The organism is Bartonella sp. AU18XJBT (assembly GCF_028618595.1).
Taxonomy (GTDB): Bacteria; Pseudomonadota; Alphaproteobacteria; order Rhizobiales; family Rhizobiaceae; genus Bartonella.
In genome coordinates, this window is the sequence record NZ_JAQITE010000013.1 from 1 (window position 1) to 57471 (window position 57471).

Genomic DNA, 57471 nt, shown 5'->3' on the forward strand with positions numbered 1-57471 from the left:
TGCTTGTAAATCAACATCCAAACCCAAGGCAGCTGCATGTTTGAGACAAATATTAAGACGGTTCAGTGCTTTTTCTGCTGTTATCGCTTTTGAATGCCAAATAGGGGCAAGAGTATTGCGTATCTCTGTTTGCGTAATTTCTGAAACGGGTAGACAACCTAATTTAGGGAGAATATGGAGTTTTAAAGGTGAAAACCAGTTCCCATCTTTAGCATCGTTCTTTAGTTCAGCTTTACGACTTTCAAAAGTATCCAAAGCAATATCTTTTAAATAATGAAGATTGCTTATTGCTTCACGTTTTTGTTTATTACGTTCTTTAATAGGGTCACGACCTTCACGCAAAATAGAACGCCACCCAGTTGCCAATTCACGGGCTTGTTTTAAAGAAACATCTCTCAAGGCACCCAAGCCCATTTCGCGACGACGACCATGAATGGTATAACGGTAAATCCATTGAGCACCTCCATCTTTACGCTTATGAAGTAACAAGCCGGCACCATCATTATATTTGCCAGCCCCCAATGTTGCGACAGATCTTGCATTAAGACGGTTCATAAGAGCCATTTTTTAATCCTTTCTTATATAAATTTGATCCACACACTCATCCCGCTTGTGACGTGCAAGGGAGTGGTTTTGATTGATTCAAGATAAGCAGGTTTGAAGTGAGAGAATCTTACGTTATTCGGGGTTCTCATTCAATATGAATAACGCTAAATTATCATTATAAATCAATACCTTGCCATACAGAGAAAACACTTTTATCAGCAAATATATTTTTTGCTTGAGAGATTATTTGTAAAAAGGCTGTTCTATGCGTCCACTTTATTTGATAAAGAAGATCAATAAAGTGAAGTTTTATATGTTATAGCTTTGAAGGATCTTGGTATTTGATTGTTCTTGTCGAATTGTTTTTATATCATTGATATGATGATTTGTATGAAATTTTAGGAAATCTTCAGTGGATTGAATGATGGGTGAATGTTATGACGCATATTGTTCACATCTTTTTATCTTGTAAATTTTTTTATCACTGTAGAATAAAATGCTCTATGCATTAGAATTGTTCACGCCAGAAAGCGGGAATAAAAAGGACGAATATTGTTATGATTTCAAGGCGTCCAGCTAACATTAGAAAACTTAAAATCCATAAAGCATGATCGTTGATTGTAGAGAAATTACCAGCGGGGCCAATAATATCTCCAAAGCCTGGACCAACATTTGAAAGTGCGGTTAAGACTCCCGTAAAGGCAGAGGTAAAGTCAAGACCGGTTGTGAGCAAAAGTGCAGTGCCGATAACAAGGCAAAACATATAAAGACAGAAAAAAAACAAAACAGCTTGAGCAGCATCGTTTGATATATTTGAGTGATCGTAGCGCGCTTTTACAACGACATTAGGAGAAAGAAGTTTCTCTATATTTGTTTGTGTAATACGCCAAAGAATAATGAGGCGATTGATTTTCATGCCACCAGAAGTAGAACCAGCACATCCGCCTGTAAAAGAAACAATGAAGAAAATTCCAAGCGCAAATGGTCCCCAAAGTTGATAATCTTCAGCGCTGTAACCTGTGGTGCTAATAATGGATGAAAGATGAAAAATGACATCAAGGAAAATCAAGTGGAAAGCGCGATGATCATAAAACCGTAGCCATGCCGCTAAAGCAAAACTGAAAAGGAGAACGATATGAAGAAAAACAATCACTTGTGGGTCAAGAAAGCGTTTGGAGTGTCCAGGAAGGACTAATTTAACATAAAGTACGAAGGGCAAAGCAGAAAGCAACATGAAGATTGTTGAAATAATTAAGATGGCTGGTTTATCAGAAAAATAACCAAAAGAAGCATCATGCGTTGAAAAACCAGCTGTTGCTACTGTACTCATTGCATGGTTAATGGCATCAAATAAATTCATGCCTGCAGCAAAATAAGAAAGCATACAAGCCAATGTTAACCCAACATAAGCAATGATAATTCCGTTAGCAATTTGGTTGATGCGAGGCAATATTTTTTCAGATTTATCAGATGATTCCATATGAAAAAGTCGTACGCCACCCACACGCAGTGAAGGCAAAAGCAAGAGGGCTAAACCGATAAAGCCAATGCCCCCAATCCAGCATATAAGAGAACGCCATAACAAAATACTTCGCGATAAATTATCAAGATCAGAAAGGACTGTGGAGCCTGTTGTCGTAATTCCAGAAACAGATTCAAAAATGGCCCCTGCTAGAGAAATGGGAAGAGGAGAAAGATAAAGAGGTAAAGCACCTACGATGCTCCCTGTTAGCCAAAGACAAACAGTAAGCATAAAGCCAAGCCGTGCTGAAAAACGACAAATAGCTCCCTTAGTTGCTAAAAGAATTAGGGTTGCTAACATGGTGGTTATGGCACAAGAATAGAGAAAGGTTATCCAATTACGATTGTTATCATGCAGATCCACAAAAATTGGCAAAAGCATTGCTCCTCCCATAATTAACGCAAAACGTGCACAGACATTGATAATAAATTGAAAAATGATCGTTCCCTATCTTTGTATCTCTTTTTATTATGGTTTTGTGCTCATAAGAATTTACGTTTTTCTTTTTATAGGATAAGGATTAATTCGTAACATTAGCATGCCTTGATGAATTGGTAATCAGACCTTTTCATAAAACTTGAAAAGAAGTATGTATAACATAATTGAGGCGCTTGAAAAATATTTTTTTAAAGGCTGTATTCCGTTATCATTTATAGAATAATTAAGTTATAATAAAGTGAAGAGGATTTAATGGTACAATCGCATATTCGTCTGCTGATTATTGGCTCAGGTCCGGCTGGTTATACAGCGGCGATCTATGCAGCAAGAGCAATGCTTAAGCCGGTTTTGGTGACGGGTTTGCAGCAGGGTGGACAATTAACAATTACAACTGATGTTGAGAATTATCCAGGTTTTGCAGATCCCATTCAAGGACCATGGTTGATGGAACAAATGGCGAAACAAGCTGAGAGTATGGGGACAAAAATTGTCTATGATACAATTATAAAGGCTGATTTGTTGAAGTATCCTTTTGTCTTATATGGGGATTCAGGAACACAATATTCTTGTGATGCACTGATTATTGCAACAGGAGCTAAAGCGCGTTGGCTTGGTTTAGAAAGTGAACAGATCTTTATGGGCGGTGGCGTTTCCGCTTGTGCTACATGTGATGGCTTTTTTTACCGTGATAAGGACGTTATTGTCGTAGGAGGAGGAAATACGGCTGTTGAAGAAGCACTTTATTTATCGCATGTGGCAAAGAGTGTAAGCGTGGTTCACAGGCGGGGGCAGTTTCGGGCAGAAAAAATTTTGCAAGATAGGTTGCTTGCTTGCAAGAACGTGCGTATCATTTGGGATCATGTGGTGGAAGAAATTGTTGGTTTGCCAGCTCAAGATTCAATGGGGGCTGTTGTAACAGGGGCACGTCTGAAAAATGTTAAGACAGGTCACGAGATGACAGTGAATGCAGAGGGCATATTTATTGCTATTGGGCATGATCCTGCTGTTTCTCTGTTTGAAGGACAGCTGAAACAAAAACGAGGCGGCTATTTATGGACAGCACCGGACTCAACAGCAACAAGCATTGCTGGTGTTTTTGCTGCAGGCGATGTGACAGATGAAACATTCCGCCAAGCTGTAACAGCTGCGGGAAGAGGATGTATGGCAGCGTTAGAAGCAGAACGGTTTTTGGATATACTCAAGCGTTAGTAACTCATTGAGAACATAAAGAATCTAGAGGTAGAATTAATTGTGGCGCCACCGTTGGATTGGGATAAGTTAAGGGTTTTTCACGCTGCAGCAGAAGCAGGATCTTTTACGCATGCTGCTCAAAAGCTTCATTTATCTCAATCAGCCGTTTCACGACAGGTTTCGGCTTTAGAACAAGAGGTTGGGGTATCCTTATTTCAACGTCATGCGCGTGGTTTGATTCTTACAGAACAGGGAGAAACTCTTTATCGTACAGCTCATGATGTTTTGATGAAGCTTGAAAGTGTGCGTTTGCAATTAAGTGAAAGCTATGCAAAACCAACGGGGCACCTGCGTGTGACCTCGACCTTTGGAATGGGAGCAGGGTGGATTGCAGAGCGTATGCCAGAGTTTCTTAGTCTTTATCCTGATATGCAGGTTCAGCTTTTGCTTTCCGATGAAGAGCTTGATTTGACAATGTGTCATGCGGATTGTGCTGTTCGCTTACATCAACCCCAACAACCTGATCTTATACAAAGAAAACTCTTTACAATTCATATGCATGTTTATGCTTCGGAAAAGTATATTGCAAATTATGGAAAGCCGGAAAAATTGTCTGATCTCGATAAACATCGTATTATTTCGTTCGGTGAACCTGTCCCACCTTATTTGTCTGGTTTAAATTGGTTGGAAAAGGCTGGTAGAAGTGATGGATCATTGCGCGTTTCAATTCTACAAATCAACAATATCATCTCAATAAAGAATGCACTTATGCGTGATCTTGGGATTGCTGTGCTGCCTGATTATATCGTCAATAATGATGAGCATTTGGTGCGTCTTTTTCCTGATATGGTTGATATTCCTTCTTTTGATACTTTTTTTTGTTATCCTTATAATTTAAAGAATTTGGCAAGGTTAAATGCTTTTCGAGATTATATTTTTTTAAAAGCCCGTCAATGGTCTTTTTAATGTTAATGCCTTAATTTATAAGGAATAATTAACTGTCTTACAACTTGAGACTCCCGTAATATTCTTTCGTTTTAAATTTTCCCATATTGAATCAATTAAAACTATTCATTGCACATTAAAAGTGGAGGGAGTCCGTGTGGATAAATACTTTTGAAAAAAGAGATAAATGTTTTTTATGAATAGCTAGCAAGCGTGAGAGGGGCGGATTATATATTGAAAAATGGACAATCATGTGATGGCATAGCTTACATTTTTATATTTAATTAAAGAGAGTGCTACATGATGGAGAAAAATGTAAAGCTATGTGTTTATTGCATAGCAGGTACGCTTAAGTCTTTATTGTACTTTTTTTTATAAAATGACATAGAATATTATCTCTTGATTATGTTGCCTCCCAGTGCGTTTTCTTGAGTGTTCCCTTACGAAGATCTATCAGATTGATTTTATCTCTGAGGATTTTCCAAATTTGCCGGACATATGTCCGGCTTTTTTTTTATTTTTGAAAGAGTCCCTATAAATTGCAATATATGGGAGATGATAAGGAAAAAATTTCAAAATTTATGGATATCCAACAATTTTTTAAGAATACTAAAATTCAATGAGGAGTTTGAGAGAGATTTATCCTGTTGCACCAGTCTGTCTTTTAGTGGTGTGATATAAAAAATTTAAAACCTTATATATGAAGTGCTTTTTATGAGAGTGTGAGGTGAATATTTAAGGCAGGTCTTGTTCATAAATCCTATGAAGTAAATCAAGTAGTTATTAGAACTTAAAGGAAACTGGATTGTTTGCCCAACGAGGAGAGTGGATTCTTATTCATTTTAGGACGAAGAAGAAACCGAGAAATAGAAAAGATTTGATTATAAGGGCAATTGTGTTTAAAAGTTCTCGGTCTTTTTAGAGTTATAAATTGAATAGAAAAAGCAGAATAGTTTTTTCATCATCTCATGATAATAGACCGATACATTATATTTGATTGCTAGATTTTTTTGATCTTTATCTACAGCCTCTATTGTTGTGTTTATTCATGGATATTTTTGCTGAATCGATTGATTCAGACCATGATACAGTTTCCGATGTTTTTTCGGATATACTGACATTCGGCAAAAAACGATCACAACAGACGATATTAAAAAATTTAAATTAGACTGTTGCAAAAGCGCTGTATACGTACACAAGCTTCTTCAAGTAATTCTTCTGATGTTGCATAAGAAATACGAAAAGCTGATCCAAGTCCAAAAGCAGATCCTTGGACGACAGCAACAGCTTCTGTTTCTAGAAGCGCTATGGCAAAATCTTCATCATTCGTAATACGTTGACCGTTAGGTGTTTTCTTTCCAATAAGTTCTGTGCAAGAAGGATAAACATAAAAAGCACCTTCGGGCGTTGGACAGTGAATGCCAGGAGCTTGGTTTAGCATGGAGACAACGAGATCACGGCGTGCTTGAAAAATACTTTTATTTTTAGCGATAAAGTCTTGTGGCCCATTGAGTGCTTCAACAGCAGCCCATTGTGAAATGATACTTGTTCCAGATGTTTGCTGGCCTTGAATGGTATCCATAGCTTTAATTAATTCTTGTGGTCCGCCTGCATAGCCGATTCTCCATCCCGTCATCGCATAGGCTTTAGAAACGCCATTCATTGTGAGTGTACGCTCATAAAGCGCTGGTTCTACTTGAGCTGGAGTAACAAAGGTAAAACCATCATATGTGAGATGTTCATATATATCATCGGAAAGGATGTAAACATGAGGATATTTTACTAAAACATCTGTGAGTTTTTTCAATTCATTGTGTGTATAAGCGGCACCTGATGGATTTGAAGGAGAGTTAAAGATGAACCATTTGGTTTTGGGGGTAATGGCAGCTTCTAGCTCTTGTGGTTGGAGTTTATAAGAAAATTCGGCTTTTGTTTCTAAAAAGACAGGCGTACCATCGTTGAGTGCGACCATTTCTGGATAACTAACCCAATAAGGGGATGGAATGATGACCTCATCTCCTTTATTCAAAGTTGCCATGAATGCATTAAAGAGAATTTGTTTTCCACCGGTACCAACAATAATTTGTTCTGGTTGGTAAAGAAGGTTATTTTCTCTTTTAAACTTTGCAGAAATTGCTTGGCGCAATTCTGGAATTCCAGATATGGGAGGGTATTTTGTTTCTCCCCTTCGAATAGCTTCAATAGCCGCGTTTTTGATGTTGTCTGGGGTATCAAAGTCTGGTTCTCCAGCACTTAAAGCAATAACATCGCGCCCTAATGCTTTTAAATGGCGGGCCTTTTGAGAAGCAGCAATTGTTGCAGAAGGTTTGATACGAGACAGTTTGTCGGCAATAAAAGCCATAATTTTAAATCCTTATATTATATCAACAAATGGTTATTGCTTTAAGGATATTCTATAAGAGATTATATTGTATGCAATAAAAAACTTCCAAAATACTCTTACACGGGCTTTACATTCTTCTTTTTTGAGATTTTTACAAGATAAGCTCTTCTTAGATTTTATGAAAGTTTTTAAGGAAGTATAGGGAGGTTTGATAAATTGTGCAAAGGAGATAAGCAGTCTTAAATTTTAACAAGGTAAAATGATGCTTTATACAAAATAAAAAAATCTTCGTCGTTACAGACGAAGATTTTTAAATAAAATATTGCAGAATTTAAACTTTAAAGAGCTGCAAGGTTACCAGCGGCAAATTTTCCTGAACGACGATCTTGAAGAACATCATAAGAAATTTTTTGCCCTTCATTAAGACTGTTTAGACCAGAACGCTCGACGGCAGAAATGTGTACAAATACATCTGCACTACCATCACTAGGTTGAATGAATCCGAAACCTTTTGTTGTATTAAACCACTTAACTGTTCCTGTAGACATAGGAAACTCCTTAGAATATATATTATATTGAGTATTGAAGCTTTCATTCCTTCAATACGGTTGTAGATCGAAATTAGGTGGGAGAAGTTTCGTCAAAAGTGCAGATTGCACAGGAAAGAAAGTCACGTAACCGAAAATTCGATGAAACCTCTATAAAAGTTTTTAGAACAAAAAGCAAGTCTTAATCAATTTTTATATAAAGAAAAAATAAGAAAACAGTGTACATTTTGCTAAGTAGAAAAAATTCAACTGAAATAACTTTGTAGGGAACGTACTTCAAGGCGCCTTTTTTTGAGTGCTTTGATCGCTTCTACGACGGCTTCGGCTCCAGCTATTGTTGTATAATAGGGAACATTTTGCATGAGTGCTGCATAACGTAATGATTTTGAGTCTGAGATGGCACTGGCAGTGCTAGTTGTATTAAAAATCAATTGAATTTGGCGATTACGAATGGCATCTTCAATATGAGGATGCCCTTCTAGGACTTTGTTTATTTTTGTTGCTTCAACGTGGTGTTCGGTAAGAAATTTATGTGTTCCACTTGTGGCGACAACAGAAAAGCCAAGCTCAGTTAAACGTTTTACAGGATTTAAGATGCGTTTTTTATCTTCATCTCTTACAGAAACGAACAAAGTTCCCTCTTTAGGGAGTTTGACACCAGCTCCAAGTTGGGCTTTAGCAAAAGCAAGTGAAAATTCATAGTCAAGTCCCATAACTTCACCGGTTGAGCGCATTTCTGGACCAAGAAGTGTATCAACACCTGAAAAACGAGCAAAAGGAAACACTGCTTCCTTGACGGCAATATGTTGTTTTTCCTGTAAAGAAGGTAATCCACCATAAGCTTGAAGAGCATCATGGAGCGTTTCTCCTGCCATAATACGTGCAGCCATTTTAGCAATAGGGCGACCAATCGTTTTTGCAACAAATGGGACAGTACGTGAAGCACGGGGATTGACTTCTAAGACATAAATGGTATCATCTTTTATAGCATATTGTACATTCATTAAGCCGCGAACATGAAGTGCTTGTGCTAATGCTTTGGTTTGGCGCTCTAATTCAGTAACTATTTTATTTGAGAGCGTATGGACTGGTAAAGAACATGCTGAATCACCAGAGTGGATACCAGCTTCTTCAATGTGTTCCATAATACCAACGATCAGTGTTTCTTGGCCATCACATAGACAATCAACGTCTACTTCAATTGCTTCTGTTAAATAGGTATCAAAGAGAAGCGGATTTTTACCAAGCAATATATTGATTTGTCCTGTTGTGTCGTTAGGATAACGGACTTTAATATCTTCTGAAATTAATTCAGGGACACTCTCAAGTAAATAATTTTGTAAGCTACGTTCATCACGAATAATTTGCATAGCACGTCCTCCTAAAACATAAGAGGGACGTACAACCAATGGGAAGCCTAGTTCGTGGGCAATGAGGCGTGCTTGTTCGATGGAGTGGGCTATACCATTTTGAGGTTGTGTTAAGTTAAGTTTAAATAACAGTTTTTGAAAGCGATCTCTATCTTCTGCTAAGTCGATAGCGTCAGGTGAAGTACCTAGGATGGGGATGTTGTGTTTTTCTAGAGCGCTTGCCAATTTCAAGGGTGTTTGTCCGCCAAATTGGACGATGACTCCAACCAAATCGCCTTTTTCCTGTTCTGCTTCTAAAATAGCGATAACATCTTCTGTTGTTAAAGATTCAAAGTAAAGGCGATCAGAGGTATCATAGTCGGTTGAAACTGTTTCAGGATTGCAGTTAATCATAATCGCTTCAAAATCTGCATCACGCAGTGCAAAAGCAGCGTGACAGCAACAGTAATCAAATTCAATACCTTGCCCAATGCGGTTTGGTCCACCGCCTAAAATAGCAATTTTTTTGCGTTCAGAAACGTGTGCTTCTGAGTGCTCTATACCTGCAAAGGGAACTTCATATGTTGAATACATATAGGCTGTAGGAGAAGAAAATTCAGCGGCACAAGTATCAATCCGTTTGAAGACGTGTTTAACATTCAGTGATTTGCGTAAAGCGGCGATATCATCTGGTTCTTTTCCAGTAAGGGAGGCTAATCGCGCATCTGAAAATCCCATAGCTTTTAACATACGTAAGTTATCTGCGTCTTGGGGTAATCCATGAACGCGGATACGCTGCTCCATTTCAATGATAGAGGATATTTGTTCTAAAAACCACGGATCAATTTTGCTAATTTGGTGAATCTCATCTAAGGGTAAGCCTGTACGCATGGCTTGAGCAATATAGCGTAGACGATCAGGGCTTGGTATGGCAATGGCTGAGCGTATAGAACTTTTTTCATCGCCTTCAGCATGCTCTGGAATCATAATTTCATCAAGACCCGTAAGCCCTGTTTCAAGTCCACGGAGTGCTTTTTGTAATGACTCTTGAAAAGTGCGTCCAATTGCCATGACTTCTCCTACAGATTTCATCGCAGTTGTGAGGACAGGTGATGAACCAGGAAATTTTTCGAAAGCAAAACGAGGAATTTTTGTCACAATATAGTCAATAGAAGGTTCAAATGATGCTGGTGTTGCACCACCCGTGATATCATTTTTTAATTCATCAAGTGTATAACCAACAGCCAGTTTAGCCGCTACTTTGGCAATGGGAAACCCCGTTGCTTTTGAGGCAAGCGCTGAAGAGCGAGAAACACGCGGATTCATTTCAATAACAATGAGGCGCCCATTTTCAGGATTGACAGCAAACTGTACATTGGATCCCCCCGTTTCAACACCAATTTCACGCAAAACAGCAATCGAAGCATTACGCATACATTGATATTCTTTATCTGTTAAGGTAAGAGCAGGTGCTACAGTGATCGAATCACCGGTATGAATCCCCATTGGATCAATGTTTTCAATAGAACAAACAATGATACAGTTGTCGTTCTTATCACGAACAACTTCCATTTCATATTCTTTCCACCCTAAAACACTTTCTTCAATTAATACTTCTGTTGTAGGCGAAGCTTCAAGACCGCGTTCGATAATTTCATAAAATTCAGAACGATTGTAAGCGATTCCACCACCGGTTCCACCAAGGGTAAATGAAGGACGAATAATAGCTGGAAGTCCAACAACATCAAGAGCTTGAACTGCTTTTGCTGTTGCATGGGCGATATAATGTTGTTTGCGATCAGTTTCGGTATGTCGCCAGTTGCGCTCAAGTTCTTCGAGAGCTTTGTCAAGCGCAGCACCAGAAAGCTTTGCTTTAAGTTCAGCACACGTTTTTGCGTGCTGTCGGCGATTTTCTTCTTTTAGTTCTGTTGCATTGGCTAACATAGAGCGTGGTGTTTCCAAACCGATTTTTGCCATCGCTTGGCGGAATAAAGCACGATCTTCAGCTTTATCAATAGCATCAGCATTGGCCCCTATCATTTCAACATGATAGCGGTCTAAAATACCCATACGCTTTAATGATAAAGCAGTATTGAGGGCTGTTTGTCCTCCCATAGTGGGCAAAAGGGCATCGGGACGTTCGTGGGCAATAATTTTGGCAACTATTTCAGGAGTAATGGGCTCTATATAAGTTGCATCAGCTAGATCTGGATCTGTCATAATCGTGGCAGGATTAGAATTTACCAAAATAATTCGATAACCTTCTTCTTTTAATGCCTTACAGGCTTGTGTACCTGAATAATCAAATTCACATGCCTGACCAATGATAATAGGTCCTGCTCCGATGATAAGAATAGATTTTATATCTGTGCGTTTGGGCATGGCTTTTTCCTATGACAAATATCTGTGCGCGATTGTTGTGGGCAAAATATTTCAGTTCTGAGGCTACAGTTATTTTATAAGTTAAGTGACAAAGAAAGTAAGCACTAAAATACCTTTTCCATGCTTTTTTTCATAAAATTGAAGATAAATTTCTTTTTTGAGTTGAGTCATCTCGTCAGTATATCAAAAGTATGACCTTTAATAAAAATAATAACAGTGCTCCAAAAAATTAGAATATTCAAGCATACTGTAGAGAATAAAAATCTGGAACATCTTTCCAATCCATTGCCGGCATATTTTGTGTTTTATGACGTTGTTTGCCTAAGAGAGTACGCGCTTTTTCTGTTGCTTGTAAAACATAAGCCATTATTTATGGTTCTGTGGGATTTTGCACAATGAAATGGGAAGGTTATCATGTTGTTCCGTAAAATACTGTCGTTTAGAGCTGTGATATAAGGTATGAAAATTACCACATTAAGGTGCTTTTTGTTAGAGTATATGACAGAATTCAGGGCGGGATTTGTCTGTAGAGAGCTTATGAAATAAACCATATGAGATGATCTCAGTTAGAGTCTGTTAGATAAAAAGCAAGATTGTTGATAGATCGGTTCTGGTCGAAGTTTCCGTTTTAGGGTAGGAAGAAAGTCAATTGATGTATGTTTCCATTTGATTAAAATGGTGAGAGTGTATTTTAATACAATGGCTAGGGAGATAATTTCAGAATGATTTTGTTTGTTTTTAAAAAACAGTGATTACTTTCCCTTTACTTTATGGATGATGTTCAAAACTTTTTAAAATATAAAGAAGGCTAAAATGCTGAACATTTCCCAAACGAGAATATTCTGTCTGAAAGATGTATCAATAGGAAAGCTTTTGGTGGCCAGGTCTCAAAAAGGGATTTGTCATATAGCGTTAGGAGACACTGTAGAGCAATTATTACAGGAGTTTACGATACGCTTTGGTAATGCACAACAAGTTGTAGGTGACAATACATTTAAGAGAGAAGTTGCCCATATTATAGCCATGATAGAAACACCTAAGTTGGTAAAAAAATATAATTTTCCCTTAGATATAAATGGTACAGTTTTTCAACGACAAGTATGGGCAGTATTATGTGATATACCGTGTGGTGAAACAATTTCATATGAAGTCTTAGCGTGCCGTATTGGTATGCCGAGTGCTTTTCGTGCTGTTGCTAATGCCTGTGCACGTAACGAATTGGCTGTTATCATTCCTTGTCATCGTGTTGTGCGTAAAAATGGTTTTATTTCAGGGTATCGTTGGGGGGCCAAACGGAAACAGATTTTGCTACAACGAGAACAAAATGGAGAAATTTAACTTTGTGTGATGGGCATTATAATCGTTACAGTTGTTCCTTTCATTTCTTTTGAAGTAATTTCAAGTTTTCCTTTGTGGAGTTCTAGCAAGGAGCGTGAAATGGCTAAGCCAAGACCTGAGCCCGTGTGAGATTTAGTAAGCTGATTTTCGACTTGTTCAAAAGGTTGTCCAAGTTTTTTAATTGCTGATTGGGGAATACCAACACCTGTATCTGTAATTTTAAAAATAAGGTTATTTTTTTTCCTAAAAGCGCAGACATCAATATTTCCGCCTGAAGGCGTAAATTTAACGGCATTAGAGATGAGATTAAGGAAAATCTGCTTCATTGCACGACCATCAACCTCAGCATGGAGTTCTGGGGTAATGTTTGTTGTAACAACAATATTTTTTTCTTGAGCTTGGGGTGTTAGTGTTCGGACTGCTTCACTAATGATGGGCTCAAGATCGGTACTTTTACAATCAAGTGTAAATCTTCCAGCTTCAATTTTTGACATATCAAGGATGTCATTGATGAGGGTTAGAAGATGAGTTCCTGAATTGTAAATATCATGCATATATTCCTTATAGCGTTGTGAACCAAGAGGGCCAAAAGTCGATTGCAACATGATATCTGAAAAGCCTAGAATAGCGTTAAGTGGCGTGCGCAATTCATGAGACATATTGGCTAAAAATTCTGATTTAGCTTTGTTAGCACTTTCGGCGCGCTCTTTTTCTGCTTTCAAACTTTTATTAAGTTTTTCAACTTCTGAGGCACGTTGTTGAGCACTGCCTCGTGTGCGCTTAAGTTCTTGAATGAAAGAAAAAAGACGCCTTTCACTATCTTCAAATTTCTCCTGTTGTTGTTTAAGCTCAGAAATGTCAGTACCAATACAAACCAATCCTCCGTCCTGGGTTCGCCGTTCGTTAATTTTGAGCCAACAACCATCCGCCGTTTGGCGAATACTAGTTAAGTTACCAGTACCATCATCTTTAAGGGGATATTCACTGATAGCAGGGCGTGCCATGGCTTCGACGGTTGCACGTTGGATACCTGATTGTAGAATTTGTTTAGGAATAGCGGCATATTCGCAAAATTTACTGTTGGACATGACTAAACGTCCTTCGGCATCCCACAAGACAAAAGATTCTGAAATATTTTCAATCGCATCACGGATACGAAGGTCAGCTTGCGCTGTTTGTTCAGCCAATTGTTGCTGTTCACTAATATCGAAGGAAATACCAACTAAATGGGGTTCTTCTTCTTCAGTAACTTCGGCACGAATGCGCATCCATACATAATGACCATCGGCATGACGCATGGGAACGTTAATATCAATATGCTTTTTTTTACCGCTCATTAATTCCTGAGCAAGATCAAAAAAATTCGCATCATCTGGATTAATAATGGCGCTAATTTGGGAAATTGAGAGCAATGCATCCTGAGGGACATAGCCGAGCATTTCGTACATTGCTCGTGACCAGTAGACGCGCCCACTTGCCATGTTCCAATCCCATAGTCCACAGCGTCCACGCATCATTGCCATATCAATACGATTTTGAATTTTTTCTGAAACAAGATCCGTTTTGCGGGCTCGTACAATTTGGTTGTAATAAGCATAAAGAAGAGCGAGGATAATGCCACTAGTTCCAATGAACAGAGTTATATTTAACGAGAGAATTTTCCGCCATTCCATGGCGCTATCTTGCATCTTTTCGCTAATGAATACGCCATATTGCCCATTTTCTGTTTGGTTAAATAAAGCAAGAGCAGGGGCATCTTTTCCTATTGTGATTTTCATAATTCCAACATGCTGTCCAAGAGATTGTAAAGCAATGCTGTCAGAGATAAAATCTTGCAAAGGTTTCCCTAAAGCAATCTCTGAACTGGATGAAGCCAAGACATTTCCTTTTTGATCAACAATGGCGATCAGAGTGCTAGGATTAATAAGATCTTGATTATGAAAAGTGGTGAGGATATTTTGCAAATGACTATGAGAAAGGGCAGAGACTTTTCCTTTCTGAGAAACAGCCAGTAAGTCATGATTAATTGTATTGGTAATATGAGAAGCTAAGAGAGTGATGGTAGAACGCGTGTTTTTATCAATTGTGTTACGCCAATCATAGAGTGATACAAAACGAATTGATGCAAGTACAATAAGAAATGCTACAATGACAAATGGAAGTGAGCGACGCAACCAAGGTTCAATAAAGAGAAGCTTTTGATAGGCAGAGCCAGAAAGCAGATGAATACGTTTTTTCTGCGTTTTATGACTTGGAGCGCTCGATTTTGAATCAGCATATATCTTCCTTGGCGCATTATATGCGTCCAATTTAGCCATCTCTTGTTCCTTTAATTCCAGAATAATGTGATTTAAAAACTGCTTCGATATTCATAGTAACCCCATCGAGTGCAATGAATCAAAACAGGAGTCTTCTGTCCAGTCTTTTTTTAAAAAAAATAATTTTACTTCTATGAACTTGGAATATGAAAAGGAAAAGGTACTTTGAACATGACCCTATAAACAGGCTTAGATTGCCCGTTTATAGGTTTAATGATGATCGAATAGTTTGTAGAATTTATTTAAAAAAAACATTATAGCATATTGATTTAAAATAATTTTTTGTTTCAATTGAGCAGACGGTTGATGATATCAGCAACATCGCTTGATAATTTTGGCGCAGCAGCAATCGTTTTTAATTCATTTTCAAGTTTTTGTTGTCGAATGGGTTCCAATTGTCGCCAAGAACGCATCGTTGTTAATAATCGTGAAGCGAGCTGTGGATTTTTTTTGTCAATTTCCAAAATGATTTGGCAAAGAAAATGATAGGACGCTCCATCCATCCTGTTAAAGCCCGTGAGATTGTTAGAGGCAAAAACACCGATTAAGGAACGCACACGATTGGGATTATCTTTTGAAAAGAGCGGATGTTTCATGAGCTTTTGAACATTTTCGAGCGTTGATGTGCCAGCAACCATTGCTTGAATAGAAAACCATTTATCCATGACCAAAGGGTCATGCCTATAGCGGTTTTCAAAATCATTTAAGGCATTTTGTGCCTGCTCACTTTCATTAAAATGTTTCACGAGAACAGCGATACTAGCCATACGGTCAGTCATATTATCCGCTGTTGCATATTGTATAGCAGCACGATTTGGATTGGCTTCAGCAATGGAAAGATAATCCAATATAATATTCTTTAATGCTCGCTTTCCAGCTTGTACAGCGTTTACTGAATAGGGCTCTTGGGTTTGCATTTGTTCATAGAATTTTGTTAAGAGCTCTTGATGGGTTTGTGCAAGTGAAGCTAAAAACTGATTGCGCACATGATGAATACGCTCTGGATCAATATTTTTACCGATTGTGTGAGCAAGCTCAACTTCACTAGGTAAATTTATACAGAAGGCACGAAATTCAGGCTCTAAGTTTTCATCCGTTATGATCGTTTCAATCAGCTTTAGTAAAGCAGAAGGGAATGTTGCTTTTTCTTGTGTTTTATCTTGAATGCTTTGAATCAAAGCTTGCGTCATTAAATGATTAAGAGATTGCCAGCGATTGATGTGATTGTCATCATGTTGTGCAAGAAAAATAAGTTCTCTTTCATTGAATGGAGTGTGTAGAATGATTGGTGCTGAAAAGTCTCGCAGCAGTGATAAAACGGGTTTTTCACGCAGTCCCTTTAATGTAAACGTTTGGCTTTCTTTGGATAAAAGCATAACATCTGATTGAATATCTGCATCAGCTTCATAGGTGAGGTTTTCTCCGTTGTGTCCTAAGAGTCCAAAAGCGATAGGGATAAGCATAGGTTTTTTTATATTTTGTTGTGGGGTTGTGGGAATATGTTGCTTTGCATGAATTGTTAAAACACCATCACTATAATGACTATCGATTTCTACATTGGGTGTTCCAGCTTGTTCATACCACAGCATGAATTGGGAGAAGTCTTGACCAGATACTTTAGCAAAACAAGCGATAAAATCTTCAATTGTACAAGCTTGTCCATCATGACGTTGAAAGTAAAGATCAGTACCTTTACGAAACATAGAGGGTCCTAAAATAGTCCGTATCATGCGAACAACTTCAGCACCTTTTTCATAAACAGTTGTGGTGTAAAAATTGTTAATTTGGCTATATTGACGAGGACGTACAGGATGAGCGAGGGGCCCAGCGTCTTCGGCAAATTGCGTCACTTTTAATGTTTTTATATTTTCAATTCGCTGTAGGCTGCGTACATTTTGATCTGATGAAAATTCCTGATCACGATAAACAGTGAATCCTTCTTTTAAACAGAGTTGAAACCAATCGCGACAGGTAATACGATTACCGCTCCAATTATGGAAATATTCATGTGCAATGACACGTTCAACATTTCTATAATCCTGATCGGTTGCTGTTTCAGGATCGACAAGAACATATTTATCATTAAAAACATTAAGGCCTTTGTTTTCCATTGCTCCCATGTTAAAGTCGGACACTGCAACAATATTGAAAATATCAAGATCATATTCGCGCCCAAAACATTGTTCATCCCAACGCATGGAACGTTTAAGAGCATCCATTGCATAAGCGGCGCGTTTGGTTTTTCCTTTTTCCACATAGATACCAAGCTCGATACGTCTTCCAGATACAGTTGTAAAATGGTCTTCTAACTTATCAAGATCTCCACCTACTAAAGCAAAAAGATAAGATGGTTTGGGATAAGGATCTTCCCAAATGGCAAAATGGCGATTATTCTCTAAAGTTCCTGTTTTCACTAAATTACCATTTGAAAGCAAGATTGGGATTGTTTGGGAATCTGCTTCAATTTTCACTCTATAGGTAGAAAGAACATCTGGGCGGTCGTAAAAATAAGTAATACGACGAAAACCTTCCGATTCGCATTGTGTGCAATAAACACCATTTGAAAGATAAAGTCCCATAAGTTGACGATTGCTTTCAGGATTCAGTTCCGTAACCAATTTCAATGTAAAAGGAGCCGTTGGTGGCGTTGTAATTTCTAAACGTGAAGGCGTCACTTTATAAGCATTTGGGGCTAATGTCCCATCATTAATAGAAACGGAAATTAAAGTAAGATCATCACCAGAAAGAACAAGAGGTGTTAATTCTTTTGTATCGTGACGGGATTCAATAGACAATATGGCTGTAACATAAGTTTTTGTTGGTGCCAATTGAAAGGAAAGTTGTGTTTTAGGGATAGCGTAAGGGGTTGGCTGGTAGTCTTCCAAACGATAAATAGATGTTGTTGGCTGTTCCATAGTTGTTCCCATTCGTATTTTAAGAGTTAAAGAAGGTGTTTAATTTTAGTGTCAAAGAAGATTACAGAATTACAAAAGGCTATCGAGGCGATTTTTTACTTCTAAGAAGTCTATCCATGTAAGCTTCTTTTGACTAGGGGTTCGAAGAAGGTAGGCAGGGTGGAAAGTTGGCATAACAGGTATTTTTATATTATCCTCATTTTCATAAAGATGCCATTTTCCTCTTGTTCGGATAATCCCATTTTGAGATCCCGTAAGAAACTGTGCAGCAACGCCTCCCAGTGCTATAAGTACACGAGGACGCGCTAAATAAATGTGTCGTTCAATAAAAGGGCGGCACAAGGCAACTTCTCTTGGTGTTGGTGTACGATTTCCTGGTGGACGCCAAGGAATAGTGTTGGCAATGTAAACATTATTTCTTGTTAAGCCAATTGATGCGAGGATTTTATTAAGCAACATTCCTGCTTTTCCCACAAAAGGAATTCCTTGTATATCCTCTTCTCGTCCTGGTGCTTCGCCTATAAGCATCAGGGGGCTTCCTGCTGTTCCATCTGAAAAACAGGTATTTTTTGCTGTCAATTTTAATGAACAGCCATTAAATGCAAGGAGAGCAGATTTTAACTCATCAAGTGTCTTTGCATTTTTTGCATTCTCTATAGCGGTGGATTCATTTTGTAGAGCCCCAGAGTTATGCAGCGGATGATGATTTAATTTTACGGTTGGGGATGTTTTGGGAGATGTTTGTTGATTATGAGAAATGCTCACGACAGGTGTTAATTTTTTCTCTAAACAAGCAGACTGTTTAAAACGATCAATAGGGAAATCTGTCAGAACAGCATCTGCACCACTTTCTTTATAAAAGTTTAAGAGTTCTTCATAGGAAATTGAGCACGGCGTTTGATTTAACATTTTATTTTTCTAATGATCTAGCAACTATAGATCAAACAAATTTATCCCTCAAGTTTTATAAATGCATTTACTAGCCGTTAATGTATAGGAACGCTGATAGGATTCTCTCTTTTCACAAAAAGGCAAATCGTAAAATGCAAGTGTTCTCGATTATATACATCTTTAAATATACAATTTGTTTAAATTACGCTATTTTATTTTTTTAAACAGGTTAGGCTCTTTATAATAAAAGAATTCTCTACTAAATGCAAGTGGTATGATAATATTTTTAATCATTATATCCTATATTTAATAATTAATGAAAATGACCTTTATAGTATTTCATTTGTAAAATTAAGTATAAATTTTTTATTATTATATTGTGTCTTTTTTATTAAAAATATTAAATGAATGAAATATATAAATATTGCTTTTATATGAGAAAATACTAAGACTTTACAAACTGTTTTTACAATGGGTTAAAAGCAATGTGTGGATATATGCTTTTGCTTTTTTTGCAGCTGAAATGAGGGGTTCATTTAATGCTAAATGCGCAGCAATAGCGCTTGAGAGAATGCAACCTGTTCCTCGCATTGTTCCTTTTAAACGTGGAGTAGAAATATTTATGACTTCAGTTTTGTCAATGAATCTATCAATTGCAAGAGGACCCTCAGCATGTCCTCCTTTTACTAAAATAGAGCGAGCTCCCAATGACAAAAGTTTTTTTGCTTGTTGTATTGCTTGCTTATCATGAGATGCCAATGGACTTTGGCTAAGAAGAGCGAGTTCTTCTCTATTCGGTGTTAAAAGAGTAACATGAGAAAGCAGTTTATCGATCATAGTGTCGATGATTGTTTCCGTTGTTAGTTTTCCTCCTGATGAAGCGACAAGTACAGGGTCCAAAATAACTGGAACATGGGGATAGTCTTTGAGTACGTTACTGATTGCTGCTATAATTTCTTTTGTCCCCGTCATACCGATTTTTATTGCGCTTATTGGATTTGCTTCTAGGGCGGAATGCATTTGCGCAGCGACGAGGTCTCCGCGCATTGGAATGATTTCGACAACGCGATTATCATCTTGTACGTTAACACAAGTAATTGCTAAATTTGCTTTTATTTGAAAATATACAGCAGTTTCTATATCACGAACAATACCGGCACCTCCCGTTGGATCAGTGCCCGCAACAATAAGAATGGAAGGTCTCAACGCCATGTTTGTGTCACTTTTATCCACTGCTGTACACGCTCTTCAGGTTTTTTATGAAGGATAATATCAGTTACAACAGCAGCACTATTTGCGCCTGCTTTTAAAACACCAACTGCGCGTTCTGGTGTTAAACCACCAATACCCACTAAAGGTAAAGCACCAATCCGCTTTCTCCATTGTTTGATTTTTTCTAGTCCTTGCGGCATCCATTTCATTTTTTTTAAGATTGTCGGATAAATAGGACCAAGTGCAATATACTCAGGATTAACAGAGAGTGCGATATCCAATTCATGTTCATCATGTGTACTAAGACCAACTTTTATACCACTTTTACGAATTGCATGAAGATCAGCATTGCTTAGGTCTTCTTGTCCCAGATGAATAAAATTGCACTTTTCATCAATTGCTATTTCCCAATGATCATTAATAATTAATTGCGCTCCCAATTTATTGCATATGTTTTTTGCGCGCTTGATATGTTGACGGATTATTTGTTGATTTTCATGTTTCATACGCAATTGTACGAGCTTGATACCAAGAGGAAGCAAACGTTCAATCCAATCAGCGTTATCAACGATGAGGTAAAATGGATCCAGTTTCATGAAAATACTGCTTTTCCGATAATGGGTGTTGAAGGGACTGCCACATTGCGTGCTTCGATCATGCCAGCTTTATATCCCATACGTCCTGCTTGAACAGCTTTAGAAAATGCTTCAGCCATTAAGACAGGATCACCTGCTTTAGCAACTGCGGTATTAAGCAGTACTGCATCATAACCGAGTTCCATCGCAATGGCGGCATGTGATGGGCGTCCAATGCCGGCATCAATAACAAGAGTAGCATCCGGAAGGTAAGCACGGATAGAACGCAATCCATCGGTATTATGAGGTCCTTTGGCAGAACCAATAGGAGCACACCAAGGCATAATAACACGGCAACCAATGTCAAAAAGTTTTTCAGCAACAATAAGATCATCCGTTGTGTAAGCAAAAATTTTGAAACCTTCATTGTTTAAAATTTGCGCAGCTTCGATTAAGGAAAAAATATTTGGCTGTAAGGTGTCTGGATTTCCTATGACTTCGAGTTTAATCCAAGCCGTTTTAAAAAGATCTCTTGCTAATTGGGCTGTTGTTACGGCCTCTTTAACAGTATAACAACCAGCAGTATTAGGAAGCACTGTTACTCCAAGTTCTTGAAGAAAGTGCCAAAATTGTCCGCCTTGTTTTCCGCCTGCAGTTTCACGGCGCAAGGAAACAGTCACAATTTCCGTATCCGATTTATGAATAGCATCACGAAGGATTGCTGGTGAAGGATATTGCGCTGTACCTAATAGAAGACGGGAAGAGAATTGTCGTCCATAAAGATTCAGCATATTATTAGCCTCCTTGCATTGGGCTCAAAATTTCAATTTTATCTCCTTCATGTAAGACAAATTGGCTTCGTACATCTATGGGAACAACTTCAGCGTTAACAGCGGTTGCAAGCCAATTTCCTTCATACCCCAATTCTTCAAGCAAGAGACCGAGAGTCATAACTTCTGTTTGGACTGTTTCACCATTAACAAATATTTGCATGCTTTATTCCAATGCCAATTTCATTGCTCTTTTTGCCATTTCTGGAGACAAAAGAAAACCATGTCTATAAAATCCATTAATAAAAATAAAGTTACCATCTTTATGCACAGAAGGGAAGTTATTAGGATAACATGGACGAACACCAACGCCAGATTCAATAATTTCTGCTTCAGCAAAAGCAGGATGTAAAGTATAAGCCGCGTTGAGCAGTTCCATCATTGATCTCACTGAGATTGCACCATCAAAGTCACTTTCAATCATTGTTGCACCAATCATAAAAATATTATCTTGTCGAGGTACAATATAGAGAGGAAACCGTGGATGAAGAAGACGAATTGGACGCAAAATTTTAATATCGGTGCAGCGCACGAGAAGCATTTCGCCGCGTACGCCCCGTATATTTTTATCTTTTCCTAAACGTGCTATTCCTGTTGCATCAATAACAATATCAAAATTTGTTTCAGCCGTCTCTACATCAACAAAACACGCTCCATTGTTGAGAAGCTTTTCTTTTAAAGCCATAAGTGCTTTGCGAGGATCAATATGGGCTTCATTTTCATAAAAGAGCGCACAGTTAAAACGTTCCGCAAGATCTGGTTCAAGATGAGCTATTTCTACATTATCTATGGTTTTGTGATTATGCGTGCGTCCAGAAAACCGTTCAAGCTCTCCTCTATCTCGTGTAGGTGCAACCACTAAAGTGCCTTTTTGTATGACAAGGTTGGGAAGCGTTTTACGCCACCACTGTATAGCTCGTATACCAAGATCTTCAACAATCTGTGCCGCATTTTCTCTCTCACAGTAAGGTGCGAGCATTCCTCCTGCATACCAACTAGCACTTCCTATAGGAGAATGAGGGGGAGCCGATATAGTAACAGAAACACCTTTTTGCTGTAACATAAAGGCAACCGTTAAGCCGCCTACACCTGCACCTTTGATAAGAATGTTCTTCAACTGTTTACTTTCTCTTTTTGAGGAGAAACGATTTCCATATAAAGATCACCATTTTTTTGATATTTCTCGGCCATGGCGATCATACCTTCCCCTTTTGTTTTTCTTATTGCTGCTGCCTCACGAATATCATGAGAAATACGCATAGAACAGAATTTTGGTCCACACATGGAACAAAAATGTACTAATTTATGGGCTTCTTTAGGCATTGTCTCATCATGAAAGGCACAGGCTGTTTCTGGATCAAGAGAAAGGTTGAATTGATCATGCCATCTAAAATCAAATCGTGCACGCGAAAGAGCATTATCGCGCAATTGTGCTCTAGGTAAGCCTTTGGCAAGATCAGCAGCATGAGCAGCAATTTTATAAGTGATCACACCAGTTTTTACGTCATTCCTATCGGGGAGTCCTAGGTGTTCTTTAGGTGTTACATAACACAACATAGCTGTTCCAAACCATCCAATCATAGCGGCACCAATTGCTGATGTAATATGATCATAACCAGGAGCAATGTCGGTTGTAAGAGGTCCCAAAGTATAAAAAGGTGCCTCATGACAGAGATCTAATTGTTGCGCCATATTTTCTTTAATTTTGTGCATTGGGACATGCCCAGGACCTTCAATCATAACCTGTACATCTTTTTCCCAAGCAATTTTTGTCAATTCTCCTAAAGTTTTAAGTTCTGCAAATTGGGCTTCATCATTGGCATCGGCAATAGAGCCAGGGCGCAATCCATCCCCCAAGGAAAGAGAGATGTCATACGTGCGTGCAATATCACAAATTTCATCAAAATGTTCATAGAGAAAACTTTCTTTGTGATGATGCAAACACCATTTTGCCATAATAGAACCACCTCGTGAAACAATACCTGTTACCCGATCAACGGTCAAAGGGATAAAAGGTAATCTTAATCCCGCATGAATGGTAAAATAATCAACACCTTGTTCTGCTTGCTCAATAAGGGTATCACGGAAAATATCCCATGTTAAGTTTTCGGCAATACCCTGTACTTTCTCGAGTGCTTGATAAAGTGGAACAGTCCCGATGGGAACAGGGGCATTTCGAATAATCCACTCACGAATATTATGAATATTTCGACCAGTTGAGAGATCCATAACTGTATCTGCGCCCCAGCGAATGGCCCAAACCATTTTATCAACTTCTTCTTCCATAGATGAAGTCACTGCTGAATTGCCAATATTGGCATTAATTTTAACACGAAAATTACGCCCAATAATCATAGGTTCGCACTCTGGATGATTAATGTTTTGTGGAATAATGGCGCGTCCACAAGCAATTTCATTGCGAACAAATTCGGCAGTATAAATTTCTGGTATTGATCCAGCAAATGTTTCATTTGATGGTACATTCTGCCGTTCTTTTACTGCTAATCCTTCATTTTCTCGTATAGCCACATATTCCATTTCCGCTGTAATAATGCCTGCGCGCGCATAAGCCATTTGTGTAATTGCTTTGCCATTTTTTGCTCGTAAAATGGGACGTTTTTGTTTAAAGTCTGGTGTAAGGTTTTTATCAGAATTCAATCCATTATCTTCAGGTTTCACTGATCGTGCAGGGTAAGTTTCAGTATCATCTCGCTTAGAGAGCCAAGGCAAGCTAATTGCTGGCAAGCCTTTTGTAATATCAATGATCATATCTTTATCGGTGTAGGGGCCAGAAGTATCGTAAACGTTTAAAGGTTTTTCACTACTGCCATCAGTCAGTGAAATTTCACGCAATGGTACGCGCACATCAGAAAAGAGAAGGCTCTGTTGATAAATTTTGCGTGAAGCGGGAAAGGGGCTACAACTGATTGATGGGGTATTTTTCTGCACAAACTTTTTCCTTATAGACACAGAGTTCAAAAATAGGTTGCGATGTTAATGGGGGTGTATTCAAATTATCAGTCACGAGCATTTGGATGAATAGGAGTAGTATTGCTTTATAGCAAAGCAAATTCAATACAGCTCAAGAAAAGTTATTTTGAAAAATTGATACAATATCTATTCTCATATTTGCATGCTTCCTCCCACTTAAAGTATTTTTGTTAATACGAACATGGTTGGCTCAAATATCTATATTGTCAATCATAAAAATATATTTTAAACGATTTTGGTGTGTTTTTTTAAGAGTGAAAATAGATCTTATTATAAAGAGATAAACTATGATATTGAAGATTTTATAAACAAGAATAAAGTGAAAAACGGATTATCAAGGAAAAATTAGATAGTTTAGAGCTCTAATTGAGATTTTTTTCATATTAAAATAAAACTCAGAATACCATAAGATTCTTTCATCATACATCTTTTCATATAAAATCATTTCTTGCACATCATAAGTGGGGGCGTATGGGGCAAAACACTTGAAGAAAGGAAGCCAAATGTCATTTATGAACATTCTCAGAGGCGAGGACTGTCGCAATGTGGGGGAAAACAAAATGTATGATGGGTTCCAGCTTGTATCGTCAAAAGCTTAAAGATAATGATCTATAATGGCTTACTATTGTATCATGGACGTGCGCTGTCGTAAAATGAACGGAGTATATTTTGAGCAATATTTCTTTAAAAAGTGCGTGATATGCAATATCATTATATTTTGTTTGGAGCATTCTATTCTTTATGAGGGCATGTTCCCATTAAGAATGTGATAAACAAAAGCGTGAAACAATACCTAATCTTTATTATTAAAAATAATATTGCCTTTAAAGTTTTGAAAATTGTAAAGCTGAATTAAAAAATGATGATGAAAATGAACAAAGGCTTTTCATCTTGAAATTTCATCAACACTTTTAAAGAGTTGAAAGAGAGAGGAAAGCAAAAGGATGTATCTCAGCATAAAGTACTACGTGAATTCATTAATTAGTTTGCAATAGAAATGCGCACAAAGCGCTGTGTTTTAGCTTAAGACGAAGTAAAAATTCATTTTCTGAGACATAAAACTCTTTAGTTTTCAAGGTAAAGTTATTCAAGAGTCATGTGATATCGTGCAACAATATTACAGATAAGAAATCACTAATTATATACAAAAAGCTTTCTAATCATAATGAAATGCTCTGTCGAGAACCTGGTAAAGGGCGTGTAAAGGGTGTAGGTAATAAATGATGCGTATTTTAAAGGGAAGATAGAAGTTAAAGGTGCAGAGAACACTGAAAATAAAGTCGGTAATGAGTGGAGGGGATATTCTATTTGGAAAAAAACAAGCCATGGACAGTTCAATTGTCTGGTTACTTATTTAGCAAGTTTTTGTAAGGTATTTTCTTTGATAGTTAAGGGTATAGCGAGTGTTAAATCGATGGAGCGTATTTTTTTGTTTGGATTGATGAGGCAGATGAATTAGCAAAAAAGTTTAGAGAATGCTTTTTGTTATTGCCATGAATTAAGAAGAACACCAATAATTGCAAGATGTTGTTGAGAATGATTTATTATTCTTGCAAAAAAAATATACATATAATAATATATAAAAAGGTATGCTAAGTGTGGGAGGGGAGAAGTTGATTACGGGGCGTTTAAAAAATAAGGATATTGTTCGTAAAAATTGGGGGAGGGCGCTGGTTTGTGCTTTTTAATGTTTTTCGGATCGGGTACAACCTTCAAATTTGGTGAAGGTGTGTGATATTTCTCTAGTATTTCATTTCCAGTTTAATGAAAGTGTGAAGAAATGGCCATGAAGAAATGGCCATATTAAATATATTCTCTATGGTGCATTTAGATTAAACAAAAGCTTGTTCAAAAAAACATTGGGGCTAATTTTGAACACAATTTCAGAAATAAATTGAATAAAATAGAACAAAGTATCTGCATGCGAATAAAACATCATGAAGCATGCAAAGAATTTGAAGCTAACTTTCAAAATTTTAATACAAATGATAGCCAAAAGATAGAGTTTCTTTGTTTAGATATAACATATCGATGAGATAGATTTAAACTATTGAAAAAATAAAAAAAGATAATGTTTAAGTCAGAAACTTTCTACGTGGATGATAAGTTATTACATTCAATAATGGTTATATGAAATCCATAATAAGGAAAATTCTGAAAAGTATTTATAAATTTTGCAACAAGAAGAAAAATTTGAAAATAATCATATAACAACAGGCAAAGAAACAAAACAAGATATTAAGTAACATCAGATGAGGTGATTACATTACACATTAGAAGAGAAAGCATTAATACTAATGTTATGCAAAGCATTTGGTGAATTTAGGTTATTAAATTGCAAGGAGTGGAGAGAGGTAAAATGCGTAAATACGGATGGTGCAGTGGTTATGATATACCAATCAACAGCGGCAGCATATTTTAGTGCACAGAACAAGAAGTTGTTAGAAAAACTATGAAAATAATGGGGGATTTATAATGTCTAATATTTACGATTGGTCTCTAAAGGCTGATGAAAATGCTTATTCAGATAGTATCATTAATTGGGCAGAAGGTCAGCCGCCTAGTTCTGTTAATGATAGTGCGCGGGCGATGATGCAGCGCGTGCGTGAATATCTTGCAGATAATGGTGGTTCTATTAATTCAAGCTTTATAGTAAATGTGGAAGACAAAACAACATTAATTACCTTAAAGACAGTTTCACCTATAAAGAAATACAACAATGATATCATCATACGTTTTAAAGCTTGTGGTGTAAATATTGGCGCGACAACAATAATTGTTAATAATATAGGAGAAAAGCGTATCTATAAAGCCACTGATGCGGGGGTTATACCATTAGAAGGTGGAGAATTTCAAACAGATGGCATTTATGAAATGATATACAATAATGGTGTTTTAATAAAAGAGCATGAGGGTTGGTATTTATTAAATCCTACACCACCAAAGATAGAAAGTTTTCCTGCTGGATTTATTGCAACATTTGCTATGCAAAATGTGCCAAATGGTTGGCTTTTATGTGATGGTAAGGCCTATAAGCGTGAAGATTATCCGCAGTTATTCAAGGCAATAGGTGATAAATGGGGTAAAGACAGCAATAAAACGTTTAAAGTTCCTGATTTTAGAGGCATGTTTTTACGCGGCTTTGATAATGGTCGGGGGGTAGATGGTGGTAGAAAATTTGCAGATGAACAACAAGATAGCATAAAGTCGCATACGCATATTGGGAGCATTGAAAATGCAGGCGAGCATGCGCATAGTTTTGAGTATAAAGGAGTTGGATGGCCAACTGGTGATATTGGGAGACTACCGAATCATTATACCTATGATGCAACCCTGAAAGGGAAAACAGGTTCTGCTGGCGCACATACACACAAGATAACTCTTTCCCATACGGGTGAGGCAGAAACGCGCCCTGTTAATACAACCGTTGTCTATGCTATAAAATCATGAGTATGTTTGAGTAATAATAATCTATACACCCTGATAATTTTGTTAACGCGGAGCAATTCCGCGTTATTTTCTACGTCTATGAAGAGGAAATCTATATTGTTAATACGATACTTGAGGGAGACAAAAAAACAATTTTAAAATGATTAAAAGAAAGAGTTAAGGATATAATTTATTATCAGAAAAAGAAAATCATAACTTTTTTATAATTGTATGATAACATAGAGAAAATGCGTAAAACTTATTTAAATTGTGCCGTGAAGTGATCTGGGATGTATTTTTTCATAAGGTGTTTTGATAGGGGATAAGATGATAAAATTATTCAACCTGAGGCATAAAAAAGTACAATATTTTTAACGTTTTTTATGCAAAAACAGCATACCCTGTATGCGTTAATTCATCTTATAAAGATTTCTCTTATCTTGTTGTCGATTTCATTTCTTTGCATTGCCATGGTGTAGGCTTTATCTGTAAATGATAGTACTCTCTTGAGTGGAATCGTCGTTATGCTTGTGAAGCAGCAGACAAACACTTTTTCTATACTCTCTCCTCATCCCTATATTCCGCATTTTTTTTTGCATTAAGGGGCTTACAAGAAGCGTTGTTGAGTTTATTTTAAAGCTTTTATTCAATAGGTTAACTTTTTGTAATATGCCAATAAACAATTATATATAGAGAGAGAGGAAAATAAAAAATATCATTATAAATCAATATTTATTTATAGAGAAAGCTAAAGTATATATATATTATAAAGAAAATATTACTATTAAAGCTACAAATAAACCTTTTATGGGTGGGAAAAAGGTACTTGATTTCTATATGGTCCTTAGAAGATATAAATAATGCACCCCATTATTATAACAAAGGCATTTGTACACATTTCTTGAATCATTTTTTAAAGATAAAAGTGATAGAAAGAGTGGGAAAACGCATATGTATGTTGTATAACTTCATACTATCTAACAGTGTGATAGCAAAACAAAATTTCACATGTTTTTAGTTACGTAAAATCTTGAAAGATTTTAAACGAGTATTTTTTCCCAAAATATCTTTAGGGTGTTTAGTCTTTTTGCTTAAAATGACAGATGACAAAGAAGGAGTTCATATAAAAATAAAAAAGATTCTTAAATATTTGCGTGTTTTATTTTTCTATGGACTTTAGTTTTTAGATTGAAGCCGATAGCTTAGAGGTCTAATTTCGTAGGAGGATGCCGTTTGAGGAAGTACAAAAGGGATATCTTCTTTAGGTAATTCAGAAACGTTTAAAGAACAATGATAAACATCGCGGAGATTTTGTGTTGTCAAAACGTTCATTGCATTTCCTTCGCAATAAATCTCTCCGTCCTTGAGCAAGATCATGTTATCTGCATAATGTGCCGCGAGATTGAGGTCATGAAGAACAGCAAGAACGCCGCCACCAGAATGGGCAAATTGTTTAGCAATATCCATAACGATGATTTGATGTTGAATATCGAGGCTAGCAATAGGTTCATCTAATATCATCCAGCGAGGAATCCCATTATGAACAGGTTTCCAGATTTGGCAAAGTACACGGGCAAGTTGTACTCTAGCTTGTTCTCCACCTGATAATTGGTGATAATACAGGTTGCCATAATCAGAAAGGTCAACGCACTCTAAAGCCTTTTGGATAAGATTTTGCAATTCGGTTTTGGCAATGGTAAATTGGTTTACAGAAAGGCCAAGTCCTACAACTTCATGAACTAAAAATGGAAATACGAGCGTTGTTGATTGTGGTAGCACAGCACGCATTTTTGCCATTTCATGCGTTTTTGTTTGGCATACATCATAACCATTTAAGGTTATTTTTCCACTGTAAGGAATTTCACCACTCAGAGCTTTGATAAAAGTACTTTTTCCTGATCCATTAGGACCAATAATAATGGTAAAAGCACCACTTTTAGCTTGAAGATTAATGTGTTTAAGAATCTGCTTCTTTCTGCGCTGAACACAAATATTTGTCGCTTCAATCATGAAAAGTCTGTTCCTCGTTTGCATATAAGGATCCATAGAAAGAAAGGTGCACCAAAAAGTGCTGTTACAATTCCAATCGGCAATTCTGCGGGGGCAACAATGAGGCGTGCAAACGTATCAGCAAAAATAAGTAATGCTGCTCCCAAGAGAGCAGAGCAAGGAATGAGATAGCGATGATCAGGACCAATGAGCTGACGTAAAATATGAGGAACAATAATACCAATAAAACCAATACCACCACTGACAGCAACAGCACTACCACACATAAGAGCAACTAGGGGAATAGCAATATTTTTAACGCGTTGAATATGGAAACCAATATGGCCAGCAACAGCTTCTCCAAGAGCAAGGGCATTAAGTGCTCGTGATAAAAAGGGAGAGAAAAGAAGACCAATAACAATGAAAGGGAGAACGAGCCATACTTTCAACCATGTAGCGCCCGCAAGAGAGCCAAGACTCCAAAAAGTGATATCACGGAGTTGTTGGTCATTTGCGATAAAAATCAATGTTCCAACAACTGCACTGCTTAATGCACCAAGAGCAATACCAGCAAGCAGCATGGTTGCAATAGAGGTAAAGCTATTATGCGTTGCTATGATGTAGAGAATAATCGTTGATAAAAGTCCACCCAAAAAAGCACCTATGATAACTTTGTAAGGCTCTAGAAAAGGTGCAAATGAAACAGGAAAAGCAAAACCTACAACAATTGCTAAGATTGCTCCAAGTCCAGCACCTGCTGATACACCTATAATTCCAGGATCTGCAAGAGGATTGCGGAAAAGCCCTTGCATAAGAACACCGGAGACAGCTAAAGCTGCTCCAATCAATAATCCCAAGATAACACGGGGAAGCCTTATATCGATAAGCACGAGGTAATCACGCGTTTTACTACTTACTGAAAAATCTTGTGTAAGCATTACATGGAGGAGATCAAAGAAAGAAACCTTTGCAGCACCATTCAAGAGCCCAGCAAAAATACTGAAGATAAGGAATATTATTAAGCTTAATAATAAAATCCTCCCCTGCTTTGAACGGTTTATTTTTTTACCTTCTTTTGCTTCAGGTAAATGCATCATCGATGTACCGTCTACCATTTTTATCAGCTCTTACCGTTTTGATTTGCACCATAAAGTATCTCAATAAGCTCTCTAGATGCGTCTGCAGTGCGTGGACCAAATCCCAAAAAATACATAGCATCCATCTGTTTTATGGCATGATTTCTTGCTGCAGTTGTTGCTTGAACTGCCGGTATGGCTAAAATCTTATCAATGCTGGTTGATTTTGCACCATGTTTTACAAGTAAGATAACATCAGGATCTGATTTCAATAACGCTTCGCCGTTGAGAAGTTTATATCCTTTATAATCGGTGATAGCATTGATAGCACCTGAAAGTTTTATCATACTATCAGCTGCAGTACCTGTTCCAGATGCCATAACGCGTCCATTTTGCACAGAGAAAACAAAAAGAACACGCTTTGGTCTTGTTACTTTCGCCAAAAGCACATCATTTTCTAAAAAATTACGTTTCAATTTTTCAATTAACGCAGCCGCTTGGACTTCTCGATGAATAGCTTGGCCAACGAGGCGAATCTTTTCTATCACATTTTCACGGGAGTAGTCTTCTGGTATGATCACCAGAGGTATTGATGTTTTTTTGAGAATATCAATTGTTGAGGCGGGACCGCTTCCTTCAACAAGCAATATACCTTCTGGGGCAAGTGATAAAACACCCTCAGGTGAAAGAGCACGCATATAGCCAAGCACAGGAAGCTTGAGCGCTTCTTGTGGGTAGACGCTTGTACTATCACGGGCGACAAGTTGATCTTGGGCTCCCAATGCATAGACAATTTCTGTAAGTGCTCCGCCGATAGAAACAATTCGAGCATTTTCAGGAAAACGGGTTGTGGGTTCAGCAATCACTTGTTTAGAAAAACAGGTAAGAGAGAGAAGTAAACACATAAGAAAAAGGTTTGATAACCTATGTAAAACAGATATGAACATGTCCGACCTTACCTTATCTTAGTTACTGCTGTTTTCTTGGCATGATGGCAAACTATTCAATAAAGAGCGCCAATCTTCACGTTCTTTTTGACCTTCCTTGCGTACGCCAAAGAATTGAATAATCATCTCATCATCTTTATCGAAAACTTCAAGTGAGGTGACATACCCATCAATCGTAGGTTTGCGAACACGCCATACTTTCTTGATCCCAGAAACGAGTAAATGGAGGTGAAATTTCTGATCGAGAACATTAAGCCAAGGTCCCATTTGCTTAATGTTTTTCACTTGCCCAGTGAAAATTTGGATACATCCTTTATTACCAACAAAACACATAATTGGTAACTCTTCTTGTGCAACTTGTTTGAGCATCATTTCAACAGCGTCTACCTGTAATTCATCGGCAAATTCATTACCAGCAAATTTTACAGCGTGATGCCGATTAATTTTCAGTTCAGAAATAATCCCATGAAGTTGATGCACATCAGTCATCTGTCGCCAACGATCTCGGAACTTTTCAACATCCAGCTTTGCCGTATCACATTGTACTGGAGTAGGAACGGGAGAAATATCAAGTACGGGTGATTGATCATCGTGAAGCAACTTTTCAACAAGTGCAGCCCACTCTTCCATATTTGTTGCATCTTTAGAATAGAGTTTGAAAATAGCAATGCCATATTGATCAAAAAATTGCAGACTTTTCATAGGTGTTCCAAGAATAGTCACGTCATGCTCGAAACCAAATTTCCATTGTTTTGAAAAAATACGCAAGTCAATTTCACCGAGTGTTATCGGAATATGTTGGCTTTGAACAATCTTTTCAAAACATCCTGTTATTTCATGGACAGCATTTTCATTGCGTGTCAATGCCATGACTCTTCCAAGCCGAGGAGCATTTTCCAAGAGAGTAGCAACATCAGCACGCAGTCTTTTTGCTTTTCCAATTGTACAATAAGCCGCAATGAGTTCTGCTTCGGATATACCAATAGAGTCCGCGAAATCACGGCTACGCATCTCTTTTTTTTCTTCACGCAAACGAAGAATCATTTCGGCAGTGTATGACATGGGCTTATCCTTATGTTACCTGTTTGAAGGTTAATTGTTTAATTTTATAACTCAAAGACAGTAAGTTGAACCACTATCAATTAATGGTTCAACCCACCACGAAACAAGCCCTTATTTTATCAACAGTAGAACAATAAAAACCGATAAATTACAAATAGTTAAAGCGAAAATTTCAAACTTGTTGTTCAAAGAACAATGAGAACAGAAACGCAATAATTTATTTTTTATCAATATAACCTTTTTCATTGATCTAATGGTTAACAAAAGCGACTAGAATTTTTGCACGAACGAAACTTTAAAGTTACGACCAGGCTGACTATAATAATCCTTCGGTGTTGAGCTTGCACCGGAAGGAAGATCTGAAACATTCCAATATTTTTGATTGAACAGATTATAAACACCAGCCCTTATAACAGGACCCGTTTCACCGAATGGTTTCCACCACCCTGTCATATCAACGACATGGTATCCCGGAATTTTTTGGTAATCAGATGCCTTAGCTACTTTGTCACGTTTGGCTGCTACAGTAAGGATAACATCGCTTCCCCAAACTTCTTTTGCATACCCTAAACCGATAACTGTTTTCAAAGGAGAAATTGAGTTAAGATACTCTTTTTTATCAAGATCTTTTCCTTGTGAATAAGAAAGAGCAATATTGCCATGAAAACCATTTTTAAGAACTAAATGCGCTTTTGTTTCAACACCAAAAATTTGCACGCGGAAGCGATTCATGTAATGCCGACGCGCAAATTTGAATTCTTCTGATGGACCTCTATCCTCGGTATCTATGAAATTCTTATATTGGTTAATAAAGGCATTGAAGGAACCACCGAAATTTACATTTCCATAGCGTATCCCCACATCATACCCATTGCTTGTTTCTGGTTGAAGGTCAGGATTTCCTTTCACGTAATAAGCAGAAGGTTTGATATAAGAGACATAAAGTTCTGAAATACGTGGTGAACGAAAAGCTTGCGCCCATTGAGCATAAAGCGTTACTTGATTACGAACATCCCACTCCACGCGTAATTTAGGAGAAAAGCGTGATCCATTTCTTTCTGGAGGGAATTTATCAGAAATCAGTGATTTCTCATAAGAAGATGTTTTCTGAGGAATATATTTGTACCAATCATACCGGATTCCCGGCGTTACACGAAAACGATCATCAACGAATCCAATTTCATCTTCAAAAGCGAAACCCAAATTGTAACCATTTGTGTCTGGCGAATCTGATCGATTAGCAGGAACAAAAAGGCATCCTCGAGCATATTCTTTTATATGACAATTGTCTTTACCAAACAAATAGTGATGAGATTTAGATGACGAAACATTCGTTGCAAACTTTAACGTATGGCTTACAGTGCCAAAATCCACTTTTTTAAGTGCATCAGCATTGAAACCATAATTGATATTCCGCAAAAAATTATCTCTCAAATAATCCCCTTTAGGGGCTGAAACACGAACGCCAGTCGTAACGGAATGACTTGATTGCCTTTGCCAATAAAGCAGCCCACTAAACGCATCAAGAACCGCATCACCATTACCATTATAATTGTAAGAAAGAGAAAAACGCTCACGGAGTCTATTATCCCGCTCATAAACAGAACCTGGAGCATATCTTTTAGACGAATTTAATGCATGTGCGTTACTATTATGACCAAAACGCTCTGCAGTAAAACCAAGCCGATGATTATCACTCAAATATTGATGAATTTTAAAAAGCAAGTTATTTTTGTCAAAGTGAGAGGGGTTTTTACGTGTGCGTTCTTCATATCCTCCCACTGTTCCCATATTTTTGCGCTCATGACCTTCTACATAAGACCCTTGGAAAAGCAAAAATGTTCGGTAATTGCGCACAGCAAAAGCTTGATCGATGCGCCAACTATTATCAACAGAATGATAACCACCTTTTATAAGGCTACCCCAATTCTTTCCTTCCACGATAAGGTCTTCAGGATTAAGGGTACGTAGAGCAATTATTCCTCCTAGGGCGCCAGAACCATAAAGACTAGAATCTGATCCTTGAATAGTATCAAACGTAGAAAGAGCATTGAAATCAAAAGTTGTGTTTCCGCCTCCACCACGGAATATATCATTATACCATGGAAGAGAAATACCATCCATTGTCGTAAGAACACGGTTTGCATCTAAACCACGAATAACGAAACTATTACTTCCCGAGTTATAGGAGACAGAAGGATTAAGACGACTCACATCATAAACATCAGTTATTTGTTTTTCATCAATATTCTTATTGGTTTTACGATCAGTTAGAATGGTTATTAAATTTGAAGCATCTTCTATTTTTTTTCCTTTAATAAGGATTGGTTTGAGCTCAGTTACAGTATTCTTATCGCTGTTTTGTGCAAAAACAAATGAAGGCATACAGACCGATAACACACCTAAAATCATGTAGCTCTTATGGATATTTTCTCGTCTTATTCGCATAACACATTATAACCTTTTTTTAACATCCCCTCTCCGTTTTGAAATTTTATTTACATACAAAAAGGCTGGGCCCGCTGATTAAAACTTGCCAGCCAAGCAGAAATGATTTTGTTAACAACAAAAAATCACTAGAAAACCATATTAAACATGACAAAATCAGTCAAGAAAAAAGTTGCAATTTTAAAATAGCCTGTTTTAATGAGACGAAATACCAATATTAAGCTTTAAATAATGACAGAAGAAACGATGAATTTTGCAAATACGAAGCAATTATTAACTCTTTGGATTGGTGCATTTGTTGGAGCTTTCTTTTTGCATGTATTATTGGGGGCGCAGTTTTATTTTCAAAGTATTGGTGTAACTAAAGGCTTGCTCTCGTCGGAGATTATGCTGACTTTTGTGCAAGAAGTTGTATATCCGGATGTTGATACAGACTTGCCAGATATTCACACAGAGCCAGAAGTATTACGGACTGATCTCCTAGAGCAGGAGTCAGAGGAATTGAAATCTGTGGATAAAGTTCAATCGGAAGAACCTCAGCATATGGTAGAACAAGATGACTTAAAGTCTTTGGAAGAACCCCTTCCTCAAAAAGTAGAGCATAAAGCGTTTATCAAAAAAACAATACCGACGCCAGAGGCTGTAGTAAAGCGCTCCAATGCAAAGGTGGTACGTTCTTCTTCCACCAACAAGGGTGGTACAGCAGGGCTTGAAGATACGTTGTTAATGGAGTGGTTAGCAAAGGTACAGTCACAATTAGAAAGGCAAAAAAATTATGTTGTAGGACAGCGTACCAGTCGAGCAAAAGGAACGGTGAAGTTAGAATTTATGGTACATGAGCGGGGGAGTATTTTTTCTAGCCGTGTTGTCGTTTCTGCTGGAGATCCAGAATTGGATCGATTGGCTATGGCAGCACTTCAACGCGTTGGTTCTTTTCCTCCCCCTCCACCATCAAAAGTGAATAAAACAATCAGAGTATCCCTAATATTTAGCTGATTTTTTATGCGGGGCGCTTTTCTTATAATATATTTATTTATAATTTGAATGAAAGTTCAAATATAGTTCGTTCGAATTTTTTGACGTTGAATCAATCGAAACCATCTGCTTACTTATGATACAAGTTGAGGGGAAGCATAGATAAAAAACTTCTAAAAGCTGTGAATATACTTCTTATAGATGCTCTAAATGAAAGGGCTGTTGTAACATTGCGCGTTAAGGGATGATAGAGCTATAGCTTTTATGAAGTAAAGGTTAATCGTGTCTAATCGATTTTTATACCGTTCGTAAGAGGATTTTCGTAAGTACTTTTCAGATACACCGTTGTGAAATAGATTTAGAAACATTAAAATAAAACAAGAATATCAATAAGAAAAATATACTATTGGGGGATGCTCTGTTTTGTGTGAAGGATGTGAGCTTATATGTAAATGAGAAAAATAAAAAGAAAAGCTTCATCTTCATCTTGAAAAGATATTGACATATTTAAAAGTCGTAAAACCGAATGAAAAGGGAAGGGGCAGAAGAAAATTGTTTGTCTTTAAGGCTTTCTAACTCAATGAGTCTGCCTTTCTGTTATCAAAGATAATCCAAACGATATATACAATAACGTGCTCTTATCTTATATAGAAATGTTATAAGCAGAAAAAATAGTCTTAAAATATGCTGTTTCACAAGATTTGGATATTGACTAATAAGCAACAGTAAAAGAATGACCTATTTGTTTCACTCTTCTCTTATATTTGTAATCATCTATGACATTGTCGTTTATGTTGAGAAGAAATAAATTATTTGTGCAACATATTGATTTATAATGATAATTCATCATTTTGTATTTGGAATAAAAGACCCGAATAGCGGGGGGGGTTCTCATTTCGAATTTATTAATACTGAATCAATTAAAATTACTTTCTTATACATCATAAGCAGGTTGGTATGTGGGTACTATTTAAAAAGGAATAAAAACACTTCTTATGAACGCTTTCAAATGCTATTTGGAAAGTTAAGGCATATTATTTCCGTCGACCAGAAAGCAGGTCGGTTTTTATATCTATTTTCCCAGTAAGTCTTGCTTTATAGACACCATAATTTTCCATGACACGCATCACGTAATTACGTGTTTCTGTATAAGGAATACGCTCAATCCAATCAATGACATTATCGAGAGATTGTCCTCGAGGATCGCCATAACGTTTTATCCATTCATTGACTCGACGGGGACCGGCATTATAGCCAATAAGAGTTAGTATATAGGATCCATTAAAACGTTCTAATTGTTCATTGAGAAAATGGGCACCTAATGTTGCATTATAATGAGCATCACTGCTAAACTTTTTAGGAGACCATGTGATTGAGTATTTTTTTGCCAGTGCTTTTGCTGTTGTAGGAAGCAATTGGAGTATACCTTGTGCACCTGCTTTTGATATGGCTGTTGGATTAAATTCGCTTTCTTGGCGTGCAATGGCATAGATAAGCGACTTTTCTTCTACAGAAATATTAGTAGAAGCTGGTATAGCTCCCAGAGGATGAGAGAGTGCACCGACACTTTTTCCTTGAAAAACAGCCATTTTTCCAATTTTGAGGCTGGTATAATAGTCACCATTTTTTTCTGCCATAATAGCTAAAAGAGCTAATTCACCGGGGCTTTCTATTTTTTTTCCGAGCTCTCTATAAAAAATTTTAGCAAAATCAGCATAGCCGGCTGCTTCAAGACGTTGAATTGCTTTGATCGCTTTTCGTGCACTGAAATGTTGTCGCTCAGCGGTTGTTGGTTTGGGAAAAGACACTTTAAGCTTTTTTTGGTTGAGTCGTGCACCGGCTAATTGACCGTAGTAAGTTGCACCAAAATGAGCTGCGCGATGAAAGTATTGCTGGGCATTTTTATGTTCTCCTAGCTTTTCTGCTGTTCGTCCCATCCAGTAATATCCACGTGATGTAGAAAAAGGTAAAGAAGAGAGTTGAGGAATACGTGAAAAATGCTGCATTGCCAATTTAGGATTATGAAGAAACCGTAGTGCGTACCATCCTGCATGAAACTCAGCATCGATAGCTAATGCAGATGTTATACCAGTGTGCATTGTAACGAGTTGATAAGCGATTTTTGGTTTGTTTAAATCGAGCATTTCACGAGAAAGGGCGCGTTGTTCTTTCCACAATGAATGAGGGTTCATAAGGCGGAATGCATCTTTTGATGTTTTCATCATGAGTGCTGCGGCTGCATCATATTGCTCTGTTCGTCGAAGATGGCGTATTCGAGCAAACTGAAAAAGAGGATCTTTTTGCCATGATCTCTCTACAGTTTTTAATTTTTGTGTAGCTCTAGGATCATTTTTTTCAACGGCCACAAAAGCATCAAAAAGAGATTGAGCATGGGCTAATTTTGCAACGCGTGCTGCTGAATCAAAACGATATGCATACAGCATAAACTGCATGCGTTTCAAATGATCAATAGGTTTTAATGCAGCACTTGCATTTTTAAGAACAAATATTTCTTCTTTTGCATTAAGCTGTGTTTTATGCCACCATGGCGCAATAACGTGTCGAGCACGAGTGGTTTGTCCCGTTGCGATAAGTGCTTTAGCGAAGAGAGCCATTCCTTGCGCTGTTTGGGGCGGGTGATGAGAAAATTTTTGGATGATTGCGCGTGTGCGGTTGGTTTCGTTAAGAAAAGCACGTTCAGCATTGCGTTGCATCGTTTCTATACCGGGCCATCCTTTTAGCATGTTGATTGCATTGAATATTTCAGAACTTGGTATATTAGCTTGGTTTGATACCCCCAGCGCCCATGTCAAAATATGACGATCGAGGCTATGTTTTTCCATTGAATTACGAAGATTTATTGTTTTTGCAATATTGTTATTTGTTAGTGCATCTAGCCCAGCTTTCAGTTTCTGAAGTGTAGCAGCATTGTGTGATGTCGTGTGTATCTGTTGAAGAGATTTCTGAGCTTCTTTTGCGGTAAAGGGAGTAGGGCGAACCAAAGGGATTGGCGTTTTCCCTTGCAAAAGGGGTGTTTGCGCGTATGCACTTGAAAATAAAATTCCTATTGCCAGTATAAGTGCAGTAAAGGTTGATACGAAAAGAGAGGTGGAAAATACACGCATAGAGAAAAGACCTTGAGACCTTGCTTTTTGTAAAAAACTTAAGGATCTATAGAACACAAGCATGAAAAACGCGTTAATATAGACGGCTTATTTAAAAGAAATGTTCAACATTTAAGGAGGGCGATCTTCATCTTATGAGGGCTTTTTTTGAAATTCATCTTGCTTCAATGATAGAGCAAGATTATGCTCTATTTAAAATTTATAAAAGGCGATTATTAAAAAAATAAAAGCGAACATTATAGGGAGTTTATCATGCTCAAGGGAGCTATAACTGCGCTTATCACACCATTTGATAACAAGGGCGCAATTGATGAGAAGGCGTTCTGTGATTTTATTGAATGGCAGATCACACAAGGGATTAACGGTGTAAGCCCAGTTGGGACAACAGGTGAATCAGCAACGTTAAGTCATGAAGAACATAAGCGGATTATAGAATTGTGTGTTGAGCAGGTCGCAAAGCGTGTTCCTGTTGTGGCCGGAGCGGGATCAAATAGCACAAGTGAGGCTGTAGAACTTGCACAATATGCGCAAAAAGCTGGTGCAGATGCAGTTTTGGTTGTCACTCCCTATTATAATAAACCAAATCAATCTGGTTTATACAAACATTTTTCTTCCATTGCCAAAGCTGTTTCTATTCCGATTATAATTTATAATATTCCTGGTCGTTCTATTATCGATATGGCTGTAGAAACGATGAGAGACCTTTATCAAGATTTTAACAATATCATTGGTGTTAAGGATGCAACGAGCAGAATTGAGCGCGTTAGTGAACAAGGTGAAAAGTGTGGAAAAGATTTTGTGCAGCTTTCCGGCGATGATTGTACGGCGTTAGGTTTTAATGCACATGGAGGTGTGGGGTGTATTTCAGTTTCCTCCAATGTTGCTCCAAAGCTTTGTGCAGAGCTTCAAGCTGCTTGTTTTCGTGGTGATTATAAAACAGCACGAGAATTAAATGATCGCTTGATGCCTCTTAATCGTGCTGTATTTATTGAACCTAGTCCAGCAGGTATTAAATATGCCGCTGCAAAATTAGGATTTTGTGGTGATACAGTGCGTTCTCCTATTGTTCCATTAACAGAGAGCACAAAGAAGATTATTGATGCAGCGCTCAGTCATGCTGATCTTTTAAAAGAATAAATGATATTGACAAAGCCATGAATAAAAAAAAGAACGCGCCCGTACGGAAAATAATTGCTGACAATCGTAAAGCACGTTTTAATTTTGAAATCCTTAATAATCTCGAGGCTGGTCTTGTCCTTCAGGGAGCGGAAGTGAAGTCACTACGTTCTAATCATGCCAATATTGCGGAAAGCTATGCGAGTTTTGAGAATGGGGAATTATGGTTAGTAAACAGCTATATTCCTGAATATACGCAGGCTAATCGTTTTAATCATGAACCGCGACGTTTGCGCAAGTTATTACTTTCAAAACGTGAGATGGCGCGTTTTTTTAATGCAACGTCTCGTGAAGGAATGACACTTGTTCCTCTCAAACTTTATTTTAATGAACGGGGGCGCGTTAAGTTGGAGATCGCTTTAGCGCGGGGGAAAAAGCTTCATGATAAGCGCGAAACGGAAAAAAAACGCGATTGGGGACGTGAAAAAGCAAGACTTTTAAAAAGATATGGATGACGGATGCGATCAAGATATCCTTTATTTATAACACTTTTTAAAACAGTTTTAGCATTGATCTAAGTATGTTTTTGCTGCTTGAAAGATTTGGTGAAACATGGCGTCTGTCAAGAGTCCAGTATTTGTATTATAACGAGAACAGTGATAGCTCGAAAAGATGCGTAATCTGCCGATGTTATTGATTTCGCCGTGCCCAAAAGGGTGAGCTAAAACTTTTGCATTAAGGGCACGTATCGTGGAATGGTGCGCAATGGTGCCTAAAGTAATAACGGCTTTAAGTTTGGGAAGATTTGTTAAAAGAGGAGAGAAGAAATAGCGGCACGTGTTAATTTCTGCACCGGTGGGTTTATTTTCTGGTGGAACACAACGAACAGAGTTAACGATTGCTGCATCAATCAGTTCAAGAGTATCATCTGCTCTTTCTTCGAAGGTCCCTTGGGCAAAACCAAATTTTTTTAAAGTTGAATAAAGTAAGTGCCCAGCATAATCACCAGTAAATGGACGTCCAGTTCGATTTGCTCCGCGTAACCCAGGAGCAAGCCCAACAATAAGAAGGCGCGTTGTGTCTGCTCCTTTATAAGGAAAGAAGGGGCGCACCGGTGCATTATACCAACTTGGTTCTTTTACACGCCAGTCAGCGATAAACTGATGGAGCCTAGGACATAAATTGCAATTTTGGGGCGGTTCTGGGCAAAGTGATGTTAATTGGCTATTCATGGTGTTAGGCATCAATCGTTTTTTCTATTTTTTTGAGTCTTTTATAGCGTATATGACGGGTTATGTTTTGAGAAACAATCTATAATGAATATAAAGAAAGTTTAATATAAACTTATTACTAATTATTGTGTAAAGAGAGATAATCTTTCAGTAATTTATTCGATGAATAAGAGTGCAATACACATGATGTTCAAAGAAAAAAAGCTCTCTCTTTAAATACAGATATTATCATAAAAAGTATGCATAAGGGCAGCTGTTATTGCAAAGGATTTTAAACAGCTGGTATTCCTTTTAAAAGGATGAAGACTCCAGACAAACATTTTGTCAAGAAAGATCTCCCTTTGTTTGAAGCCAATCTATTGGAATGCTTTTAAGAGCAGCTTTGATAACGAGCATGTATAGGCTATATATTCTTATAAATTTTCCAAGAATTTTCTTAAATAAGTTCTGTAATTAAAAAATATAAAAGTTTGTGTTGTTTTTCTTGTGTTTTATTTTGATTATTGTATATACTTCCCTATCCGCTATTAAATTTTTTATTTGAGAAAGAGGCATAAATGGCCCGCGTAACGGTAGAAGATTGTATTGATAAAGTTGATAACCGCTTTGAATTGGTACTTTTAGCAGGTCATCGGGCGCGTCAGATTTCACAAGGAGCGCAGATTACGGTTGATCGTGATAATGATAAAAATCCAGTTGTTGCTTTGCGTGAAATAGCAGAAGAAACGTTGTCGCCTGCTGATTTAAAGGAAGACCTTATTCATTCGCTGCAAAAGCATGTGGAAGTAGATGAGCCAGAAATGGCAAGTGAATTTATTACTCATTCAGGTGAAGCTGAAAGTGTTTTTAATACGTCGTTGCAAGAAGAAGGTACTTCATTTGATCATATGTCAGAAGAAGAGCTTTTAGCGGGTATTGAAGGTTTGGTTGTTCCAGAAAAAAGTGACGATTATTAATTGCGGCAATTTATATTACAGGAGTAAAGATACCTTGTCGTGTGAGGAGCAATTATTTTTCTTGTCTTTTATTGATAAGATGTGTTCAATAAGGATTAGGGGTGTGAAAAGATAAAGGATATACTCGTATGATGCGTCAGTGTGAGCTTGTTGGACGTGTTCAGCGTTACAAGTCTGACGTAGATGAGGCTCTTTTAAACAAGGCCTATGATTATGCAATGAGAAAGCATGCACATCAAAAGCGTGCGTCAGGTGATCTTTATTTTTCTCATCCTTTAGAAGTTGCTGCTATTTTGACAGATATGCGGTTGGATGAGGCAACGATTGCTGTTGCTCTTTTGCATGATACAATTGAAGATACAAGCGCTACACGAGCAGAAATTGATCAGCTTTTTGGTTCTGAAATTGGGAAGTTGGTTGAAGGACTTACAAAGCTTAATAAGCTTGATCTTGTATCAAAGAAAGCCGTACAGGCAGAAAATCTTCGTAAACTTCTTATTGCCATTTCTGATGATGTTCGCGTTCTTTTAGTTAAACTCGCTGACCGCCTTCATAATATGCGTACCCTTGGTGTTATGCGTGATGATAAACGTCGACGAATTGCTGAGGAGACGATGGATATTTATGCGCCACTTGCAGGTCGTATGGGTATGCAGGATATGCGCGAGGAACTAGAGGATCTCTCTTTCTTTTATTTAAATCCAGAAGGTTATCGTACGATTACCAATCGACTTTCTGAATTATTGAAACACAACCGTGATTTACTTTCCACAATTGAAAATGAATTGACAAAACTTTTTTTCGAGCATGGCATTAAAGCAGATGTTAAAAGCCGTCAGAAAAAATCTTATTCAGTCTTTCGCAAAATGGAAAGTAAAGCATTATCTTTTGAACAGTTATCGGATATTTTTGGCTTTCGTGTGATTGTTGAGTCCGTGAATGATTGTTATCGTGCTCTTGGGGTCATTCATACGACATGGCCAATGGTTCCTGGTCGTTTTAAAGATTATATCTCTATACCAAAGCAAAATGATTATCGTTCTATTCATACAACAATTGTGGGACCATCGCGACAACGTGTTGAGTTGCAAATTAGAACGGCTGCTATGGATGAAGTTGCTGAATATGGGGTTGCTGCTCATTCCATATATAAAGAGCACGGTTCTAATTATTCGACTATGAAGTTATCAAGCGAAACGAATGCCTATGCATGGCTGCGTCAAACGATACAATCTTTGTCTGATGGAGATAATCCAGAAGAGTTTTTAGAACATACAAAACTTGAGCTTTTTCAAGACCAAGTTTTTTGTTTTACGCCGAAAGGTCGATTAATTGCTTTTCCTAAAGGAGCTACACCTATTGATTTTGCTTATGCCGTCCATACAGACATCGGTGATTCTTGTGTGGGTGTAAAAATCAATGGTCGTATTATGCCTTTAATGACCAAATTAAAAAATGGTGATGAGGTTGATATTATTCGTTCACACGCTCAAATTCCGCCAGCTGCATGGGAATTTCTTGTTGTCACAGGTAAAGCACGTTCAGCTATTCGACGAGCAAGCCGTGCAGCGGTACGTAAACAATATTCGGGTTTAGGATATCGTATTCTTGAGCGTTCATTTGAATATATGGGAAAACAATTTTCAAAAGACATTTTGAAGAAAGTTTTGCCACGTTTAGCGCGTAAAGATGTAGAGGATGTCTTAGCTGCTGTTGGGCGTGGAGAGCTGTTTTCCGCTGATGTGATTAAAGCGGTTTATCCTGATTATCAAGATCACCGTGTGGTACAAAAGTCATCTTTTAAGCCTGGGGAAGAAGGTTGGTTTAATATTGAAAATGCTCAAGGTATGATTTTTAAAGTTCCAGAAAATGAAAAGAATGCAATGGTCGAGAATCATCAATCTAAAGCATTGCCTATTAGAGGAACCCGTGGAGATATACCCGTACGGTTTTCACCGGAAGGAGCAGTACCTGGAGATCGGATTGTTGGTATTATGCAGCCAGGGGCTGGGATCGTTATTTATCCAATACAGTCTTCAGCTTTGATGGCGTATGATGATCAACCAGAACGATGGATTGATGTCCGCTGGGATATTGATGCCCAAATGAATGAACGTTTTCCTGCACGGATGAATATTTTGGTTGTAAATAGTCCTGGTTCTTTGGCTGAAATTACACAAATAATTTCTGCTAACGATGCCAATATTCAAAATTTATCGTTTATTCGTACAGCACCAGATTTTACAGAAATTATGATTGATTTGGAAGTGTGGGATTTAAAACATTTGAATCGTATTTTTTCTCAGTTAAAAGAGGCAAGTTCAGTAAGTACAGTACGGCGGGTTCATGGATAAAAAGAAAGATTTTGCAATGAATACACAAGATGTCATTGATATTTTTAAACAAGCAGATGCTATTCTAGAAGGGCATTTTATTTTAACATCGGGTCGCCATAGTGCGACTTATATGCAAAAAGCGAAAGTATTCATGCATGCTGACTTGACGGAAAAGTTATGTCGTGGATTAGCTGAAAAAATAAAAAAATCTATCGATGGAAAAATTGATTATGTTGTTGGTCCCGCAATTGGCGGTCTTATTCCTTCCTATGAAACTTCACGTCACCTTGGTGTTCCTTCTCTTTGGGTAGAGCGTGTAAATGGCATCTTTGAGTTGCGTCGTTTTGAAATCAAGAAGGGTGCACGGGTTGTTATCGTTGAAGATATTGTGACCACCGGTCTTTCTATTCGTGAGACTATTGAGGCGCTCGTTGCAGCAGGAGCAGAGGTATTGGCCAGCGCATGTATCCTTGATCGTTCTGGTGGTAAAGTCAATGTTGGAGTTCCATTGATTGCACTTGCTGAATACGAGATAACCTCTTATGCTAGTGATGCACTTCCTGCAGAGCTTTCTGTTCTTCCAGCGATAAAACCAGGCAGTCGAAATATTTAATTGTCTTTCTATTTTTTTTGTGCAAAAGCTTAAAAAGATTAATTTGGATAATAAAGCTTAAAAAGATTAATTTGGATAATATAGATTATTTCATCATCAAAAGATGTATATTGAGAGTCATATGCTTTTTCGTCGTCGAGAACCAATAGATTTTGTAACGCGTATTCGACTTTGGTTATGTCCACGTCGTTCATTTTCTCGCTCATTTTGCTACATACATAAACGTATTTTGCGTATATCAGCAACACCGCATGAAGTAGCATTGGGGGTTGCTGTTGGCATTTTTTTAGCTTGTTCTCCTTTCTTTGGGCTGCATATTATTTTGGCAATATTTCTTTCTTGGCTTTTGCGTGCAAACTTTGCCGCTGCAATCATTGGGACTATTTTTTCTAATCCACTCACATTTTTATTGATTGTCATGGCTGATTATAAAGTAGGGTATTTTTGTTTATCACTTTTTAGCGATGTCAAAGAGATTTCTCTTTCGCAAATTCGTGCTCTATTTAATGATTTGACATTGTCAAATCTCTCTCTCCTCTTTAAAGGTGCATGGGACACAATTATGAGTCCTATGATTTTAGGTGGAACTCTTTTAGGTATTGTTTTTGGTGGGTTATCTTATATAGGTGTTTACAGAGCAACGGTTCGTTTTAAAGAAAAGCGATATCAAAAGATTATAAGAAAAAGGCGTTTAAAGAAACGTTCATCGTAAGAAAGATTGGGTAATATCTTATGATTGTTGGTCTTGGAAATGATCTGGTTGATATACGACGTATTGAGAAAATGTTGGTTTGTTATGGTGAGCGTTTTATCCAACGTATTTTTACGGATATTGAAAGAAATAGATCCGAAAATCTCAAAAAAATCTCCTCTTCCTATGCAAAAAGATTTGCTGCTAAAGAAGCATGTGCTAAAGCCTTAGGAACAGGAATCGCTTGTGGTGTCAATTGGAAAGATATGGGGGTAGTTAATTTGCCATCTGGTAAACCAATCATGCAATTAACAAATCGCGCACAAGTGCAACTTCAAAAGTTATTACCTCCTCACCATGATGCAGTTATTCATCTTAGCATAACAGATGATTTTCCTTGGGCACAGGCATTTATTATTATCGAGGCACTTCCACGTGGATAGATGGGATGAGAGATTGTGCTTTTGTTATTTGAATATTATGATGAAAAAAAATTATATCTGTGATGAGAAGGCAGTTGGTGATGATCCAAAAAGATAAAGTGCATAAAAAAGAAAAAAAAGGTGGGCTTCGTGAATTTATCTCTGTTCTAATACAGGCTCTGCTTTTAGCAGCGTTTATTCGGACACTTTTTTTCCAGCCTTTTAGTATTCCTTCCGGTTCAATGCGTCCTACTTTATTGGTGGGAGATTATCTGTTTGTTTCTAAGTATGCATATGGGTATTCTCGTTTTTCCATCCCCTTTTCTCCTCCTCTTTTTTCTGGAAGGATTTGGGCATCTCAACCTCAACGTGGAGATGTAGTCGTTTTTCGCTTACCAAGTAATCCGAAGATTGATTATATAAAACGTGTTGTTGGGCTACCAGGTGATCGTATACAAGTCCGTCAAAGTGTTCTTTATATTAATGATAAGGCTGTTTCACGTCACTTTATGGGGGAGATTGATAATTCTGATATAACAGAGGTTAACTATCCTATTGAGGTTTATCGCGAGACAATGCCTAACGGTGTCAGTTATGATACACTTGATTTAGCTTTCATCCCGAAAGTTGATGATACAAAAGTCTTTGAAGTTCCTCAAGGACATTACTTTATGATGGGAGATAACCGCGACAATTCAGATGATAGTCGTTTAGATGTAGGCTATGTTCCAGAAGAAAATCTTATTGGTCGCGCGAGCGTAATTTTCTTTTCCATCAGTAACGGTTCAAGTGCTTGGCAGATTTGGCGCTGGCCATTTGATGTGCGTTGGAAGCGTTTGTTTTCTTTCATAAATACGGTTCATGATTTGCCGCTTATCAAGCAAGGAAACAACGATGAAACGTCGTCTAATGATTGATCAGCTTTTCAAGCTGACGGGGCATCGTTTTAAAGATGAAGAGAGGTTAAAGAAGGCATTAACACACTCGAGTGTACAAGATTCAGAACAGGGGAATTATGAACGACTAGAGTTTTTAGGGGATCGGGTTTTAGGCCTTTTGATTGCAGAAATGCTGTATCAACTTTTCCCTCAGGCAAGTGAAGGTGAATTATCAGTCCGTTTGAATCATCTGGTCAATGCGCAGACATGTGCTGATATTGCGCGTGAAATGAGGCTGCCTGATATGATCCGTGTTGGTTTTGAGATGAAAAATTTCGAGGGGCGTCGACTCATCAATATGCATGCAGATGTCGTGGAAGCTTTGATTGCCGTGATATATCTCGATGGAGGATTGGAAAGCGTTCGCCCTTTTATTCAAAAATATTGGCAAAGTCGGGCAAAGAAAATGGATGCTGGTCGACGTGATGCCAAGACAGAATTACAGGAATGGGCGCATATCCAAGGCAATGCACAACCACATTATCAGGTTATAAAACGTTCAGGTCCAGATCACGATCCTGTTTTTATGGTAGAGGTCAGTATTTCTGGGTTTGCTTCAGAGATTGGGCAGGGAAGTTCCAAAAGATATGCCGAAAGAATGGCAGCTGAAAAAATTTTACGACGAGAGGGTGTATGGAAAACAGTGGGAAAAAATGATCATGAGTGACGTTATGAAAACGCGTTCTGGGTTTGTTGTGCTTATTGGGATGCCTAATGCCGGTAAATCGACATTGGTTAATCAATTGGTTGGAACAAAGGTTTCAATTGTAACGCATAAGGTACAGACAACACGAACTTTAATCCGCGGTATTGTCATTCATGATGATGTGCAAATTGTGTTAGTCGATACACCGGGTGTTTTTCGTCCCCATAAGCGCTTAGAACGTGCCATGGTCTCTGCTGCTTGGGGAGGGGCTAAGAGCGCGGATGTTCTGCTCGTTTTAATTGACGCTCAAAGTGGTCTTTCGGATGAAGTTGATATGATGTTAGATATTGTAAACAACATGAAACAAGAAAAAGTTCTTGTTCTTAATAAGGTTGATACAGTTGTTAAATCATCTCTTCTAGCGTTAACCACTAAAATAAATGAACGTGTAAAGTTTGCGCAAACATTTATGATTTCTGCTCTAAACGGTTCTGGTTGCAAGGATTTACTTCATGCGTTGAGTAATATGATGCAGGAGGGACCATGGTATTATCCAGAAGATCAAATTTCCGATATGCCCATGCGTCATCTTGCTGCTGAAATTACGCGTGAAAAACTTTTTCTTCGTCTTCATGACGAACTTCCTTATTCCTCAACGGTTGAAACAGAAAGCTGGGAAGAGCGTTCAGATGGTTCCGTTAAAATTAATCAAGTTATTTATGTCGAGCGTGAGAGTCAGAAAAAAATTGTCTTAGGAGCAAAAGGCGATACAATTAAAGCGATTGGTCAAGCAGCACGTAAAGAACTCATGGAAATTATGGATCAAAAGGTTCATCTTTTTCTCTTTGTGAAAGTACGCGATAATTGGGATACCGATCCAGAACGTTATCGCGAAATGGGATTGGATTTTTTAAAATAAGATTTTTAAAAATAATTAAAGTAAAATGAAGTGGAAAGAACAAGCTGTTATTCTTGGTACACGCCAATATGGTGAAACAAGTGTTATTCTTGAGGTTATGACACGTGAACATGGTCGTTATATGGGCGTGGTGAAAGGAGGGCGATCGCGTCGTATGGCAGCTCTTCTTCAACCTGGAAATTTTGTGGAAGCTGAATGGTGGGCTCGTTTAGAAGAACATTTGGGACTTTTTCGGCTTGAAGCTCTTGATTTACATGCGGCACGATTAATCTGTCTACCAGAAGCGCTTTATGCTTTGCAATTGATAGCTTTTCATTTGCGGCTTCTTCCTGAGCGTGATCCGCACCCCGTTTTATATGATATTTTACACCTTTTTATGCAAAATTTTGATGAACCATTTGTAAATGCAGAATTGCTTGTACGTTTTGAAATGCGGCTTCTTGAAGAACTTGGTTTTGGTCTTGATTTATCTTGTTGTGCTGCAACAGGTCGTCAGGAAAGGCTTCATTACGTATCACCAAAATCTGGACGGGCTGTCTGTGAAGAAGCAGGGGAACCTTGGAAAAAAAAGCTTCTCATTCTACCACAATTTCTTGTGCAAAGAACGACTCGTCCTACTGATTCTAGTGACATAATAAATGGTTTTATACTGACGGGCTTTTTTCTTATGCGTCATGTCTGGGAGCCACGAGATATAAAGCAGCCGTCAGTGCGCATGAATTTGATACAATTGTTTGAGCGCCAATTTGGTATACAAGCATTAATTTATTGATCTGATGATAATTGAATGGGAAAATGAAAGTTTTAAAGACAATTGCTGAAGTCCGCCAATATACTTCAGAGGAACGACGTTTAGGTTTTTCGATTGGTTTTGTTCCAACAATGGGGGCATTGCATGATGGTCATCTTGCATTAGTACAGTATGCAAGAGCAATGTGTGATCGCGTATTGGTTTCTATTTTTGTCAATCCAAAGCAATTTGGACCTCATGAAGATTTTGCTCAATATCCAAGAGATTTGAAGGGTGATTGTGCTTTGTTAAAAGAAGCAGGTTTTGAATGTGTTTTTGCCCCTTCTGTAGATGAAATGTGGCCACTGGGAAATGATACAATTGTGCAAGTGAAAAAATTATCACGTATTTTGATGGGAAAATTACGTCCAGGGCACTTTTGTGGTGTAACAAGCGTTGTTGCTAAACTTTTTAACATTGTCCAACCAGACAAGGCTTTTTTTGGGGAAAAGGATTTTCAACAACTTTTAATTATTCGGCGTATGGTTGAAGATTTGGCTTTTCCTATTGAAATCGTTGGTGTTCCTATTCTACGGGAGTCAGATGGTGTAGCTTGTTCTTCACGCAATCAGCTTTTAACATTAGAAGATCGTAAAGCTGCCAAAATTATTCCTGAAAGTGGGAAAGCTGCTGAAAAGCTTTACCATGAAGGTGAACGGTCGGTTGATAAATTATGCAAAACTGTTCGTGATATTTTACAACAAGAAACGCGAGCAATCATTGAAGCGATAGATTTACGGGATATGGAAACTTTATGCGCGGTTAAAGGAACATTGAATAAACCAGCAGTTTTACTTCTTACTGTTCGCTTTGGTGAGGTAAGGCTGATTGATCAATATATGTTGCAAGAGAAGGGCGGAAAATGAGTGTACATAAAACCGTAAAGCGTCTAACATCTTCCGAAATACGTGCAAGAAAGGGACAACAGCCAATTGTTTCTTTAACAGCTTACCAAGCTTATGCTGCGCGGATTGCTGATCCATATTGCGATATCCTTTTGGTTGGTGATAGCGTTGGTATGGTTGTATATGGGTTTGAGACAACGCTTCCTGTTAATTTAGATATGATGATTTTACACGGGCAAGCTGTGGTGCGTGGCTCTCAAAAAGCTCTTGTGGTTATTGATATGCCTTTTGGCTCTTATGAGGAAAGTCCAGAGCAAGCTTTTTTAAATGCATCGCGTATTCTTGCTCAAACTGGGTGTGGTGCAGTTAAGCTTGAAGGTGGTGTTTATATAGCGGAAACAATTGATTTTTTGTGTAAACGTGGCATTCCAGTGATGGGGCACATTGGTCTCACACCCCAGGCGGTGAATCGTTTTGGTGGCTTCAAAACACAAGGACGAAAACAGAGTGATTGGCAAAGAATTGAAGCCGATGGGGCTGCAATTGAGGAGGCAGGTGCTTTTGCTATTGTCTTAGAAGGGGTTGTTGAGCCTTTAGCAGTAAAACTGACAGAAAAGCTTTCTATCCCTACGATCGGTATTGGTGCATCCAATCAGTGTGATGGACAAGTATTGGTTATGGAAGATATGTTGGGCTATGGTGCTCATGTGCCAAAATTTGTACGCCGTTATGGAAACCTTGAACAAGCCATGGAAACTGCAATCAAGAACTATGCAGAGGATGTCACATCTCGTGCTTTCCCAGCGGATAATGAAGTTTATAAACTAAAATAAACTTCAGTTTAAAATGAAAAGTTTGACAAGAGAACATTTGTTGTTTTGATAGTCAATGTGCATATATTTTGTATACAATTTGAGCAGTGCTTTTTAAAGAAAGCTTTCTTGAGGCACCCAATCCCATTTTACGGCGCCGCCCATGAATGGTATAATGGTAAAGTCCATAGGAAGTGTATAAAATTTATAGAGCACCACTATCTTTACGCTTCATAAAAGAGCAAGTTGGCATCATCATACTATTTTGCTAATTTTCAATGTTGCGACAGCCCTTGGCACTTAAGACTGTTCATAAGAGCCATTTTTAATCCTTTCTTATACAATTTTACCCACACATCAGCCCCACTTGTGATGTGCAAATGAGTAATTTTAATTGATGCAACATAAAGAGATTTGAAATGAGAGAATCCTACGTTATTCGGGTCTTTAATTCAATATGAATAACGCTAGATTATCATTATAAATCAAAGCCTTGTATGACCTTGAAGAAGAACTTAAGCATTATAAATCAGTTGCAACAGAAGCTAAGAGAATTTTACCAAGCTCTGTTGTGAAAGCTTCTTAACGTTAAAGATATGACTCATTTCTTTATCCTAAAGGATGAGGAGATCGAGATTGACTGCCTCTCTACCCTAAAAGAGGAAGAAGAAGTCAACGTGCTAAAAAGGTACCTCAAAAAGCAGCAATGATTCGTATTTTAGCATCATCGCGGTGCCGTCTGATGGCGTTATAATAAAGTTGCGAAAGGTGGTTTAGAAGGTGTTTTAATTTGTGTTGATTTCTAATAAATCATTGGAAAATAAGGTAAATTAAGATATACTGGTGCGGACGGCGGGACTTGAACCCGCAAGGTCTTCGACCGGCAGATTTTAAGTCTGCTATGTTTACCGTTTTCATCACGTCCGCGATGTGATTTCTCTCATAAGCTATATCTTTTATTGAATCAAGAATTAATGACAAAAGAAACATTTTTCATTTTTTTAGTGAAATTTTGACTGACAATAGTTTCCTTTATCGATAGAAAAAGCTTTTATAATGTAAATAAAGTATGAAATGATTAGTGTTATGAGTCAATTTATTCAAGACGTCACAAAAGCTATGGTGGGATTGCATCACGTGTTTGCTGAAACTCCACTTCAAAGAAATGATTTTCTTAGTCAAAAGTATGATGCAGAAATTTATTTAAAGCGTGAAGATTTAACACCGGTGCGGTCTTATAAGATTCGTGGTGCTTTCAATTTTGTTTCAGAAATGCTTAGCAGTATATCACCAGATTCTGCATTTGTTTGCGCTTCAGCGGGGAATCATGCGCAAGGGGTTTCTTTTGTTTGTCGTTATTTTAAACGTAAAGGCGTGATTTTTATGCCTATGACAACGCCACAACAAAAAATTGAAAAAACACGTATTTTTGGTAAAGAATTCATTGATATTCGTTTGATTGGTGAAACATTTGATCAATGTTATGAAGCTGCGCAATCCTTTGTCGTGGAGAGCGGTGGTGTAATGGCTCCACCTTTCGATGATATTCGCATTATTACGGGGCAGGCAACGGTGCTCTGTGAAGCTGCTTTACAGTGGAAAAAACTCAATGGAGAAAATGAGCCAGATTTAATGATTGTGCCGGTAGGGGGTGGTGGTTTGGCAAGTGGAGTGAGTAAGTTTTTACATGAATATGGTTGGAAGACAAAGCTTCGTTTCGTTGAGCCGCGAAGAGCTGCAAGTTTGCTTGCTTGTTTGGAGAGTGGAAAACGCGTCAAGCTTGAAAGTATTGACACTTTTGTAGATGGTGCTGCTGTGGCTGAAATTGGTGCACTAAACTATGCAATTTTAAAGAAATTTCCTCCTGATTCTGTCATTACGGTTCCTGAAAATCGTGTTTGTTCTACGATGGTTGAAATGCTTAATGTTGAAGGTGTGGTCCTTGAACCGGCTGGTGCTTTATCGATTGATGCGCTTAACAGTATACCTCCTCAAGAGTTAAAGGGGAAAAAAATTCTTCTCGTTATTTCAGGAGGTAATTTTGATTTTGAGCGTTTGCCAGAAATTAAAGAGCGTGCTTTACGTTTCCAAGGATTAAGAAAATATTTTATTTTTAGTTTTCCGCAACATCCTGGTGCATTGCGTCATTTTCTTTCCACATTATCACCAGATGATGATATCGTACGTTTTGAATATTTTAAAAAATCAGCGAGAAACTTTGGTTCTGTATTGGTTGCGATTGAAACAAAAAAATACGGTAATTTTTGTCTTTTAGAGGAAAAATTTCAAGCGTTAGGTTGGCGTTATCGTGATATTACTGATGATCAAACGTTATTTGATTTCGTTATTTGAAAAACTGAAATTTTACTAAAACAAGAAGTATAATGATGAAACCTATTTTTTATTTGGTGCTGAGTCCATTTTTCTTTTTGATTGTTAATCAACAGAGTTTAGCATCTCAGCCGACAATAATACAAAGAGCTGAACTTTCAAGAGTCGTTATTGATGTCAATAATGCTATAAAAAATAGGGATTTTACGCCTATTTCTCGTTATATGCCTGAGCGGCTTTATAAAGAGATGGCACATCGATTGAATACAACAGAGAGTGCTTTACGTAGTGATTTTCTTCAACAGTTGCATAGGAAATTTGAGGGGTTGCCTTCTGGTGCTTATTATTTAGATAAAGAAAATATAGAGTATTTACAAACTGATAACGGTATTTTGTATGCTTTAATTCCAACAGTTCTTGAGATGAAGGATCGCATCATTCGATATAAAACGTTGGCGATTTTTGATAAAACTCAATGGTATTTAATTTATGGCGGTCAAAAAACTTTACAAAATCCAGTTTTTCTCGAGATTTATCCTGATTTTATCAAGGTACATTTACCGATGGACACAATCATCAAAAAGTAAACGATCTAAATATTGTTTTTATTCATGATAAATGTATTTCGTAAAGTTCTTGCTTTTTTATCATAATCCAAGGATAATGAGGATAAAGGTAGTTAGGCTGGTTTGTTGGCTTTTTGTAAAGTGGAGTTTATACGCCTTTATCTTGATTTCAAGGTGTTCATGAGTTGCGCAAGCCGCTTGTTAAGCGTTGCTTCATTTAAAATGTCAGGGATTTCTCTTGCGCGGATTCTTGAGTGGAGAGTTCAGCTGGTTACTTGTTTTGAGTTCTTCAGCTGAGGAGAGATTTTATTTTGCCTATAAAAGAAGAAAATGTTTTTACAAAGTTAGGTTTGCCTACTCTTTTGATTAAAAATTTACTTACTGCTGGAATGAGTAAACCTAAACCTATACAAGAACAAGCTATTCCAGTGATGTTGAAAGGACACGATATTTTAGGTGTTGCCCAGACAGGCTCTGGAAAAACCTTGGCATTTGGTTTGCCTATTTTAAGTCAGATTTTGGCGTTGGGTGATAAACGCTGTCCTAAAACTGCACGCGCTTTGATTTTAGCTCCAACGCGTGAACTTGCTGTTCAGATTGATGAAACGATTCGCACTGCGGCGAAAGGAGCACATCTTTCAACATGTCTTATTTTTGGGGGGGTATCACGTTTAAAACAAATTAAACGTATGGAAGCAGGTGTGGATGTTTTGATAGCGACTCCAGGGCGTTTGAGAGATCTTGTTCGTGAGAAGTGTGTTGATCTTTCCCAATCTCGTTTTTTGATTTTGGATGAAGCAGATCGTATGTTGGATATGGGGTTTATTCATGATGTTAAGCAAATTGCAAAGCTTTTGCATCAAGAGCGTCAGACAGCACTATTTTCTGCAACAATGCCTAGGGAAATTGCTGTGCTTGCAAAATGTTTACTCAATGATCCGGTTAAAATTGAAGTTGTTCCTCAAGGTACTACGGCTGTAGAGATTTGCCAAAAATTATATTGTGTTCCTACGAATGAAAAAAAGAATGTTTTAAGTAAACTTTTGACAAATCCAGCTTTTGATTCGGTTATTGTTTTTACTCGAACTAAACATGGGGCAGATGCTGTCACACGTAGTTTAGAAAAGATAGGATATTTAGTTGCAACAATTCATGGAAATAAATCACAAGGTGCTCGCCAGTCTGCTTTAAAAGCTTTTCGTGAAAGATCTGTGCAGATTCTAGTGGCAACAGATATTGCAGCGCGAGGCATTGATATACCAGGGATAAGTCACGTTATTAATTACGACTTACCAGATGAAGCTGAAAGTTATGTACATCGTATTGGTCGTACAGGACGCAATGGTGCATCTGGTGTAGCACTTACACTTTTTGATGAGAAGATAGAAAGGTCTAAGTTGCGTGCTATAGAGCGCTTGATTCGTATGAAATTGGTGGTTGAGTCTGTTCCAGAACAATTTGCAGCGTTTCCAGAAAAGCCAATTGTGCGAGAAAGTAGAGAAAAAGAAAACGATAAGGAACGCCGTTTTAAAAAATCTAAACGTCAAAAACAGTTTTTAGGTCGAAAAGATGATGCCGCGCAGTTGCAGCGGAAGAATTCTTCACCTCAAAATGAGAGGCATAAAAAAGCAAAAGCGGTGGCAAAGCGTGCAAAGCCTTTTCGGTTTCGAAAATCAGTTAAGAAGGCTGCTTAGATAAAGTTTTGAAAAAAGATCATGTACTAGAGATTTTTTACTTTTGCTGATTTATTCTCAATTGAAAAGAGCTATAAAATACTCTTGTCAAAGTAAGAAGATCTTTCAGAGGTTTTCATTTTTTAGAAATGAAAACTTCTAAGTATCTGGATTATTTAAAAATCTTTAAAGAACATTATTGTAGAGGCAATTATTTATTTGCTTTATTCCTATTTTTTAAAATGGGAATAAAGATAGATTTTATTTATATAAAATTATTTTTATAAAAGATGTGTTTTATCTTTAATGATAACTTTTAATTTTAAACATTGATGTCTAATAATAACTGATTGTTTTATATATTGAATAATTTATTATATCGCAATTTTTTTTATTTTGAAGCGATTTATGTGGACCAATCAAAACTATTCACTTTTACGTTACATATGAAATTATTGTATCGATAGGCATTTGAGTAATAAATAAAATGACTCTTATAAACTCATTCAAAGGCAAGGGGGATTGCTAAGATTGAGAGTCGGAAAATAGTATGATGGCATGGCTTTTATTATAAAATAAAGATGGGGCTGCTTAATCGATTTCATTTTATACCATTTACGGGCGTCATTGTGAAAGAGGCTTGGGGATTTAAGAGATATCTCTTTAAAAAAGTGTGTGGCTGCAATACAATAGCGAAAATATCATGATTCCTGAAGGCTTTCCTAGGATTCTTAACAATTTAGCTCGTTATCTTGGTTTTTATTGTAAAACACTATTATTTGGGGGGATATAAAGCCTATAAGACTTTATGTATTAAATGTTTTATGACAGTGGGATGAAATATCCAAGGCAAGGTTATTTGTAAAGCGTTGAAGTGGTTAGCGGGAGGAACAATCTGTTAGATAAGACGCCGAAGTGTTTACAGACTTGTTTTATGTTCTTGCTTTTAGGATGGGGAGGAGGTTATGTGGGGTGTATAGAAGATAATATATGACCTTGATTGTTGTTTCTTCCATTTTTCAAAATGATGGCTTTATGAGTAGGTTTTTAAGTTTAATTGCTTTATTGAGTACAAATCATTTAGCACTTCATAGAAGTTTTAAAGGAAACCGTCCTAGCATTACGCTAGTTCAAGATTTATTAACACCTTTTGCACTCGGTCGTCTTATTACGCTTTATGAACATCGTACTTTTGTTGA

Annotated in this window: 43 protein-coding genes, 1 tRNA gene and 1 pseudogene; 22 read left to right on the plus strand and 23 right to left on the minus strand. The window is 37.6% G+C overall.

Annotation, left to right across the window (positions count from 1 at the left end):
• Positions 1-564: Arm DNA-binding domain-containing protein (locus tag PVV60_RS05065; RefSeq protein WP_273723596.1), on the minus strand; the 564-nt coding region annotated here is incomplete at its 3' end.
• Positions 565-1054: 490 nt separating this feature from the next.
• Positions 1055-2449, minus strand: a complete 1395-nt coding sequence (locus PVV60_RS05070) for a TrkH family potassium uptake protein (RefSeq protein WP_273723598.1) — start codon at positions 2447-2449, stop codon at positions 1055-1057.
• A gap of 309 nt (positions 2450-2758) precedes the next feature.
• Between PVV60_RS05070 and trxB the strand changes: the two genes are divergently transcribed.
• Complete coding sequence (gene trxB, locus PVV60_RS05075; RefSeq protein ID WP_273723600.1) at positions 2759-3715, plus strand: thioredoxin-disulfide reductase; 957 nt, start codon at positions 2759-2761, stop codon at positions 3713-3715.
• 42 nt (positions 3716-3757) lie between these two features.
• A complete protein-coding gene (locus tag PVV60_RS05080) occupies positions 3758-4663 on the plus strand; it encodes a LysR family transcriptional regulator (protein WP_273723601.1) in 906 nt (301 codons plus the stop codon).
• A gap of 1138 nt (positions 4664-5801) precedes the next feature.
• On the opposite strand, the gene PVV60_RS05085 is transcribed toward PVV60_RS05080, so the two are convergent.
• The 4 genes from PVV60_RS05085 to PVV60_RS05100 all read right to left on the minus strand — a co-directional run bounded on the left by PVV60_RS05085 (position 5802) and on the right by PVV60_RS05100 (position 11632).
• Positions 5802-7004 carry a pyridoxal phosphate-dependent aminotransferase gene (locus PVV60_RS05085; RefSeq protein ID WP_273723602.1) on the minus strand — a complete coding sequence of 401 codons (1203 nt, stop codon included), beginning with the start codon at positions 7002-7004 and terminating at the stop codon, positions 5802-5804.
• 320 nt (positions 7005-7324) lie between these two features.
• Positions 7325-7534 carry a cold-shock protein gene (locus PVV60_RS05090; RefSeq protein WP_012754908.1) on the minus strand — a complete coding sequence of 70 codons (210 nt, stop codon included), beginning with the start codon at positions 7532-7534 and terminating at the stop codon, positions 7325-7327.
• Positions 7535-7779: 245 nt separating this feature from the next.
• Positions 7780-11265, minus strand: a complete 3486-nt coding sequence (gene carB, locus PVV60_RS05095; RefSeq protein WP_273723606.1) for a carbamoyl-phosphate synthase large subunit — start codon at positions 11263-11265, stop codon at positions 7780-7782.
• Positions 11266-11503: 238 nt separating this feature from the next.
• Positions 11504-11632 (minus strand): hypothetical protein, encoded by a 129-nt coding sequence (locus PVV60_RS05100; protein WP_273723671.1) that lies wholly within the window; start codon positions 11630-11632, stop codon positions 11504-11506.
• Between the two features lie 446 nt (positions 11633-12078).
• Between PVV60_RS05100 and PVV60_RS05105 the strand changes: the two genes are divergently transcribed.
• Positions 12079-12603, plus strand: a complete 525-nt coding sequence (locus PVV60_RS05105; RefSeq protein WP_273723607.1) for a methylated-DNA--[protein]-cysteine S-methyltransferase — start codon at positions 12079-12081, stop codon at positions 12601-12603.
• On the opposite strand, the gene PVV60_RS05110 is transcribed toward PVV60_RS05105, so the two are convergent.
• The 9 genes from PVV60_RS05110 to thiC form a co-directional block, all read right to left on the minus strand.
• Positions 12600-14921, minus strand: coding sequence for an ATP-binding protein (locus PVV60_RS05110; RefSeq protein WP_273723609.1), 2322 nt, complete (start codon positions 14919-14921; stop codon positions 12600-12602). The genes PVV60_RS05105 and PVV60_RS05110 overlap by 4 nt on opposite strands.
• Positions 14922-15208: 287 nt before the next feature.
• Positions 15209-17836: an aminopeptidase N gene (gene pepN, locus PVV60_RS05115; RefSeq protein ID WP_273723611.1), complete on the minus strand. Its 2628-nt coding sequence runs from the start codon at positions 17834-17836 to the stop codon at positions 15209-15211.
• A gap of 69 nt (positions 17837-17905) precedes the next feature.
• On the minus strand, positions 17906-18745 hold the full coding sequence (locus tag PVV60_RS05120) for a uracil-DNA glycosylase family protein (protein WP_273723613.1): 840 nt from the start codon (positions 18743-18745) through the stop codon (positions 17906-17908).
• Between the two features lie 435 nt (positions 18746-19180).
• Complete coding sequence (locus PVV60_RS05125; protein ID WP_273723614.1) at positions 19181-19939, minus strand: hydroxymethylpyrimidine/phosphomethylpyrimidine kinase; 759 nt, start codon at positions 19937-19939, stop codon at positions 19181-19183.
• The gene (locus PVV60_RS05130) at positions 19930-20535 is read right to left on the minus strand and encodes a thiamine phosphate synthase (RefSeq protein ID WP_273723616.1); all 606 of its coding nucleotides are present in this window, start codon (positions 20533-20535) and stop codon (positions 19930-19932) included. The genes PVV60_RS05125 and PVV60_RS05130 overlap by 10 nt, the downstream gene beginning before the upstream one ends.
• The gene (locus tag PVV60_RS05135) at positions 20532-21305 is read right to left on the minus strand and encodes a thiazole synthase (protein ID WP_273723618.1); all 774 of its coding nucleotides are present in this window, start codon (positions 21303-21305) and stop codon (positions 20532-20534) included. The genes PVV60_RS05130 and PVV60_RS05135 overlap by 4 nt, the downstream gene beginning before the upstream one ends.
• 4 nt (positions 21306-21309) lie before the next feature.
• Positions 21310-21507 (minus strand): sulfur carrier protein ThiS, encoded by a 198-nt coding sequence (gene thiS, locus PVV60_RS05140; RefSeq protein WP_273723620.1) that lies wholly within the window; start codon positions 21505-21507, stop codon positions 21310-21312.
• 3 nt (positions 21508-21510) lie between these two features.
• Positions 21511-22461 carry an FAD-dependent oxidoreductase gene (locus PVV60_RS05145; protein WP_273723622.1) on the minus strand — a complete coding sequence of 317 codons (951 nt, stop codon included), beginning with the start codon at positions 22459-22461 and terminating at the stop codon, positions 21511-21513.
• The gene (gene thiC / locus PVV60_RS05150; protein WP_273723624.1) at positions 22458-24293 is read right to left on the minus strand and encodes a phosphomethylpyrimidine synthase ThiC; all 1836 of its coding nucleotides are present in this window, start codon (positions 24291-24293) and stop codon (positions 22458-22460) included. Before thiC ends, PVV60_RS05145 begins: the two co-directional genes overlap by 4 nt.
• 2517 nt (positions 24294-26810) lie before the next feature.
• Here thiC and PVV60_RS05155 point away from each other — a divergent pair.
• A complete protein-coding gene (locus tag PVV60_RS05155) occupies positions 26811-27785 on the plus strand; it encodes a phage tail protein (RefSeq protein WP_273723626.1) in 975 nt (324 codons plus the stop codon).
• Positions 27786-28940: 1155 nt separating this feature from the next.
• On the opposite strand, the gene PVV60_RS05160 is transcribed toward PVV60_RS05155, so the two are convergent.
• The 5 genes from PVV60_RS05160 to PVV60_RS05180 form a co-directional block, all read right to left on the minus strand.
• Complete coding sequence (locus PVV60_RS05160) at positions 28941-29774, minus strand: heme ABC transporter ATP-binding protein (protein ID WP_273723627.1); 834 nt, start codon at positions 29772-29774, stop codon at positions 28941-28943.
• Positions 29771-30868 carry an iron ABC transporter permease gene (locus PVV60_RS05165; protein WP_273723629.1) on the minus strand — a complete coding sequence of 366 codons (1098 nt, stop codon included), beginning with the start codon at positions 30866-30868 and terminating at the stop codon, positions 29771-29773. Before PVV60_RS05165 ends, PVV60_RS05160 begins: the two co-directional genes overlap by 4 nt.
• Before the next feature lie 5 nt (positions 30869-30873).
• Positions 30874-31776 carry a hemin ABC transporter substrate-binding protein gene (locus tag PVV60_RS05170; protein WP_273723631.1) on the minus strand — a complete coding sequence of 301 codons (903 nt, stop codon included), beginning with the start codon at positions 31774-31776 and terminating at the stop codon, positions 30874-30876.
• Between the two features lie 18 nt (positions 31777-31794).
• Positions 31795-32838 carry a hemin-degrading factor gene (locus PVV60_RS05175; protein ID WP_273723633.1) on the minus strand — a complete coding sequence of 348 codons (1044 nt, stop codon included), beginning with the start codon at positions 32836-32838 and terminating at the stop codon, positions 31795-31797.
• 270 nt (positions 32839-33108) lie between these two features.
• Positions 33109-35286, minus strand: a complete 2178-nt coding sequence (locus PVV60_RS05180) for a TonB-dependent hemoglobin/transferrin/lactoferrin family receptor (RefSeq protein ID WP_273723635.1) — start codon at positions 35284-35286, stop codon at positions 33109-33111.
• Positions 35287-35532: 246 nt separating this feature from the next.
• Here PVV60_RS05180 and PVV60_RS05185 point away from each other — a divergent pair, with 246 nt between their 5' ends.
• A complete protein-coding gene (locus tag PVV60_RS05185) occupies positions 35533-36282 on the plus strand; it encodes an energy transducer TonB (RefSeq protein WP_273723664.1) in 750 nt (249 codons plus the stop codon).
• Positions 36283-37295: 1013 nt separating this feature from the next.
• Here PVV60_RS05185 and PVV60_RS05190 read toward each other — a convergent pair.
• On the minus strand, positions 37296-39386 hold the full coding sequence (locus tag PVV60_RS05190; protein WP_273723637.1) for a lytic transglycosylase domain-containing protein: 2091 nt from the start codon (positions 39384-39386) through the stop codon (positions 37296-37298).
• 252 nt (positions 39387-39638) lie between these two features.
• On the opposite strand from PVV60_RS05190, the gene dapA reads away from it, so the two are divergent.
• Both dapA and smpB read left to right on the plus strand, forming a co-directional pair.
• The gene (gene dapA / locus PVV60_RS05195) at positions 39639-40523 is read left to right on the plus strand and encodes a 4-hydroxy-tetrahydrodipicolinate synthase (RefSeq protein ID WP_273723639.1); all 885 of its coding nucleotides are present in this window, start codon (positions 39639-39641) and stop codon (positions 40521-40523) included.
• Positions 40524-40540: 17 nt separating this feature from the next.
• Positions 40541-41017: an SsrA-binding protein SmpB gene (smpB, locus tag PVV60_RS05200; RefSeq protein WP_012231306.1), complete on the plus strand. Its 477-nt coding sequence runs from the start codon at positions 40541-40543 to the stop codon at positions 41015-41017.
• 48 nt (positions 41018-41065) lie between these two features.
• Here the strand turns inward: smpB and PVV60_RS05205 are convergent, their stop codons facing one another.
• Entirely contained in the window at positions 41066-41734 is a 669-nt protein-coding gene (locus PVV60_RS05205; RefSeq protein WP_273723666.1) for a uracil-DNA glycosylase, read from the minus strand.
• 557 nt (positions 41735-42291) lie between these two features.
• Between PVV60_RS05205 and rpoZ the strand changes: the two genes are divergently transcribed.
• The 11 genes from rpoZ to panB all read left to right on the plus strand — a co-directional run bounded on the left by rpoZ (position 42292) and on the right by panB (position 51723).
• Positions 42292-42690, plus strand: coding sequence for a DNA-directed RNA polymerase subunit omega (gene rpoZ / locus PVV60_RS05210; protein WP_273723642.1), 399 nt, complete (start codon positions 42292-42294; stop codon positions 42688-42690).
• A gap of 128 nt (positions 42691-42818) precedes the next feature.
• Complete coding sequence (locus tag PVV60_RS05215; RefSeq protein WP_273723644.1) at positions 42819-45044, plus strand: bifunctional (p)ppGpp synthetase/guanosine-3',5'-bis(diphosphate) 3'-pyrophosphohydrolase; 2226 nt, start codon at positions 42819-42821, stop codon at positions 45042-45044.
• Between the two features lie 16 nt (positions 45045-45060).
• Entirely contained in the window at positions 45061-45639 is a 579-nt protein-coding gene (pyrE, locus tag PVV60_RS05220; RefSeq protein ID WP_273723667.1) for an orotate phosphoribosyltransferase, read from the plus strand.
• 121 nt (positions 45640-45760) lie between these two features.
• On the plus strand, positions 45761-46351 hold the full coding sequence (locus tag PVV60_RS05225; protein ID WP_273723646.1) for a DUF2062 domain-containing protein: 591 nt from the start codon (positions 45761-45763) through the stop codon (positions 46349-46351).
• A gap of 20 nt (positions 46352-46371) precedes the next feature.
• Positions 46372-46773, plus strand: a complete 402-nt coding sequence (gene acpS, locus PVV60_RS05230; protein ID WP_273723648.1) for a holo-ACP synthase — start codon at positions 46372-46374, stop codon at positions 46771-46773.
• A gap of 80 nt (positions 46774-46853) precedes the next feature.
• Positions 46854-47669: a signal peptidase I gene (gene lepB, locus PVV60_RS05235; protein WP_273723650.1), complete on the plus strand. Its 816-nt coding sequence runs from the start codon at positions 46854-46856 to the stop codon at positions 47667-47669.
• Positions 47647-48357 (plus strand): ribonuclease III, encoded by a 711-nt coding sequence (rnc, locus tag PVV60_RS05240; RefSeq protein WP_273723651.1) that lies wholly within the window; start codon positions 47647-47649, stop codon positions 48355-48357. The genes lepB and rnc overlap by 23 nt, the downstream gene beginning before the upstream one ends.
• Positions 48350-49255: a GTPase Era gene (gene era / locus PVV60_RS05245; protein ID WP_273723653.1), complete on the plus strand. Its 906-nt coding sequence runs from the start codon at positions 48350-48352 to the stop codon at positions 49253-49255. The genes rnc and era overlap by 8 nt, the downstream gene beginning before the upstream one ends.
• A gap of 25 nt (positions 49256-49280) precedes the next feature.
• Positions 49281-50027 (plus strand): DNA repair protein RecO, encoded by a 747-nt coding sequence (gene recO, locus PVV60_RS05250; RefSeq protein WP_012754938.1) that lies wholly within the window; start codon positions 49281-49283, stop codon positions 50025-50027.
• 23 nt (positions 50028-50050) lie between these two features.
• Positions 50051-50911, plus strand: coding sequence for a pantoate--beta-alanine ligase (gene panC / locus PVV60_RS05255; protein ID WP_273723657.1), 861 nt, complete (start codon positions 50051-50053; stop codon positions 50909-50911).
• The gene (gene panB / locus PVV60_RS05260; RefSeq protein ID WP_273723658.1) at positions 50908-51723 is read left to right on the plus strand and encodes a 3-methyl-2-oxobutanoate hydroxymethyltransferase; all 816 of its coding nucleotides are present in this window, start codon (positions 50908-50910) and stop codon (positions 51721-51723) included. Before panC ends, panB begins: the two co-directional genes overlap by 4 nt.
• 820 nt (positions 51724-52543) lie before the next feature.
• Here the strand turns inward: panB and PVV60_RS05265 are convergent.
• Positions 52544-52629 (minus strand) — tRNA-Leu (locus tag PVV60_RS05265).
• Between the two features lie 147 nt (positions 52630-52776).
• On the opposite strand from PVV60_RS05265, the gene ilvA reads away from it, so the two are divergent.
• The 4 genes and pseudogenes from ilvA to PVV60_RS05285 form a co-directional block, all read left to right on the plus strand.
• Positions 52777-54054, plus strand: a complete 1278-nt coding sequence (gene ilvA / locus PVV60_RS05270) for a threonine ammonia-lyase IlvA (protein ID WP_273723660.1) — start codon at positions 52777-52779, stop codon at positions 54052-54054.
• Positions 54055-54089: 35 nt separating this feature from the next.
• On the plus strand, positions 54090-54620 hold the full coding sequence (locus PVV60_RS05275) for a hypothetical protein (RefSeq protein WP_273723669.1): 531 nt from the start codon (positions 54090-54092) through the stop codon (positions 54618-54620).
• A 290-nt stretch (positions 54621-54910) separates the two neighbouring features.
• Entirely contained in the window at positions 54911-56293 is a 1383-nt protein-coding gene (locus tag PVV60_RS05280) for a DEAD/DEAH box helicase (protein ID WP_273723662.1), read from the plus strand.
• 1053 nt (positions 56294-57346) lie between these two features.
• Positions 57347-57471, plus strand: a pseudogene (locus PVV60_RS05285) (hypothetical protein); the annotation flags it as partial.

Bases quoted from the DNA above. Each gene is read 5' to 3' on its own strand.
- PVV60_RS05175 (WP_273723633.1), bottom strand. From the start codon at position 32,838: ATGTCATACACTGCCGAAATGATTCTTCGTTTGCGTGAAGAAAAAAAA.
- recO (WP_012754938.1), top strand. From the start codon at position 49,281: ATGAAGTGGAAAGAACAAGCTGTTATTCTTGGTACACGCCAATATGGT.
- PVV60_RS05215 (WP_273723644.1), top strand. From the start codon at position 42,819: ATGATGCGTCAGTGTGAGCTTGTTGGACGTGTTCAGCGTTACAAGTCT.
- era (WP_273723653.1), top strand. From the start codon at position 48,350: ATGAGTGACGTTATGAAAACGCGTTCTGGGTTTGTTGTGCTTATTGGG.
- rpoZ (WP_273723642.1), top strand. From the start codon at position 42,292: ATGGCCCGCGTAACGGTAGAAGATTGTATTGATAAAGTTGATAACCGC.
- PVV60_RS05120 (WP_273723613.1), bottom strand. From the start codon at position 18,745: ATGTTAAATCAAACGCCGTGCTCAATTTCCTATGAAGAACTCTTAAAC.
- pyrE (WP_273723667.1), top strand. From the start codon at position 45,061: ATGAATACACAAGATGTCATTGATATTTTTAAACAAGCAGATGCTATT.
- dapA (WP_273723639.1), top strand. From the start codon at position 39,639: ATGCTCAAGGGAGCTATAACTGCGCTTATCACACCATTTGATAACAAG.
- acpS (WP_273723648.1), top strand. From the start codon at position 46,372: ATGATTGTTGGTCTTGGAAATGATCTGGTTGATATACGACGTATTGAG.
- PVV60_RS05135 (WP_273723618.1), bottom strand. From the start codon at position 21,305: ATGCTGAATCTTTATGGACGACAATTCTCTTCCCGTCTTCTATTAGGT.
- PVV60_RS05190 (WP_273723637.1), bottom strand. From the start codon at position 39,386: ATGCGTGTATTTTCCACCTCTCTTTTCGTATCAACCTTTACTGCACTT.
- panC (WP_273723657.1), top strand. From the start codon at position 50,051: ATGAAAGTTTTAAAGACAATTGCTGAAGTCCGCCAATATACTTCAGAG.
- PVV60_RS05170 (WP_273723631.1), bottom strand. From the start codon at position 31,776: ATGTTCATATCTGTTTTACATAGGTTATCAAACCTTTTTCTTATGTGT.
- PVV60_RS05180 (WP_273723635.1), bottom strand. From the start codon at position 35,286: ATGCGAATAAGACGAGAAAATATCCATAAGAGCTACATGATTTTAGGT.
- panB (WP_273723658.1), top strand. From the start codon at position 50,908: ATGAGTGTACATAAAACCGTAAAGCGTCTAACATCTTCCGAAATACGT.
- PVV60_RS05100 (WP_273723671.1), bottom strand. From the start codon at position 11,632: ATGGCTTATGTTTTACAAGCAACAGAAAAAGCGCGTACTCTCTTAGGC.
- PVV60_RS05085 (WP_273723602.1), bottom strand. From the start codon at position 7,004: ATGGCTTTTATTGCCGACAAACTGTCTCGTATCAAACCTTCTGCAACA.
- PVV60_RS05155 (WP_273723626.1), top strand. From the start codon at position 26,811: ATGTCTAATATTTACGATTGGTCTCTAAAGGCTGATGAAAATGCTTAT.
- smpB (WP_012231306.1), top strand. From the start codon at position 40,541: ATGAATAAAAAAAAGAACGCGCCCGTACGGAAAATAATTGCTGACAAT.
- PVV60_RS05130 (WP_273723616.1), bottom strand. From the start codon at position 20,535: ATGAAACTGGATCCATTTTACCTCATCGTTGATAACGCTGATTGGATT.
- PVV60_RS05165 (WP_273723629.1), bottom strand. From the start codon at position 30,868: ATGGTAGACGGTACATCGATGATGCATTTACCTGAAGCAAAAGAAGGT.
- ilvA (WP_273723660.1), top strand. From the start codon at position 52,777: ATGATTAGTGTTATGAGTCAATTTATTCAAGACGTCACAAAAGCTATG.
- PVV60_RS05105 (WP_273723607.1), top strand. From the start codon at position 12,079: ATGCTGAACATTTCCCAAACGAGAATATTCTGTCTGAAAGATGTATCA.
- PVV60_RS05125 (WP_273723614.1), bottom strand. From the start codon at position 19,939: ATGGCGTTGAGACCTTCCATTCTTATTGTTGCGGGCACTGATCCAACG.
- PVV60_RS05070 (WP_273723598.1), bottom strand. From the start codon at position 2,449: ATGCTTTTGCCAATTTTTGTGGATCTGCATGATAACAATCGTAATTGG.
- PVV60_RS05110 (WP_273723609.1), bottom strand. From the start codon at position 14,921: ATGGCTAAATTGGACGCATATAATGCGCCAAGGAAGATATATGCTGAT.
- pepN (WP_273723611.1), bottom strand. From the start codon at position 17,836: ATGGAACAGCCAACAACATCTATTTATCGTTTGGAAGACTACCAGCCA.
- PVV60_RS05225 (WP_273723646.1), top strand. From the start codon at position 45,761: ATGCTTTTTCGTCGTCGAGAACCAATAGATTTTGTAACGCGTATTCGA.
- PVV60_RS05185 (WP_273723664.1), top strand. From the start codon at position 35,533: ATGAATTTTGCAAATACGAAGCAATTATTAACTCTTTGGATTGGTGCA.
- PVV60_RS05205 (WP_273723666.1), bottom strand. From the start codon at position 41,734: ATGAATAGCCAATTAACATCACTTTGCCCAGAACCGCCCCAAAATTGC.
- lepB (WP_273723650.1), top strand. From the start codon at position 46,854: ATGATCCAAAAAGATAAAGTGCATAAAAAAGAAAAAAAAGGTGGGCTT.
- thiS (WP_273723620.1), bottom strand. From the start codon at position 21,507: ATGCAAATATTTGTTAATGGTGAAACAGTCCAAACAGAAGTTATGACT.
- carB (WP_273723606.1), bottom strand. From the start codon at position 11,265: ATGCCCAAACGCACAGATATAAAATCTATTCTTATCATCGGAGCAGGA.
- PVV60_RS05160 (WP_273723627.1), bottom strand. From the start codon at position 29,774: ATGATTGAAGCGACAAATATTTGTGTTCAGCGCAGAAAGAAGCAGATT.
- PVV60_RS05090 (WP_012754908.1), bottom strand. From the start codon at position 7,534: ATGTCTACAGGAACAGTTAAGTGGTTTAATACAACAAAAGGTTTCGGA.
- PVV60_RS05275 (WP_273723669.1), top strand. From the start codon at position 54,090: ATGAAACCTATTTTTTATTTGGTGCTGAGTCCATTTTTCTTTTTGATT.
- rnc (WP_273723651.1), top strand. From the start codon at position 47,647: ATGAAACGTCGTCTAATGATTGATCAGCTTTTCAAGCTGACGGGGCAT.
- trxB (WP_273723600.1), top strand. From the start codon at position 2,759: ATGGTACAATCGCATATTCGTCTGCTGATTATTGGCTCAGGTCCGGCT.